We start from the raw sequence: 57,671 nt of genomic DNA, 5'->3' as shown, positions 1-57,671 counted from the left end.
TTGTCACGCATCCCGCTCCCGGAAACGAGACAGGCACACTGGTCAACGCCCTCCTTGGCCATTGTGGAGAAGGTTTCGAAGGAATCGGCGGGGAGAAGCGCCCCGGTATCGTCCATCGTCTGGACAAGGACACGTCCGGCCTGATGGTCGTGGCCAAGACGGCCATGGTTCATAATGCCCTGTCCGAAGCCTTCGCCGCCCGCGATATCGACCGGGCCTATCTGGCCCTCGCCTGGGGGCTCCTGCCGCTGGAAGGCGAGTTCGATGGCAATATCGGCCGGGACAAAAGAGACCGTAAACGCATGGCGGTCGTAGGCAATGGCGGCAAGGTTGCCCTGACACGCTTTAAGCTGATCGAACCCTATCAGGCTGCCGTGTCCCTGATCGAATGTCGTCTTGCCACTGGACGCACCCATCAGATCCGTGTTCACCTTTCGAATGCAGGCCACCCCCTGCTCGGCGATCCGGTCTATCTGCGCCGGATTCCCGCTGCGGCCCGTAGTCTGTCGCAGGATGCGAAAGACGCGGCGCTCGATTTTCCCCGTCAGGCGCTTCATGCGACCCGACTCGGATTTATCCATCCGCGGACGAAAAAGCAGCTTTCGTTCGAAACTGCCCCTCCCGAAGATTTTCAGACCTTGAAAAAGAGACTGATCGGCTAAACCTTAAAAGGCCATTGACTTTTTTGGCTGAGCCTGTCATAAACAGCTCATCCGACGAGCTGACGCGCCGCCGGAACGGATCGTACCACCAGAGGTCGCCCAGTCCGGGGGCTGACGGTCGGGGACGTGAAAGTCCTTCCCAATGCGTCACCTGGGTCAGACGGAACTATCCCGTCGCCGATCCGTATGAGTCTCCATCTCATCCGGATGCGGGTTAAGCCCCGGGCGAAAGGAGTTGAAGACCATGGCATCCCCAGCCGTCATTTCAGTGGGTCCAGAGAACAATCTCACCCGCTATCTTCAGGAAATCCGCAAGTTCCCCCTGCTGACCCCGCAGGAAGAACTCGATCTCTCCCGCCAGTGGCGCAAGAACGAGGATACGAGCGCGGCACACCGCCTCGTCACGTCCCATCTGCGCCTCGTTGCCAAAATCGCCATGGGTTATCGTGGCTATGGCCTTCCGGTGAACGAACTCATCAGCGAGGGCAATATCGGCATGATGCAGGCCGTGCGCCGGTTCGACCCGGAGCGTGGTTTCCGCCTTGCCACCTACGCCATGTGGTGGATCCGCGCCGCCATGCAGGAATACATCCTGCATAGCTGGTCTCTGGTGAAAATCGGTACGACAGCCTCGCAGAAAAAGTTGTTCTTCAATCTGCGTCGTCTGAAAGGACAGATGCAGGCGATTGACGACGGCGATCTGAAGCCAGAGCAGGTCAACTCCATCGCGACCACTCTGGGTGTGCCGGAACAGGACGTCATGTCTATGAACCAGCGTCTGGCCGCACCGGATCACAGTCTGAACGCACCGCTGCGCATTGATGGCGAAGGTGAATGGCAGGACTGGCTCGTGGACGACCACGACAATCAGGAGCAGACCTATGCTGCTGCTGAAGAGTTCACGGGACGCAAGGCGCTTCTGGATCAGGCCATGATGACGCTGAACGAGCGTGAGCGCCATATCCTGAGCGAGCGTCGTCTGAAGGAAGAGCCTTCCACACTGGAAGATCTTTCCCATCATTATAACGTCTCGCGCGAGCGTATCCGCCAGATCGAAGCCCGGGCCATGGAGAAGCTCCAGAAAGCCATGGCCGCGGAAGTGGAGTTACGCCGCCGCGAAAACGGCCTTCAGGCCTGAAACGACAGATCACGAAAAAAGCCCGTTGGGATATCCCAACGGGCTTTTTTTACGAAGACTGATTGACCCGTGCCTATCCGACACCAGTCCAAAATTTCAGAAATAGGGCGTCTGGTCAGGCTTTGAGGGGGAGAGAAGCATACCCGTCGGACGCCCACTGTGGATGGGTTCTCCCATAGACGGCGGTGCAGGTGCTGTCGGCGGCTGATCGTAAGCCTGACAGCCCGCGAGACCGCATAATAGAAGACAGGCGGACAGCACTCTTCTCCACATCGCCACTTCTCCATAAAAAAGCCGGGAAGGTTGCCCTCCCCGGCTTTCGTTCAGGTGAGCCCCAGATCATGGCCCGCAGAACGGAGAACCTCGATCCCCGGCAGGATTTTACCTTCCAGCCATTCGAGGAAAGCCCCGCCAGCCGTGGAAACGTAGGTCATCTGGCCCACGACGCCTGCATGACGAAGAGCCGAGACCGTATCGCCGCCACCAGCGATTGTCTTGAGCTTGCCCTCTTCCGTCAGCTGCGCGGCATACTGCGCGACATCGACGGTCGCCTTGTCGAAAGGCGCGATCTCGAATGCACCGAGCGGACCGTTCCAGACCAGCGTTTTGAGCGTGCCCAGACGCTCACGGATCAACTCAACCGTACGCGGACCGGCATCGAGGATCATCGCATCGTCCGGGACTTCGCCAATCAGGCAGGTCTCGGTCGGAACATTGGCCTTGAATTCGCGCGCCACGACCGCATCGACGGGCAGGATGATCTCGCAGCCCTTTTCCTGCGCGAGATGGGCGATCTTGCGCGCTGTCTCGTGCATGTCGGCTTCCTGTAGGGACTTGCCCACATTCATGCCTTCAGCCGCGAGGAACGTGTTGGCCATCGCACCCGTGATGAACAGCGTGTCCACCTTCTCGATGACATTCCCGATCAGATCGAGCTTCGTCGAGATCTTGGAGCCGCCAATGATCGCACCAACAGGGCGCTCCGGGTTCTCCAGAGCAGCCGACAGCGCGCTCAGCTCCGCCTGCATCAGACGCCCGGCAAAAGACGGCAGATCCCGTGCCACGCCTTCGGTCGAGGCATGGGCACGGTGTGCGGCTGAAAACGCGTCGTTGACGAAGATGTCGCCGTTCTGCGCCAGAGCCTTGGCGAAGGCCGGGTCATTGGCCTCTTCACCCGCATGAAAGCGCGTGTTTTCGAGGACGATGATGTCCCCGTCCGCCATCGCGCCGACTGCGGCTTCCACGGTCGGGCCGACGCATTCGGCGACAAAGCCAACCGGCTGTCCGAGGATCTGACCGAGCTTCAGTGCGATCGGACGCAGCGACAGAGCCGGGACGACCTGCCCCTTGGGGCGATCGAAATGGCTGAACACCACGACACGCGCGCCTTTGTCGGCCAGTTCGCGGATCGTGGGCGCAACCCGTTGCAGACGGGTGTCATCGGTGATGACGCCATCATGCATCGGGACGTTGAGGTCGGCGCGGACCAGCACGCGCTTGCCGCGTGCGTCCACACCATCAAGGGTGCGGAAGGCCATCACTCAGAGGCTCCCGAACAGGGCTGCCGTATCGGCCATACGGTTGGAGAAGCCCCACTCGTTATCGTACCAGGAGCAGACGCGCACCAGCTTGCCACCATCGACCAGGACCGTCTGCGTCGCGTCGAAGATCGAGGACGCCTTGTCATGGTTGAAGTCGGAGCTGACGAGCGGCGCCGTGTTGTATTCGAGAATACCCTTCAGGGAGCCTTCGAGCGAAGCGGCACGAATGGCTTCGTTGACGGCCTCGGCAGAAGCCGGAGCGCGCGTCGGGACGAAATCCAGCGAGACGACCGAGACATTCGGCGTCGGAACGCGGATGGAAGTTCCGTCCAGCTTGCCCTTCAGATGCGGCAGAACCAGACCAACGGCCTTGGCAGCACCCGTGGAGGTCGGGATCATGTTCAGGGCTGCGGCGCGGGCGCGGCGCGGGTCCTTGTGCAGGGTATCCACCGTGCGCTGATCGCCCGTGTAGGAGTGGATCGTGACCATGTAGCCGCACTCGATCCCGAAGGCCTTGTCCAGAACGGAGGCCACGGGCGCAAGGCAGTTCGTAGTGCAGGACGCGTTGGAGATGATCTTCATGTCCGGCGTCAGAACGTCGTTGTTCACGCCGAACACGATCGTCGCATCGACGTCCGTAGCCGGAGCGGAAATGACGACGCGCTTTGCACCGGCTTCAAGCAGGGCAGCGGCCTTTTCGCGGGACGTGAACAGACCCGTACATTCCATCGCTACGTCGACGCCTTGGAACGGAACTTGCGCCGGGTTGCGTTCGGCCGAGACCTTGATCGGACCGTAGGTGCGGCCGTTCGCTTCGATAATCAGGCTGTTGCCCTCGGCGCGGACCGTGCCCGGAAGACGGCCATGTGTGCTGTCATAAGCCAGCAGATGCGCGTTGGCCTCAACGGACCCCAGATCGTTGATGGCGACCACTTCGACATCCGTGCGTCCGCTCTCGATGATGCCACGCAGCACCAGCCGTCCGATCCGTCCGAAACCGTTGATCGCGATTTTTACAGCCATGACCTGCCCTACTCCGTTTCTTAAAAACTCGGGCATCCTCCATAGCACCGCCACAGCAGAGCGACAGGGGGCATCAACAGTTTTTCATTAAGTTGACTCTATAATCTTGCTCAAACCCTCCGTTCCTGCGACGGTTCCGCACGATATGGCACCATTCGTCCGACATTTCCGTTCGCAGCGGGGCTTTGTTCCGCACTCTGCACTCCTGATGGGAGGGCTGCTTCTGGCCGCCCCCCTGCTGTCGGGGTGCAAGTTGCTGGACCAGCGCACGTTCAATCCGAACGCGGGCAAACCTCCGCATCCCTATATCCCGCCCGCCCCCCCAGCTCCCCCGCCGCATGCTCCGTTCCTGTCGATTCCAGACGGCACACCGGAATCCGAATACGGTCCCATCGTCGAACGTGCGGCAAAAGCGGCTCTGGCGCGCAAGGCGAATGTTCTGTTCATCGTTCAGGCTTTCGCACCACACCAAGCCACTCCGGATGCACAGGCACAGGCTTTGACGGACGTGACCGATCATCTGGCAGCAGGTGTGGCAGCCCATATTGAAAAGGCAGGAGCGCAGTCCATCCAGATCGAAATGCACGCCATGACTGACCCGTCGGCTACAAAACCCTTCGTCCGTGTGGATGTTCGCTGAAGGCCACAAACGACAGAACGCACCACGAATTGCCGAAATGCAGAGTTTCAGCGCCGTACTTTTTCAGGTGCGGCGCCAAGGATAATTATTCCGCTGACACATCGCGTGTGGTCTGATTGATCACAACGGAACTCACGACAGCCTGACAGGTCAGAGTAGCCGCGTCAGCAGCAGCCCCAGAACCAGACCGATCGCAAGTAGAATCAACCCATTCCGCAGACGAGTTCCGATCGGTGCTCGTTCCGGCACAACATTCAGCGCCACGCTGTCCCGAAGCGCGGCCATTTCTTCCTGTTGCGCGCGGACTTCTTCCTGTTCTTGCCAGATCCGGCCGCTCATACGCCGGATATAGTGTCCGGCATCGGCGGGCGTAGTGGCGGCATGATCTACAACACGCTCGGCGAGCGTCCGGTTGGCCGTATGTCCCACACCCAGAACGCGATGGGCCGGACAGACCGCCAGTGCTTCCATCACCTGTGGGCTTTCAAACACCACGAAATCCGAGGCATCCCCGCCGCCGCGGATCAAGACAACGATCTCTTCGCGACAGGTGCCAATCGCTTCCGCCAGACGGCCGGGATCATTCATGGCCGTGGGCAGGCTTCTGACACGTTCCGGACGCCACGCTCCGCCAAGCGCCTGAAGAAAATCCTCAGCCACCAATGCGCTGGACGCTGCCGAGTGGATCAGCAACAGCCGCGCCTCGGGGCGTGTTGGATAAGGATGCGAGATGCAGGGTAGTCCGCGTAGAACGTCGAGTACGGAGCGTTCGGCACGCTCGACCTTTTGCCGCGCGGGATCGTGAAGTTCAACGGCCACCGCCTCGAAACGTAGCACAATCTGCCCCCGATATTGGCGCGCCCGCAGCATGCCAGTCACATGGACATAATCACCGGGCCCGACACCCGCCCGCGCTAGAACGGATTTCTGTACCTCCAGCGACAGGGTGGTCCCGAACTGCGGATCGGTCAGCGGAAGCTGGTAATATTTAGGATAGGAATTGGGGGCGGCATCTCCAAGCTGCCCTGCCACGATCAGCGGGAAACCCCAGTCGTCGAAAGCCGCACAGATTTCTTCCAGCCGCGCAGAGAACAGGTCCTGCACCTGTAGCGGAGAAAGAACCGTCAATATTGTGGTGTCTCCTGCCCCGGAAGATGAGCGGGAGCGTCTCGGAAAAGCGTCCATTCATCACCATATGGAGAAGGAACAAATGTTCTTACAGGGGGCTTACGTCCTCTCACGCGATTTTTTGCCTGTTTTTCAGAAGGTTGTGGATCAGTGAGCCGTTTTGACCCCGAAGATCTCTTCGAACGCCTCGCCCGATCCCGTTTCCGCTCACGCTTTCATCTGGACGATCAGGCCCGACTCTATCTGGAAAGCCGGGGCCTTGATGTTGTCATGGAGCATGGGGCAGCGTTCATCGCCGAACGCCTCGCACCGGCGCATCCTCCGCGTGACGGCAAACAGACTCCCATGCGTGGTCATCCGGTCTTCATCGCCCAGCATGCGACGGGGGCCTGTTGCCGCAGTTGTCTGTCGAAATGGCACGGCATGGGGCCGGGCAAGGACCTGACATCAGAACAGCAAAAACAGATCCTGCGCGTACTCCGATGCTGGATCGAGCGGGATTTCGGGGCGAGCATTCCCGGAAGCCCGGCACAGGGAGCATTATTCTGAAGGTCCCATCTGACGGCCCGAAATATGACTTTACTCTCAGTTAAGAAACTTCCTGATAAATATTTCGTCTTTAGTGAAGATAGAAAATTTTGAATTATCCACGCAGAAGTTGTCAAATACGATTTTCAGGAGCAACCCAATGAAAATAACGTCTCTTTCCAGTATGATGCTGTCCTCTGTCCTTTTGTTTCCTGCAATCGGACAGGCCTGCTCAAGTCTGGCGATTACGGATAACAAAGGCCATGTTTTTCATGGACGCACATTGGAGCTTCCTGAAGATCTGCCGTCATGGGTGACTTTCTATCCCGCACAAACGGCGTTCCAGAAAAAAGCGCCGAACGGCAGTGCCGGAGCTCATTACAAGTCTCTCTATCCCATTCTGGCGATTACCACGCCCGTTTATGATGATGGTGACGACCACAACATGCTTGAGGGTATGAATGGGGCGGGCCTGTCTTTCAGCGCCAATATGGTGCCAGACGCCACGCTCACTCCACTTGCGGAATCAGACTACCGGGAATCCATTCCTGTGACATCGCTGGGGGAGTGGGCACTGGCCAATTTCGCCACCGTGAATGACGTTCGAAAGGCGGTTGACAATGGGCATTTCTGGTCTCCCGTTCTGGCCAGACTGGGTGGTGTGAAATCGCCTTTTCATTTTGCGTTTTACGATAAAAACGGCGGAAGCATCGTCGTCGAGACGCTCAATGGAAAATTCCATGTCTATGATAACCCGACGAAGGTCATGACGAACGGACCGAATTTTCTGTGGCATCTCCAGAACCTGAACAACTATACGCAGCTGACCAATCAGGACAGATCTGCGGCTACTCTGGGAAGCATGAAAGTCGTCCAGCCGGATAGCGGGATTGCGGCTTCGGATCTGCCATCCTCAGACACTTCTGTCGGACGTTTCATTCGCGGCGTTTACTACACCAGCTATGCACCCGTGGCCCTGTCATCAGGAGATGCGATCAACATTCTGGCGCATATCATGAACCGGTTTGATCGCATGAAAAACATTACCACCGATACGCTTGGCGGCGAGACACAGAAGGAATCCGGAAAAACGGTCTCTGAATACACCGTCTGGACAGCACTCTCCGACCTGAGCGACGGGGTGATGTTCGTCCGGGGATATAGGGATATCAGTTACCGGAAATTCTCACTCCAAACGTTTCATGACACGCCAAAACCGGTCTTTGAAAAAATCAACGATCGGGATCTGGCGGTGCCTTACTAAGTCATCAGTCTGGCTGACGCCGTGGAACGAACCGTTCTGCGGCGAAGATCAGCAGGAGCGCGCCTGCCCCGAGAATAATCTGTGAGCGCGTTTCGGGCTGAATCAGCATGGCGACCAGCGTGCAGGCAATCAGCACCAGCGCTGCATAGGCCCTCCACGCAGACTCCCGCACCAGTTTCAGACGTCCAGCCACGATCATGGTGTTGTTGAACACCATGAACCCGCCCGTCAGACTGACGAGAAGCCCGAAGATCAGCGTTGGCGACAACACGGCCACGGCCGCGACGAGAATGGAGGCCAGCGCACTCACCAGAATGGCCCGACGGGGGAGTTTCGTGGAGGTATCCACCGTCAGGAACAGCTTGGGCGCAGACCCAGATTCCGCCAGTTCGTACAAAATACGCGACGTCACATAGATCCCGGAATTGAGGCTGGACAGCGCCGCCGTCATGACCACGACCGCAAGGGCCACGTCCGCGAACGGCACATGCAGGCGGTGCAGCACTAGCAGGAACGGGGAATAGCCGGACACCACATCGCTCCACGGCACCAGACAGAGGACCAGCGCGATCGAGACGATGTAGAACCCGCCGATCCGTAGCGCGATAGAGCGCGTGGCACGGACGATGTTCTGCTCTGTATTGTCAGATTCAACGGCTGCAACGGTGGAAATCTCGCTGCCACCCATGGAAAACAGAATTGTCGGGATGACCGCCAGCAGCGCCAGCCAGCCATGAGGCAGCAGGCCGCCATGCGCGAACAGGTTTTCATGCACCGGAATGGGACGGCTCAACAGTGCCCAGACGCCGATGCCGATGAAGCAGACAATCGCCAGAACCTTGATGGCCGAGAACCAGTATTCGAATTCCCCGTACCCTTTGACGGACATGAGGTTCACGCCCGTCATCAGGACCATGATTAATATTTCAAGGACAGCATAAGGCAGCGGAATATAGGGGGCGAGCATTGTCGCGACCGCGATGACTTCCACGGCAATCGCAATGATCCATGTCAGCCAGTACGCCCAGCCCGCGACAAAGGCTGCCCGCTCCCCCAGCGCGTACTTGATCTGCCCCAGAAACGACGCCCGCCCCGGCACTTTCAGCGCCAGATCGCGCATCATCAGATTGACCAGAAACACCAGCGTTCCGGCCAGCGCATAAGAGAGCAGGACCGCAGGGCCACCCAGCGAGAGTGCCGCGGACGCCCCGATGAAATATCCTGCACCGATCACCCCACCGAGGGCGATCATGACGACATGGCGCGTACGCAGACTGTGGGCGAGCTGGTCGGGCTGGCTCATGGACAAAAGACTTCCTGCTGTGGACGGGATGGGCGTTTCAGACCGGAAGGTCCCTGTTGTCCGCCAGGGTTTCCATGGTCATGTAGGACGTGATGGCATCGAGTTCCACCTTGCTGATGATCTGCTGATACACGCGATCGAAATCGTTCATGTCGCAGGCCACCACCTTCAGAAGATAATCGTATTCACCCGCGATCCGATAAAAATCAACTATGTTCGGGATCGAACCGACAACCTTGCGGAATGTCTCGAACCATTCGCGTGAGTGGTGGCGCGTTCGCATCAACACGAACACCGTCAGCGTCAGGCCCAGCGCAGTTGCATTGAGGCGGACCGTATCGTGAGCAATCACGCCATCCTCGCGCAGGGCGTTCAGGCGCCGCCAGCAGGCATTCTGTGACAGCCCGACCTTCTCGGCGAGTTCACGTTGCGAGGGCGTACCCTGTTTCTGGAGGATTCTCAGGATCGCCCTGTCTGTTTGATCGAGTCTTCTGGCCATATTGCATCATATGACCACAAAAAGGATTTTTTATCCTCAAAAAAGAAGCGGTTTTCGCGCGTTCGGTCGGTCTATCGTTTCTCTATCACGCAGGGGAAAACATCGCGTCATGGAAACGATCGGCAATCTCGACAACAGCACCGCCATTCTTGAACAGTTCGAGCAGACATTGCGCAGCAACGGGCTAGCGGCGCTCGCCAAAGGCGTGATCGGTGATGGTGCGAAATTCTCGACGCCGTTCGGCACGCAGTCTCTTCTTTACGCCGATTATGTTGCCTCCGGACGTGCGCTGAAGCAGATCGAGACGTTCATCATGGACGAGATCCTGCCGTTCTATGCCAATAGCCACACCGAAGCCTCCTTCTGCGGCGCCTACATGACGCGGCTGCGCAACAGCGCCCGCGCAACCATCGCGCAGCTCTGCCACGCCCCCTCCCCCGATTTCACGACTATTTTTATGGGTAATGGCGCGACGGCAGGCCTGAACCGTTTGGTACATCTGCTTGAAATCCCGGCTCTCTGTGACGCGGGAAAGCAGCCGATCGTCTTTATCGGCCCTTACGAGCATCATTCCAACATCCTGCCCTGGCGCGAGAGCGGTGCGGAGATCGTCGAAATTCCTGAGGCGGCCGAAGGCGGCCCGGACCTGCATGTTCTGGAACAGGCCCTGAAATCCTGCCCGGCAGACCGTCTGAAAATCGGTTCATTCTCGGCCGCTTCCAACGTCACAGGCATTCTGACGGATGTGAACGCCGTCACGGCCCTACTTAAGCGGAATGAGGCCCTGTCGATCTGGGACTATGCAGGCGCCGGACCGTACTGCCCGATCGACATGCAGCCCAGAACGCCGTTCGAGAAAGATGCGGTTGTCGTTTCCTGCCATAAATTCATCGGTGGCCCTGCGGCTTCGGGCATTCTGATTGTGCGCAATGCCGCAATTTCGCGCACATTGCCCGTTCTTCCGGGTGGAGGCACCGTACGGTTCGTCTCGCCGTGGAACCACGACTATTCCGCCAATCTTGCGTCTCGCGAGGAAAGCGGCACGCCGAACGTGATCGGGGATATTCGTGCCGCGCTGGCCTTCATTGTCAAGGATGTTATCGGAGGCGCCTATATGGCCCAGCGCAATGCGGAACTGCGCGCCCGGGCTGTGAAAGCCTGGAGCAGCAATCCAGCCATCGAAATTCTGGGCCACCCGACCGCTGCTGCGCTTCCGATCTTTTCATTCCGGATCCGCGATGTGAAGAACAATGTGTTTATCCATCAACAGCTTTTCACGCGTATGCTATCGGACCGTTACGGCATTCAGGTCCGTGGCGGCTGCGCCTGCGCGGGGCCGTATGCGCATCGTCTTCTGGGGATTGATGAGACTGAGTCCGGTCAGATCCGTGGCGCCATCCTGTCCGGTCAGGAAATCGAAAAGCCGGGCTGGACACGTCTGAATTTCAGCGTGCTGATGGATGACGCCAAGGTTGAACGTATTCTGGAGGCCGTCAACGAACTCGCCAGCAATCCCTGCGAAACCGCCGCACAGTATGACTGTGACATCACCACGGCACGTTTCCGGCCGAAGGCGGCGGCCTGACGGTCAGAAAAGATAGGCGATCTTCATGTAATAGGCGTTCGTTTCCGGCACGTTCCGACCCTCTACCGAATGGGAGTAACGGGGCGTGAACGACAGGCGTTTGGTGATGTAAAACATCGCACCGACGCCCAGCGCCGTTTCGCGGCTGCTCGAATTGGCGACCCAGAGATTGGATGTGTTGTCGTGCATACCGCCGCTGTTCTGCCAGTCGAGCGAAAAGAACGGCTCGAAGCGTGACGTAGCTTTCCAACTGAAACGCAGGTTCGTGTAAAACACGTTACCGGGCGAGTAGCTGTGCTCGCCGTTACGGTGTTTGGTCGAACTCACGACGCTACCCAGATCGCCATCGAAGCTGAAATGCTTCCATTCGTAATCGAAAATGATGCTCGACAGGTTCGCCCAGTAATGCATCGCCGTGGCATCGCGCGTCCCAGACGGGGTTTCCATGAAGGTCTGGATGCCGAGCGTGCTGTGTTTGTTGGGCTTGAACCATGCTGCCGGACCGACGATCGTCGTCCCCAGACCGCCCCAGTTCTGCCCGTTGGCCAGCGTATAGGCCTCGGACTGGATCAGCTCGAAAGCAAAGCTGACATGCGGGATCGCGTCGAAGCTACGGAAATGCACATATTTCGTCATACCGCTCCAGGTATGGCTGCCGCCATGAGCCCGGCGCTGGCCGCCACTGTCATAGACCGAACCGGCAGCATTTCCGTCGCCGTACTGCACGACGACGTTGAACGGCTTGAAATCCACCGGCAGATCGTATTCGTGCGGACCGATGATGGCCAAGGGAATATCCGCGCCATGAGCGGCAAACCCTGGAACAAGAGCAACCGCAGGCAACCAGGCGGTCAGGGTACCAAGACGCACTCCGAGCGTGAATTTGCGACGCATGACGTGAATTTCCATAGAGATTGAGCGGGAGTGTGGAGCGTGTCCTCAGGGGGACACGCTCCGTCCGTAAGCGGAGGCTCAGTGCGCGGCGGCGCTCTGGTCTCCATTCAGGCTATAGGCGATGATATAATCACCGCTGCGGGTGCCAAGGCCCCCATGACCACCGGCCGCGATCACAACATACTGCTTCCCATCAATTTGATAGGACATCGGTGTTGCCTGTCCGCCAGCAGGCAGACGGTCCTGCCAGATGACCTTGCCGTTCGACATGTCGAAACCGCGCAGGTAATCGTCGGCCGTCGCTCCCATGAAGGACACGCCGCCCTTCGTCAGGACGCTGCCGCCGATGTTGTACATGCCGGTCGGAAGCGGAAGGTTGTTATGCGTCCGGAAAGGACCCGTGTCGCGCGTGGTGCCGACGGGGTGCTGCCAGACGATTTTCTTCGTCACCAGATCGATGGCGGTGATCGTACCCCAGACCGGTCCCTTGCAGGGGATCTGAAGCGGGTTCAGCCACGGGCTGGTATAAGCGATGTAGGGCGTGCCGTAGTCGGGAGAAACGCTCAGCGCATCGCCCTTGGCTTCCGGTTTGTCGCCCTGACCATTCCACTTCGGCAGAATACCAGCGTTTTCGGCCTTCTGACGCTTTTCCAGACGGATCCGGAACGGCAGGTAGCTCGCATTGGCGATCAGCAGTTTACGCTGCGGATCGATGGAGGCGCCCTGCCAGTCCACCACACCATAGAATGCCGGATAGACGATCGTCGTCTTGCCGACATGCGGCGGCGTGAACTGACCTTCGTAAGCGGACTGACGGAACTGGATGCGGCAGATCATCTGATCCAGCAGCGTCGCGCCCCACATGTCGCTTTCTTTTAGGTCCGGCGGCGTCAGGGACGGCAGACCGACAGCGAAGGGCTGCGTCGGCGTCACGTGGTCGTCCGATGCAACACCTGTCGTCGGAACCGGACGTTCCTCGACCGGATAACCCGGAACCGGCTTACCGGTGCGACGGTCCAGAACGAAGAACTCACCGCGCTTGGTGCTCTGGATCAGAGCCGGAATGTTCTCGCCATTCGGGCCGGGCAGATCGACCATGGACGGTCCGATAGCCAGATCCATGTCCCACAGATCGTGATGCACGGTCTGGAAGGTCCAGCGGCGTTCACCTGTCTCGATATCAAGAGCGATCGTAGCGCTGGAGGTCGCATCGTCGAACGGACGGCGCGAGCCACCCCAGTTGTCCGGCGGCGAGTTGCCCATCGGCAGGTAGAGAAGACCCAGTTCCGGATCGGCTGTGTAAACGCCCCATGCGTTCGGGGTGTCACGCGTCAGCTCGTCGTTCGGGCCGGGTTTCCAGTTTTCCGGGTTATGACCGGCATCCCACGCCCATTCGATCTCGCCGTTGATCGGGTTGAACGCACGGATTGCACCGGAGGGCTCGAAATTCGCCTGATTGTCGAAAATCCAACCACCCAGAACAACGCGATCTTTCACCACCAACGGCGGGGACGTCACGAAGTGGAAGCCATGCGGCACATGACCGAGATACTGGCGCAGAGAAATGAAGCCGTGCTCGCCGAAATCTTCGCAGGGCTTGCCGGTTTCAGCATCAACAGCCAGCAGGCGGACGTCACCGACCGGGGAGAAAATGCGCTTCTGGCAGGCTTTGGAGCCATCCGGAGCCGTATAGTCGTCCGGCGCCCTGTAGTAAGACACGCCACGGCAGGCCAGATAGACGTTTGCAGCCAGATCCTCGGCAGCAGGCTTGGGATCGAACTTCCACTTCACCTTGCCCGTCTTGGCATCGAGAGCCATGACCCAGTTATGTGGCGTGCAGAGATAGAGCGTGTCATCGACCTTGATCGGGGTGACTTCAAGGTTGAACTCGTGGCCCTGATCGGGACCTGCAACAACACCTTCATCAGCCTTCTGAACGTCACCCGTGCGTGTCACCCAAGCGCGCTTGAGGTTGCTGACATTCGCAGGCGTGATCTGGGCCAGCGGGCTGTAGCGGTCTCCACCCACCGTACGGCCATAGGCCGGCCAGTCGGCGTCGGGCGTGTCCTTGGCCGTCAGGTCGGACTGGTTGGTCGCGGCCATACGGTCAGCCGGGAGCGTGCCGTTGATGGAGTAGGATGTGAAGCAGCTTGCGATAATCGCAATCATCGCGATCACGGCAGAACCGAGAAGCTCGCGTTTGTCCGAAACCCAGGTCTGACCGGTCCGCCACACCCATGGCAGCAGCATCCAGGCTGCGATCCCTACGAGCGTGAAGAGACGGACTTCCAGACCCCAGATGTCGAACCCGACTTCGAACACGGACCAGATGGTCGCCACCAGCAGGAGTGCAGCGTACAGACGCGCACCCAGCAGCGGATTGCGGAAGCTGACACCCGCGGCGGCAAGCATCACAAGGCCCATCAGGGCGTAGAACCACGAACCACCGAGAACGAGGAGATATCCTCCTCCTCCCAGCAGGAAAAGCCCGACAACTGCGAGCAGGATAGAGGTTAATGGAGACATTACCCTCTGAAGTGAAGCAGACATGACACCTCGTTCTTGCGAAAAACGAAAACCATTCTCTCTGAAATGATTTGTTTTTCCTGATCATCGGCGGAACGCGTTACCGTTAGCGCTCCGTCATGGCTGTGACGGACGGGACAGCTCTGTTCGTACGTCAGGAGCGGCAATGACCGGCGCTTGCAAAAGCTCCGGCTTTCATGCCTGTGTCCCTTCCGACCCACAGCACTGAACCGGAAAAGAAAGGAGTATTGCGTTACCGATGGCCTGCGAAGAAACACACCCGATACGCAACGCTTCGCCTTTTCCAGAACCCGTCATTCCTGAATGTCTTCGCCGCAGGCTATCCCGTATGGTTCCACCCTCACCCGATTGTGACTGTCTGCGCCGCACCTGTCGCAGAACTGCGACAGGTTTTCGGCACCGGGTGCCTTATCCTGCCCTATGGGGTGCGCGATGACCGCTGCCGCTGCCCGGACATGCCTGTCGGATTCCTGGGCGAGATGCTCCACGAACTACAATCTTGACCCGTCCGAACGCTGGGAAACGCAAGTGCTCAGCCAGCCTGAACTGCGCTTTGTCAGCGGCCGCACGCAGCGGCTGATCCAGAGCGCCCTGCCGGAAATGCAGCGCCTGCATACGCTCGTGGACCCGCTGGATTTTACGGTCATGCTGGCCGACCCTACCGGCATCGTCCTCTCCCGCCATACGCAACGCAGCAATCTGAGCGGATGCCGACGGTGGCGTTTTCAGGCGGGCGCGGTCTGGGATGAAGCCAATGCCGGAACCAATGCGATTGGGACCTGCCTGCGCGAGGAACGCCCGGTCATGGTCGTTCACGACCAGCACTGGCGTTTGTGCTTCCGCAAGCTGACCGGGATGGCCGTGCCGGTTTATAATTCCATCGGGGAACTTGCAGGAGCCATCAATGCCTGCTCGTTCGTAGCCGAGAACGTACTGCCTGCTGCGCCGCTGCTAATGGATGCGCTCCAGACAACGGCCCGGCGCGTAGAAGAGAAATTGTTTCACGACCGTTTCCGGGAGGACATGATCCTGACGCTTGGGCCGTCGACATCATCCTCGGCGATGCTGGTTGCGCTGGATCGGGACGGGCATATCCGTGGCGCCACCCATGCCAGCCGCCAGCATATGAACTGGCCGAAAGGCGAACTGTCGGGCCTTCCGGCGCTCCTGCCTCTGCTCGACAGTCAGGAAGAGCCGAATTTCCGGCGGGCAGAGGCGCAGGTGATCCGCTCCGCCCTTGGGACAGTCCGTGGAAATGTGAGCGCGGCCGCACGTCTTTTAGGCGTGAGCCGCGCCACACTGCACCGCAAAATCAAGGCGCTTGGTCTGGATCACTAGGACCGGACAAAGCCTTTGCGTAGTCGTCGGGGCGGAACCCGACCAGCAGCACATCCGGCCCCTCCAGCACAGGACGCCGGATCATGGCGGGATGTTCCAGCATGAGCGCCAGCGCCCGGTCCGTATCCAGAGCCTCCCGAAGCTCGGGAGGCAGTTTGCGAAACGTCGTTCCCGAGCGGTTCAGGAGCTTTTCCCAACCCAGTTTCGCAACCCAGCCCTCCAGGCGCGCCTGCGGAACTCCGTCTTTGCGATAATCATGGAAGGTAGCCGCAACACCGTGCTCGGCCAGCCATGAGCGAGCCTTGCGCATCGTATCGCAGTTGGGGATTCCGTAGATCGTGACGGACATGGAATCTGTCTCCGGTCTCAGGCGACGAGGCCGCCATCCACCAGAATGGATGCACCAGTGATGTAAGAGGCATCGGGGCTGGCGAGGAAGGACACCGTGCGGGCAATGTCATTGACCTTGCCATAGGATTCCGTAGCCGTGAAGCTGCGGATGACGGCAGCGCCCTTCCCGTCTTCAGGGTTAAGATCCGTTGCGATCGGGCCAGGCTCGACGACATTCGCCGTAATGCCCTGCGGCCCGAGATCCCGCGCCACGCCCTTTGCAAACCCGATCAGACCAGCCTTCGTCGCGGCATAGAGTGAAATACCCTGAAATGGTGCGCGCTCGCCAAAAGCCGAGCCGATATAAATCAAGCGACCACCCGTCGTCATGTATTTCAGAGCTTCAACCGTCTCGATCATCGCTGCGCGCAGGTTGAGGTTCAGGACATCTTCGATCTGCGTCACGCTCATCTGAGCAATCGGGCCGTAGGGATAGATGCCTGCATTGCACACCAGCGTGTCCAAACGCCCGAACGCCTCATGCGTCTTCGTAATCGCCGCAATATTACCGTTTGCGCTGCCACCATCAGCCTGCACCGCAACGGCACGGCGCCCGAGTGCTTCGACTTCGGAAACGACTTTCTGCGCGGCCTTTTCATTGCGGGCGTAAGTAATGGCAATATCAAAGCCATCCTGCGCCAGCTTCAGCGCAATGGCCGCACCGATGCCGCGTGATCCACCTGTAACGAGCGCTACTCTCTGGGTCATGATCCTGTTCCTTCTGGCTGCATGGACGAAAGATCCATCCTTGATCTGACAGATCATGAGCCATTTTCGAGCCGGACCCAACCTCCCCCGGAACATTGTGAAGACAGATCCGGACCGCAGGCCTAAAACACGTCTCATGTCAGCACAGCCCCAACCCACAGCGCCACGCCAGAAATGGAGGGATATTATCGCGGGGCTCTCGCTGGCGTCGGTGAATATTCCGCAGGTGCTGGGCTATACGCGCATCGCGGCCATGCCCGCGGTTACAGGGCTTTATACGGTTCTGCTACCGCTTGTAGCGTTCGCATCCTTTGGGTCCTCCCGACATCTGGTTGTCGCAGCCGATTCCGCAACGGCAGCCATTTTTTCAAGTGCGATTGGCAAGATGGCACCGGCGGGAAGTCCGCATTACATGGCGCTTGTCAGCATGACGGCGCTGCTCTGTGCAGGCTTACTGCTTGTGGCGCGGGTCTTCCGTCTGGGATTTCTGGCGGATTTCCTGTCCCGTACCGTTCTCACCGGGTTTCTGGCCGGTGTGGGCGTACAGGTCTGCATCGCGATGCTACACGACATGCTCGGCGTGTCCGTCAACGCGCACAATCCGCTGCTTCAGGCGTATGGCACGCTTCGGCAGATCCCGCAGGCCAGCCTTGTTGTCGCCGGGCTTTCCGCTTTTGCGGTCGGGGTTCTCATGACCGGACAGCGCCTCGCCCCGCATCTGCCAGCCGGGCTTTGTGTCGTTATCGGCAGCATCGCGCTGAGCATGGGACTGAACCTGCCGCATCACGGCGTTCCCACACTCGGCCATGTTGCGGGCGGCTTGCCGCATTTCGGCCTGCCGGGCGTCTCATGGAACGAGTGTCTGGCGCTCCTACCCGTGGCAGCGTCGTGCGTGTTCGTCATCATCGCGCAGAGTGCCGCAACGTCCCGGGTCTTCGGCGAGCGGTTTCATGAAACCGTTGATGAAAACCGCGATCTTCTGGGGCTGTCCGCCGCCAATATTGCTGCCGGTTTAAGTGGTACTTTCACTGTCAATGGCAGCCCCACCCAGACCGCGATGGCGGTGCGTTCCGGCGCGCGCAGTCAGATCGCACAGATGACGTTCGCCTGCGTGACGTTCATGGCCCTGCTGTTTCTGACACACCCGCTGGAAGCCCTGCCCCGCTGCGTTCTGGCCGGGATCGTTTTTACTGTCGCCATCGGGATGATCGACCTGAAAAGCCTGCGCGCGATCCGGCAGGAAAGTCCGGGCGAGTTCTGGCTGGCCATGACGACCGCCGCCGTGGTCGTCGGAGTTGGTGTTGAGGAAGGCATTTTCCTCGCCATCGCGCTCTCGCTGTTCCGCCATGTCCGGCACAGCTACGAGCCGCATACGGTGGTCTTGCAACAGGCCGCAGGCACAGGAATTCTGGAAGCCCTGCCCGCGAAGAACGGGCTGGAAACGCTTCCGGGCCTCATCGTCTTCCGGTTCTGCGCGGATCTGTTCTACGCCAATTCGACGCACTTTCGTCAGGACCTTCTGGCTCTGGTGGACCATGCTCCGCACCCGGTCCGCTGTGTTGTCCTCGATGCCAGCCCCGTCACGGACATCGACTATTCCGCCGCCGCCGACCTGCGGGACCTGATTGCGCAACTCCAGCAGCGCGGGATTACACTGATTTTCGGGCGGGTGAGCGTCTATCTGCGCTCAGACATGGACCGCCATTACATCACACCCGCCCTCGGGGCAGGGAATATCTACCCGGAACTACATACGGCACTGAAAGCCGCCCACGATATTCTGGACGGCCCGGCGCCGTCCGTCAGGCTTTCCTGACGAACTCGGATTTCAGGTTCATCGCCCCGATCCCGGCGATCTTGCACGCAATATCGTGCCCGTCTCCGCCATCTGACAGGCGGATGTTCTTCACCTTGGTCCCGCCTTTGACAACCATGGACGAGCCCTTGATCTTCAGATCCTTGATGACCGTAACCGTATCGCCATCCGCCAGAACATTGCCGTTGGCGTCACGGATCTCGCCGGACGCCGCGCCATTTTCCGCTGCTGTCTCGGTCGGGTTCCACTCATGCGCACATTCCGGGCACATCCACAGCGCGCCGTCCGGATAAACATGTTCGCACCCGCAGACCGGGCATTTCAGATTGCTGTCCATGATGACCTTTTTTCGTTTGTGGCCGGACACTACTGCACGCAGTCCGTATTTCAAAACGGGGATCGGCCGTTTTCATAACCTGTTCGTTTGACAGGACGCGCGCTATCAACAGCCAGACATAGATTGCCACGCTGATGGAAAGACTGTTCCGATGTCCGATGCTACGCCCCAGCCCGTTGCCGCCCCCCTGACGCGCGCCGCCATTTTCCTTGTCCTGAACATCAATCCCGGCACGGATGCGGAAAAGACCATCCGCAGCCTCTGCGCGGATCTTTCCGGCCTGCGTCGCACGGTCGGCTTCCGGGATCTGAACGGGCAGCTTTCCTGCGTTCTGGGGTTCGGATCAACGGCGTGGGACCGGCTCTTTCCCGGCCCGCGTCCACAGGAACTGCACTCGTTTCAGGAAATCAAAGGCGTCCATCACGCGGTTTCCACCCCCGGCGACATGCTGTTCCATATCCGCGCCACCCGCATGGACATGTGCTTCGAAATGGCCAAGCTGGTCATGGAGCGCCTGCGTGCCGTCTGCACGGTTGTGGATGAAGTCCACGGCTTCAAATATTTCGACGACCGGGACCTGATCGGTTTCGTGGACGGCACGGAAAACCCGGAAAATTCCGCAGCCTGCGAGGCCGCCATCATCGGCGACGAAGACGCGGCTTTCAAAGGCGGAAGCTACGTCATCACGCAGAAATATTTCCACGATCTCGATGCCTGGAACACCCTGCCCGTCGAGATGCAGGAAAAGATCATCGGCCGCAAAAAGCTCTCCAATGTCGAACTCGATGACAAAACAAAACCCGCTTACGCCCATAACGCCCTGAACGTTGTGACGCGCAACGGCAAACAGGTCGATATCCTGCGCGACAACATGCCGTTCGGCGAGGCGGGCAAGGGCGAATTCGGCACCTATTTCATCGGCTATGCCCGCTCCCCGTCCGTTACGGAGGAAATGCTGCACAACATGTTCGTCGGCAAACCGGCAGGAAATTACGACCGTCTGCTGGATTACAGCCGTCCCGTCACGGGTTCGCTGTTCTTTGTTCCGTCGGCCGATTATCTGGACGATATCGACGCCTGATCGTGCAAAGAGACATGGTCACGCGCTTGTCCGCAATGATAAACAAGCCGGACCATAAAGCGGAGCGTGATTGAACATGTATCACTGGGGCAAGTGGATCGCGCGCTGCGTGATGGGCGTTCTTGGGGTCCTTTTCTGCGCGACGGCCTATTCTGCTGACCTCACCGGCGGCGGCTCCAGCTTTGCCGCCCCGCTTTACCGGGGATGGGGCGAGGGTTTTCATCATCAGACCGGCCTGTCCCTGACCTATCAGAGCGTCGGATCGGGTGCGGGACAAAAGCTCGTCATGACTTCTGGTGCGGATTTCGGAGCCTCGGATCTCCCACTCTCGGCCGCCTTGCTGGACTCAAACAGCCTCTATCAGTTCCCGACCGCACTGGGCGCGATTGTGGTGATTATCAATGTCCCCGGCATTGCTTCGAACCAGATGAAACTGGATGGACCAACACTTGCCGCGCTGTTTGACGGCACGATCACAACATGGTCCGATCCACGTCTCCGGGCCCTGAACCCCGGCCTGCGCCTGCCGGATCTGGATGTGCTTCCCATCCACCGCGAGGAAGCCTCGGGCACCAGCCATGTTTTCGCGGATTATCTGCATAACGTCGCGTCCGACTGGAAAGCCGGGATGTGGGGTGATGGGCCGGAAGCGCGAGGCAATGACGGGGTCGCTGCCAGCGTGCGTCAGTCCATCGGGGGCATAGGATTTGTGGAATATGCGTTCGCGCGTCAGAACAGGCTCAATACTGTCCGGCTGAAAAACCATGCAGGGCAGTTCGTTGCGCCGGAAAAAGCGTCGTTCACCAGTGCCGCCACCAGCGCGGACTGGTCGCACGCGGACCATTACGCCGTGAATCTTCTTCAGGCCCCGGCGCCGCAGGCCTGGCCGATCATGAGCGCAACCTTCGTTCTCGTGCCTGCCCATCCGACAGACAGGACGGCAGCCGCCGCCACGAAAGCATTTTTCAGATACGGCCTGAAACAGGGCGATGACGTAACGCGGGATCTAGATTACGTACCGCTGCCCACGAGCGTGAAAGACAGGGTCCTGTCCGGCTGGCCCTGAACTCTGCCACGTCATAATAACTTCACTTCACTTCCCCTCCCCGTCCTGTGAATGGTCCGGACAGTCCACGCCCTCAGGGAAGGGGAACCGTCTTGCCAGACCGTGTTCCGGGTCATTGCCGATCTCCACACGTCTCCAGCCCTGCGGGAGCACTAGATCCGGTTTTCCCACCGCTGTTCCTGTCCGCCTCCATCTGACGGGATACCGGCATGTCCGAAGGACATTCTCCTTCGTTTCTGCGGCTGACAGGCCGATATTTTGCTCTGGTTTTCCTGATCGGAACCGCACGGGCGGCAACAGCGCCGCTCGTCACCGATGTGCTGCCATCAGGCGTTCCCCTGCCCTCCCCGGCACCGGGTTTTGTTTTGCCCCCTGAAGATACGGGCACCGAACTTCTCGGGGATGTTGGCGGCGCAAGATCATGGCTGGGCAGGAAAGGGATCCGCTTTAATCTTCAGGATGTCGAGGAAGTCTGGGGCCTCGCTTCCGGCGGCCTGCATCCCGGTCCGACCTATGACGGCATGACGGCCGCAACGCTTCTGCTGGAAACACGTCGGGCCTTCGGATGGCATGACGGGCTGTTCAATATCAGCGCCATTCAGGTCCGGGGACGGTCTCTGGCCGGAGAACGTCTTGGCTCCCTCAATCCGGTCAGTGGCTATGACGCCGGCCGGACGACACGTCTGTTCGAACTCTGGTACGGGCAGGGATTTTTCGGAAACCGGCTGGATATCCGCGTCGGAACGATCGATCTGGACACAGAATTTCTAGTCAGCCAGAACGCGTCCCTGTTCCTGAATGCCAGTTTTGGCTGGCCGCTTTCAACGTCCAGCAATCTCTATTCTGGCGGCCCCTCATGGCCATTGTCCGCCGTTGGAACACGAATCAAATGGTCCCCCGCCTACCCGCTCGTCCTCATGCTCGCCATCACGGACGACAATCCGACCCGAGGTCCCTTCTACAGCACTCTTAGCCCCACACGGATCGACCCGTCAGGGACGACCTTTTCCACAAAGGGCGGCACTCTTTTCATGGGAGAAGCTCAGCTCTGGGTCGATGCAGCACAAAGCCTTTCGGGAAAGGATGCCCCTGCCCTTCCGGGAACATGGAAAATTGGCGGACTGTACGATACAGGCCGCTTTCCGGACCCGCGTTTCGACAATCAGGGCGGCCTTCTGGGAAGTCCGGACAGCACCGGCACGCCCTTTTACCATTCCGGAACCTGGCTGGGATATGTCGTGCTCGATCAGGCGCTCTGGCGGACGGTCGGCGATCCGGTCAGGGCGATCAACACTTTCGTACGCGCCACCATGGCCAGCGGTACCCGAAACCGTCTCACCGCCGAGGTGGAGGCCAGACTGACCTTTCAGGGCTTTGTCCCTTCCCGCCCCAATGATGTGATCGGAATCGGCTGGGGAACAGGGTTTTTTAGCCATCGTGCCAAGGAAAACGCACGGGATGTCATCCGTCTTTCAGACAGTTCGGCCAGACTTCTGGTGCCGGAAAACCATATCGAGCTGACATGGCAGGTTCCGGTCCGCGATTACGTCACCCTCCAACCGGATTTTCAGTATTTCTGGAATCTGGGCGGTCAGGAACCGGTAAAAGGCGCCGCATCCGCATCACGAGGAGCCGTTCTGGGTCTGAACATGACCACGTCCTTCTAAAACCGGTTTTATGATTTCAATTAAGTTTCAAACATCGGTTCCGCTTTGCCCGGTAAGGTTCTGTTCACGGCCTGTAAAGCCGGTGACAAAGGAAACCATTCATGACGCAGGACAACGATTTCGGCGGTCTCTCGCCAGACGAACAGGCTCGGGCGCGCATGCGCTACGAAATCATCGATGACCTGGATGAAGAATTCGAGCTTTCTCTGGAAGAAAATGAAGGCGAAGGTCTCGATCCTGCGGACCGTGAGTTCCGCCGCACCTATTTCCGCGAACTGATCCGCCTTCAGGGCGAACTCATCAAGCTGCAGGACTGGGTCAAGGCCAGTGGCGAGCGGATTGTGGTCCTCTTTGAAGGCCGGGACGCTGCGGGCAAGGGTGGCGCGATCAAACGCATCACCCAGCGTCTGAACCCCCGAATCTGCCGCGTCGCCGCCCTGCCGGCACCAAATGACCGCGAACGCACGCAGTGGTACTTCCAGCGCTATGTGGCCCATCTTCCGGCCGCAGGTGAAATCGTTCTCTTTGATCGCAGTTGGTACAACCGTGCCGGCGTTGAGCGTGTCATGGGGTTCTGCACGGACGAAGACTATGAAGAATTCTTCCGCTCCGTTCCCGAATTTGAACGCATGCTGGTTCGCAGCGGAATCCGGGTCATCAAGTTCTGGTTTTCGATCACGGACGAAGAGCAGGAATCACGCTTCCGCGCCCGGATCGAAGACCCGCTGAAGCAGTGGAAGCTCAGCCCGATGGATCTTGAAAGCCGTCGCCGTTGGGAAAATTACACTCTGGCCAAGGAAGTCATGCTGGAACGTTCCAGCATCCCCGAAGCACCATGGTGGGTCGTTCCCGCCGTTGACAAGAAACGCGCGCGCCTGAACTGCATCGCCCATTTCCTGTCACTCGTGCCCTACGAACCCGTCAGCCGCACAGAAGTTGTGCTGCCGGAGCGGGTATTCCATCCGGATTATGAGCGCGAACCCACGCCCGAGACCATGCTCGTTCCCGAACGCTACTGAAAACCACGTCTTCTCCTCCCTCTGACGGGAGGAGAAGATGCCTGATTTCAATCAGTCATCCCCGGGAAAGAGCCGTCCTGACGCGACGCTGAAGGCTTTTCCCCAGATCATTGAATGGGATTTCAATGAAACGAAAGGCAAAATATGCAGCTGCCAAAGATACTGCGAGAACCGGAATCAGCATCAGGAAGGTCTGTGTAGGAAGCGAGTACGGAAGCAGGAAAGACGTCATCAACCGCGCAACAATGACGATAACCAGGAAATGAACGAGATATATTCCAAAGGAAATATCTCCAAGCCAAACCAGCCAGCGCACCGAAAGAAGTCGGGACATATGGTTCTTTGTCGCAAGGCCATAAATGATGACAGCAGCAAAAATGGCTTCAACAAGACTGAGTAGCGGATCGTTGAATGGCAGATCGACCTGGCCTGTCAACACTTCCAGCATATTCCGGGCGCCAACGAGTCCAATCACCGCCGCATAGAAAAACACGTCAGAATACCGTTTGTCATGAGACTGTAAAATCCTGAAGGTCAGAATTCCGACCACAAAATCGACCGCATAAACCACAGGAAGACTTTTCCCACCACCATCAGCCGCAATAAACGATAATGCTGTCGCGATGATGAAGGTCAGTACAGCAAGCCAGAGACGCCCAGTGCAGGCTTTGACGAGAAATGGCAAGATTAACGCCACCAATAATTCACAGGCGATTGTCCAGTTCTGGGGAACAAGAGCACTGTTCATGCCAACAAAGCATTTGACAAGAATCGAGGCTGACAATGGCACATCATGCGCCAGCACCCCATCGAACCAAGAATTGGCAAATGGGACTTTCCAAGTTGAAAAAGCCGATTTTACATAAAAGAACGACAAAGCCGTTACGACTGCAAGCAGCGGCACAATGCGGAAAAAGCGCCGCACATAAAATCCTGCAAGCTCACGCACATTTATGGATTTATTAAAAAAAGAAGGAGATAATACAAAGCCGCTCAGAACAAAAAACACGACAACAGCAGCTTGTGAATTGAAAAAAATATTTTGGAACGTCAACCAGAAGGTTTCGCCTCCAGGAAAGCAACGAACATAATGTCTTAATAATACAGTTAAGGACGCAATTCCCCGCAATGATTGCAGGGACGGAATATGATCCCCAGAAAGTCTATTCAAACGGGCGGGCTCGTGCGTCCTGTCAGACATTCTGTTTGTTTTTCCTGAAACAATTTTGTTTCCGATATTAATATCAAAAACAAAAAAGAAGCACCCACTCTCGGGTGCTTCTTTTTCAATTCCGAAAACTACTGATCGCCAAAGCGATTAGCAGCCCCAGTGCGACGTGTTGTGCGTCACAGGTGTCTGGGAATGCGACGAAGACTGTCCCGATGACGAGAAGCAGCCATGTGAACCACTCTGCTGGCCCCAGCTGGAAGAGCAGTTCCAAGCACTACTGGCCTGAGTGGAGTTGCCACCATACCAGTTGCTGCCACCACAGTTGCTCGACTGCCAGCCTTTGCAGGACGAGAAAGCGCTATTCCAGGAAGAAATGATCTGCTGAATGGAAGACGAGTAGTCACAACCACCAGATCCCCAGCCCCAACCCCAGCTGGAGCCATGGTCGCCACAACCCGTGCTGGAGCCGTTATGACCGTTCCAGCCCGAGTGACCGTCGTGACCGCTCCATCCCGAGTTTCCATTATGACCGCTCGAGTTTCCATCATGATGACCCCAGTGGCCACCGTGCCCACCACAATGGTTGCCCGAGTTCCCACTGTTCGCGGACGTATCAGAAATAAGGTAATTACCGCTCTTATCCTGCGTAATCGCGAGTGTACCCGGAGTGTACCCGGAAGCCATTGTGACACTGTTCAGGGTTAGCGTGTGATTGTCGCTTTCCTGTACCACAAGGCTGTAACTACCATCCGTATTCTTGACATATGATGCGGAAAGCGGGGTCTCACCGGTATTAGCTGTAATGCCAAACTGGGTTTTGGAAGAAACACCAGAGAATTTGGTGTCGACCGATCCGTCTGAACCATTGAGGAAAAACTGTTCGCTCGACTTGGAGTCAAAAGAAACAGACACGCCCGTTGTCAGATAGCCCGTGTACATCGTGCTGTTTCCAGAGAGCGTAATGTGCATCGAGTTTTCGACATTGATGCTGGCTGTCTGGCTACCAAACGTGGAATTAATCAAATTCAGCGTGCCGTCACCGTTCAGGCGCGAACCATCCCCCATGAAAACATTGCTACGGTTGTTTTCAATGGTGAGGGTACCGCTCATGACGTTAATATCGCCGAGTTGAACCGCCGAAGCCGTATCGATGACGATGGAGCCGTACTGAAACACCTGAAAAGCGCTCGTTGAGAAAACAGGAGAGCTTGCACTGGACTGGCAAGAAGATGCCGTAATGTCGAGCGTGCCGTACGCGCCAATCGTCAGGCTGGGAACGGCCGTTGCACTCGCCGTGCTCGCTACAGCTTCAGCCGTTACGGTCGAACTCGTTCCAAAAATGGAAACGTCATGATATGTCGTCGGAGACGCACCGGTCGACCAGTTCTTGACGTCATAGAAGTCGCCGCTAGTGCCACCAGTCCAATAAGTCGAAGCCATGTCACAATTATCCTGTATATTCGGGAACAGTCCCGACACATTACAAATCAATCTATGCGCACAGAATTGTTTTATCCGTGCATTTTTAGATCGAATAATATGCGCCTATTCGCACAAGGAGAGAATTTTTTCTCATTAATAAGACGTTAAAGTAATTTTTTATTTCCCACGACCTTTCGATCAGCAAAAATTGCACACAAATCCACTCAAAGAATCCACCAAGAAAAGACAAAATATTTTTTTATCCGCCAATATTTCGTTAAAATATGATTAATTCTATTCTTTGATTAGTTATTAATGCATATTTCATTATGAATGAAGAAATACGTGGTAAACAAACAGAACATTGTCGTTTATTGGAAGCCAGATGCGCATCCTTCATCTTTCCAATCACTGCAGTTTTGCCAATGGCAACGTCCATGCCGCCGTTGATCTTGCCTGCGAGCAAGCCGCTAAAGGGCACGTCGTCGCTTTCGGTAGTTCTGGTGGATACTTCGAGCCTCTCCTGCAAAAAAACGGAGTTGCTTTGATAGATGTGCCACAGGAAGCAATGACAATTCCGAAGGGCATCAAGACTTTCTTCTCTTTATGGAAGGTTATCCGCGAATTTCGCCCTGATGTCATTCATGCCCATATGATGACTGGCGCAGTGATCGCCAAGCCATGGACATGCCTCTTAAGAATTCCGCTGGTTACGACAGTTCACAACTCTTTTGATCGCCATTCCATCCTCATGGGTCTCGGGGACAGAGTCATTGGAGTCAGTCATGCGGTGTCGGAAGAAATGATCCGCCGCCACGTTCCCAGATCTCGTGTGCGGACCGTTCTAAACGGGACACGCAATGCCGCACGCCGAAAAGAATTTCCTAACCAAAACCTTGATCTTCCACGCCCCAATCTGATTTCTGTAGGCGGCCTGCATCCACGCAAGGGCATTTCTACCCTATTGGATGCATTTGAAATCATATGGCGCAGTCATCCTGAAACAACGTTGAACATTCTGGGAGAAGGTCCCTTCAAGGAAGAATACGAAAAACATGCCGCCGCTCTGGAAGGAGGCACCAATATCATGTTCCGTGGTGCTTTACCGGATACGAAATCTTGGCTGAACGCATCTGATATTTTTATCCTCACATCCCTACGTGAACCTTTTGGGTTGGTGATCTGCGAAGCGCGTGAGGCAGGCTGTGCCATCGTCGCAACAGACGTGGACGGCGTTCCTGAAGTTTGCAGCGTTGGAAACGCTGGCCTGCTTGTACCACCGGAAGACGCGCCAGCTCTTGCCAAAGCGGTGCTGTCACTGCTGGATAATCCCGAATTCCTGGCACAACAGAAAGCGGCCTCACTTCGTCACATAGAATTTTTCGATATCAGCCGTGTTTGCGACCAGACGATGAATGTCTATCGGGAAATCATCAAACAGCGCAGATGAAGGATCTCAACAACACAGTCCGACACAGAGACGGGCAATGAGAATTTTATATTTCAGGGCATGGAACAAATGTTCCGAAAGAAATAACCTTGGAACCTGAATATGTTCTGGACTGGTGTCACCCGTAGCTGGGATGACGACGCTGAAGGGTTGACGTACTTTCGTGATTAATAACCTCGAACCGGAAAATGCCCCGATCCCGGAGCAGGAAACTTTTACCAATGTCGGCGCCAAAGCGGCACGTGGAGCGGCTTTTTTGGTCGGCGCCAAGTTGCTGGGCCGTTTTCTGGATTTTGTGTCACTTGTTGTACTGACACATCTTCTGCTGCCAGCCGATTTTGGTGTGGTTTCTCTGGCCATGTCCGTCATTTATCTGACAGAAGCCATTTTCGAGCTTCCTCTTTCTCAGGCACTTGTTGTTCTGGAGACCATAGACAAAGACCATCTCGACACGGCATTTACTTTAAGTTTTCTCCGTGGCTCCATTATCTGTGTCCTTGTTTTCCTCATTTCCCTACCGTTTTCTATTTTATATCATGATTCCCGACTATTCCCGCTCCTCATGGCGCTTAGTCTGGCACCCGCCCTCCGCGGAATGCAGAGTCCAGGTCTGGCACTTTATGCAAAACGCCTCGATTTTTCGCGCGAATGTATTATCGACTTCCTTGGAAAATTTGGTGCTCTGATCGTCGCTGTTTTTGTAGCCATCACAACGCGCTCATACTGGGCCGTTGCCGCCGCAACGATTACAAGTACCGCTTTTGGAATGATCGTTTCGTACGTGATCTCTCCATACAAACCTCATTTTACGTTATCACGATGGAGCGATTTCAGAAATTTTCTCGGCTGGAGCAGCGGAGGTCAAATCATTAGTGCCATCAACTGGCAATATGATCGACTCATTCTGGGGCGTTTGGTTCCTCCGCAGACTTTAGGTGCCTTTTCGATTGCAAGCGATCTCGTAGGCATTCCTTCGCAAGCCATCATAGCCCCCCTCAGTCGCCCCCTGCTTTCAGCTCTCGTGGCTCGTCGGGACAATCTGGATCACTTTAGAAACCTCTACCAATTGTCGAACGCCAGTGTGTTCATGATCATTCTTCCCATTTTCATTGAGATGTCTGCGCTCTCAAGCGAAATCGTTCACACAATTCTGGGACCAAAATGGGAAAAATCCATCACTTATATTTCCCTGCTTGCCATTCCACCAATTTTGGCAGGCTTGGCAGAAGGTATTTCTGCACTAGTCATGGCTTTTAAGAAAAACCATCTTTATATGCGTCTCAATTCGCTTGAATTCGCATTCAAAATCCCGATTGTCACAAGCGCATCGTATTTTTTCGGAGCGCTTGGCGCATGTTGGGCGCGCATTTGTGTCGCGTTCATCATGATGCTTGTCTATCTCTCGACCACCAAGACCCTCATCAAAGTTTCTTACGGCGAAGTCTTCTTTCAGAACTGGCGGACCTGTCTCGCTGGCATTCTGTCATGGCTCAGCATAGAAAGCACCAAATGGTATCTTCTGCCATCTTCATGGCCCGGAATCATAAAACTCTTCATCCTCGGAAGTACGGGACTCATAGTCTATGTGCTCGCATTACTTGCGCTCTGGGCTCTAAACGGCAAAAAACCCGGATCCGTAGAAGCCAGAGTTGTCGGAATATGCATGTCGAAATTAGGACGAAACCGCGCCCTGATTTAACAGGCGCACCGCCCGGTAGACAAATTTATATCCCGTAGGTCTTCCCCTAGCCGAGACGCTGCAGCAGCTCTTTCGCAGCAGCATTTCCTCGCGATGCAGCAAGTTCCAGTAACCTTTTCGCTTCCGCAGAATCAGCAACACATCCCATTCCATTATAGATCAACTGTGCCAGCGTGACTGCAGCCCCCGCATGTCCGGATTGGACGGCCTTGCGATACCAAGAGTGAGCTTCAGGAAAATTGGGCGTAACCCCATCACCTTGAAGGTTGATATCTCCAACCAAGGCAATCGCCTCAACTTCCCCGCCTTGCGCGGCTTTGCGCAACCATGTCTCGGCTTTGGAAACATCGCGCTCCACACCGCGCCCCTGATAATAAGCAACCCCGACCTTCATCTGCGCGGCGGGCCGCCCTTCTTCGGCAGCCTTCATGAAATGATCGAAGGCCTGTGCATCTTTTCCGCCTTCATATTCCAGAACAGTTCCGAGAGTCAGTTCAGCATCCGCAAGACCGCCCTGAGCGGCCTTGCGGATATAGGATAGCCCCCGTTCGCGCCCTGCGGCATTTTGCGCGCTTCCCAGCAGATCAAGACCATAACCATAAAGACCTTGCACATTGCCAGCCTCGGCAGCCCTGCGATAAAGCTCCCGTCCTCTTTCAGAATCGCGCAGACTGTCAGGCCCCTGCATCAGAAGGTGAGCCATCATCGCCATACCGTCAGGATCACCGCCGTCAACGGCCTTCTCTGCCCAGCGCAATGCACCTTCATAGTCAGGCGCCCCCTGTTCGGGAATTCTTTCAAAAACTGTCGAGCGATCTACAGACGCTGGTCCCAACCCCATGTAACATAAGTGTGCAAGTTTCTGACACGCTTGTGCGTGACCGTATTCTGCGGCTTTCTGAAACCAGCGCAGGGCTTCTCCAGGATTGATGGGTACGTCTTTATCCGCCAGATAAAGCTCTCCCAGAGCAAACTGAGCCTCCGCATTTCCTGAGGTCGCCAAAGTATGGAGTTGTCTGAGTCCCTGCCTTATTTTTCCGTTTTCCAGAAGTCTCTTTGCACTTTGCAGTTTTGCCTCGGGCCGGAGAAATAACGGAAAGCCGAGTTTACTCATGACGTTTTTCCAGATTTGAATAAAAATACGGTCAGGTTGCAGGGAGTGTTACAGGACAGTGCCTGAATGGCGCAACAAACCGGTGTGAAAAATACTCAAGCCATGATTCCGCTGGAGACCGCAAACCGTGCAAAGACAACGCCACAATCATAACTACAGCAAGAAACAATACAAATGACCAATCGGGTAGTTTTTTTTGAAAGGGTGTCTGCATCTCTCGATATCGTGCCAGTACGAGTAACAGAACGCCAAGCAACCCGACAGCAGCCCCCACAAAGACCTCTGCAACGGAATGCACATGCAGCCAAACACGTGCAGCGCCGGCAAACATCCCAATTCCCAGAGCCAACATAAAGCCCATGATCGGTAGTCTGCCAAAAAGCACAGCTATACTGCCATAAACGAACGTCGTACCTGCCGTATGCCCGCTCGGACTGTAAAGACTCTGACCCGGCATCCGACCACATGCTTCAAAAAATAATTTGAGCAGGAGCATTCCGCCAAATACCAGAATCACAAGCGCCAGCCATTGTAGGGAAATCTTTCTGCGCCCCTGAATGATCAACAGAAACCACGTCAGGGCCATCACAGGCCACAGGATATTTTCGTCTCCGAAGTCGCTGAAAAACCCGATGAGACTCAGAAGGTCGTCAGACACTCATCCGCTTTCCGGCTCGGGTCTGGAGACGGATCAATGCTGATACCAGCATAGCCAACAGCACATAAAAATCCATCGTCCCCAAGACTGGCCCAGAAATAAGCGTTGCTACGGTTCGTCCAAGCAACGCTGTGAATGTCGCCTCAATGATCCAGGCATCCGATGATCGCTCACTCGTTGCAGTTTTGAGAGTGCGATATATTTTTAGAAATAGACTCCCATTCCAAATAACGAGAAGCAGAATACCCACCACACCTATCGTCGCAAGAAAACCTGGAATAAGGCTGGAAGAACGATCGCTTCCCCAACCAGTGCCAAGACCATAGGTGTCAAACGCAAGTTGGTAAGAGTCAACATCCTTTTGAGTACGCTCTTCATAGGAAGACGACTGTTTCTTATCTTGTGTTTCCAGTATGACTTCAGTCGCCGCCTTGATGACATCAGGAGCAAACGCTGTCAGAGCCAGTGTGGTCATACCCATACATAGTATTCCACCTGCAATGAACACCATCAAACGCCGAAACAATCGTCTTTCACGACTCAACACAGCGTAAACAATCAACAAAGCCAGCCCGACCAGCATGGCGGCGTAACCTGTGGTGGACGTCGTCATCAACAAACACAGTGTGCTGAGAAGAATCAGCAACCGTGTTGCCCAGTTTCCATACCCCCTCAAGGTAGACCATACTGTTGAATAAAGCGTTCCTATAAGAAACGTCGCACAGGCCGAAGGTTCGGTGAAGGTGGCGTTGATGCGCGGTACCGGGCCGCTCATCTGTTCATCCAGCACTGCCCAACCGGGATTGGAATAGAAAAATTCTTTGGGAAACGGAATACTTCCTACCAAACGGTGCGCCATCTCCCAAAAACCAACCACACACGCCAAGGCAGCTCCAACCAGATAGGCGTTATAAAGCCGTCGTGGGTCTGCCTCACGACGGGTTAGAAAAAAAACAGTCATGACAAACATGATAAGATCGAGAATCAGATAACAATCCTGAGTCATGTTTCCGCGTGTGGGCGAGAGCGGCACCCGAGCCGCTACATCGTCAAGTTTTTGAGGCCAGACCAGAACTACCCCTTCAAACAGACGGGGCAGTAAAATAGAACCCAACAGCGCCCAGAAAAACGATAGAAAAAGCGGCGTGCAGAACTTGAAGATCGGTCCAACTGCAGGGAACTTGACCCCCAGCACCAACTGAAGACTCATAAATGCAATGAACAACATACCAGGAGCCATCACAGGCTGCAGACCAAGCCCCCCCATCACCAGGACTGCCGCCGCCTGAAAGATACCCGCCACAAGGGTCAGCTCCAGCAAACGCTGCGGATTTTTCCTGAAAAAGAAAATGAAGCTGAGAGGCCAGAAAACCAGCCCCATCGCGGTCAGAGGCATGTCAGATTCTGTCGTACGACCGGGAAGGCATAAATTCCCGCCATTCCTGCTCGACAAATGCCGTGAAGCGCGAACGAAACAAATCCTCTGAAAAGCGAAGAGCGTTCTGGTGACACAACTCGGGAGTCATATTCTGTTCGTGCTTTTCAAATTCCTGAACAGCCGCAACAATGCTTTCCGCACTCTGCGTGTCAAAAAGAAGCCCCGTCACGCCTGGTTGAACGATATCACACGCCCCCCCACGACCGTAAGCAATGACAGGCGTTCCTGATGCTTGTGCCTCGACCAGAGAAATACCGAAATCTTCTTCGCCCGCATAGACGAAAGCTCTAGCACCACCCAACGTTGACTGAAGCTCGGAATCAGAAACATGTCCTTTAATCGTGATATTTGGAGCCCCCCCGGCCCTTTCCCGAACAAGCTCCAGATCCGTTCCGCCACCAATGACGATCAATTTTCTTTCGGGCATATTTCTGAAAGCCTCTACCACCAGATCAATCCGCTTGTAAGGCACCAGCCGCGAAACCACGACGTAATAATCTTTCTTCTGCTGAGCTACAGAAAAACGTTCCAGATTGACGGGGGGAGGAATAACCGCAGCGTCGCGACGCCATGTTTTCCTTATCCGACGGGCAATATAATGAGAGTTGGCAATAAACGCATCTACTCCAGCCGCCGCACGAACGTCCCAATTCCTCAAACGATGGAAAAGCCAACGAATATAGAGACCACGCAGCCCGTGATGCATCCCACTCTGACGAAGATAGGTATTTTGAAAATCCCATGCATAACGCATTGGTGAATGAACATAGGACACATGAAGCTGATCAGGCCCTGTAATAACTCCCTTTGCTACTGCATGATGACTGGAGATGACGACATCGAATCCCGCAAGATCCCATTGCTCTACAGCGAGAGGCATCAAACCGAGATAATGTCTGAAAAGTTTACGTGCAAAGGGTAGTTTTTGAATGAATGATGTCTGAATTTCGCGCCCACCGAGTCGGGCTCGATCTTTCGGAGATAAAAAATCTACAACAGCAAAGATTTTCGCATCCGGGTAACACTTAATTAATTGCTCGATGACAAGCTCGGAGCCGGCCCAATTTTCAAGCCATTCATGTACGATTGCAACTCGGATGGATTCCATGTCTCTTTTTTCTCATTCTGCTGCCATCGAACGCCAGTCCATGGCAGGTACATGCATGCATTCAACAAAACCCGCTTCGGCGGAAGATACATCACCAATCGCAGGTAGCGGGATTGGCCTCGCAGCGTTTTTGGGAACATTCCTATGGATTGCTGGCGGCTACTGGCTCTTTTCCTGAGCATCGCGACCGGAGAGCAACGCCCCGACCAGAACATCGGATCTGCGGCATCAGAAATGCCGCTCATAGACCTTGATCACATCCCCCGGCTTAACAAAATTCTGAGGATACAACAGTCCGGCAACCGTATATCCTCCCTCTTGGCGGATTGTGTACGCGTATCGTTCCCAAGAACGGTATGTAAAACCTCCGGCGGCAGCAACAGCTGAAAGCATTGTCATGCCCGGCTGATATGCATACTGTCCCGGATGCTCGACCTCGCCAATTATCGAAATCAAACGATAAGCAGTAACCTGCACGGCAATCTTCGCATCCCGAAGAATGGCTTTTTGTCGCAGATCTGCTGTAACCTGCTGGCCAAGCTGTTCCGTCGTCAAACCTGACGCATGAACGCTCCCGAGCAATGGAACATCAATATTACCTGCACTATCGATTCGGAAATCGGAGGTTAGTTGATCCTGACCATAAGTTATCAGGCGCACCTCGTCATCAGTTCCGAGACGGTACTGCACTGGGTCGTAGACAGGCACCGGCGAAAGACCAGCACCTGGACTACAGGCTGTCAGAGCAAGAGCCGCTATGGGGAAGAGAATCAATTGCCGCAGGTTCTGCAACAGCGGGATTCGGAAAATTTCTGTCATGATGAGAACTTTATCATAATTGATATTTCACGCTTATCATAGCCATGTCGATACTGTATCGGCCGCTTCCCGAAGCATTAGCATTTCGGTAGACGTTAGACGCCTCAAGAGAAAAATGCTGGTTCAATGCCCAGTTCACTCCAACACTGAAATTGGCGTTCAACTGCGAAGTCATTGTCTGGTCCAAAGGGGTATTTTCGAAAATGGCGGGAGTTTGCCCCGCTCCGCCCTGTTGAATCTGGAATCCAGCATGCAGCACAATATTCCGCGAATAAACATGACGGATATCAAGAGCCGCAGTCGTGTAAATGAAACCGATTACGCTCTCAAACGCACTGTCAGCAATTCCACGCGATACAGTCAGAGAAACTCGCGTCATGCGAGTTGGCGTCCATGTTCCACGAAGCTCCGCATAAAACGTATTGAGTGTTTTATAAGCTGAAACATTATAAGACCGATTTTGATACCCTCCCAACACACGAATACTGAAAGGCCCCGGCATTTCATAATCGTAACCCAACAGAGCTGAGAAACCATTAGAATCACGTGATGGGAGATGAAACCTGTTATTGGAATATCGAATCTCAACACCTTGCGTAATCATCAACAGATCGCTTCCTTCCGCAAGGCTATAGCGCAATCCAAGACCTTCAGAGAATAGAAACCGGTCGCGATAAGACTGTTTGAGATAAATATTATCGCCCCCAAGATCCGTGAAAAGAAAACGCTTCAGATCAAAATTTGGGATTATCGAGAGCTTACCGTGCGTCTCGATCCTATCATCCAAACTCAGATCTTCCATAAAATATGGAATGGGCTGGTTAACAGCAAAAGCCCCCAGATCAGACGGCATCTGGGTCATCTTCTCATGACTAAAACGATACAAGAATCGATGGCGGCCAATCTTTTCATACCCGCGGAGAAATGCAGTCCAGTTGGTTTGATTTTGCAATTCCCGCTCAGGATAATACTGCTCGCTAACCGTAGCCCCAATATTGAAAAGCCTTCGACTCTGGGTCAATAATCCCTCAACATTCGCATTGGTCACGCTGGCAGCGCTTGGAAGCCCACCCATCATTTGATCGGCGTTGTTCGTATACCCCCACCCCTCGGATGCTCCTCCGTTAATCGACCACGGCCCATATCGCAAACCCTGTGAGCCATAGCGACGATCCGTATCCGATTGAAAAGCATCAACAGAGAGAGCGTCGTCAGCGCTCCCCAAAGCAGAGAGATTCTGCGTCACAACCTGTGCATGCGCTACCCCACTCAGGAATAAGGAAAGCTGCAATGCGATCCCAACTTCCAGCGCGAATAGCAGACGCAAACTGATTTTCTCACGACACGGGAACATAAAAGACTACCTAACAGAAAAAAAACTTTCCAGAAATGCTCCCGTTGCGCCAATAGAAAATTATATAAAATATATATGCTATGACGATTTATTAACTATTAATCCTGTAGACCCATATGTGATTTCATGTCAGTAACAGGATAGATTTCCCATAGATTAATATTCTTACCTCCGCTTAATTGTTCTTCAATGTCTGTCTCCCTAAGGGCAATTGAGGCGGAGGTGACACCGCTATCCAATTCGGTAGCTTCTTTAGTGTAGAGAACCGATGAGCCTGTTCCATTCTCCCTTCCCGCAAGACGCTCTCGCGATTTCTCCGGATGGAAGTTCGGTCAATTCGTCCAACTCCGCTCGCTCTCGGTTAACATCCGATCGCTCATCAAGAATTCTTCTTGTCTTTCTTGCAAGCGACATAATTGCCATGTTTGCTTCTGTGCGGCTCGGAGGTTGGGGCGCCGCAATTCTGCACAATATATCGTCTGGATATCCGCCTTTTCTCGATACCAGCATCAATGTCGCTTACACGATGAGAACATTAATGCCGATCTGCATCGGTGTTTTGTTATATATGTTTGCGAACGGCGAATATCGTACCCGATTCCCTTTCTGGAGTGAATTCGGTCGTTTGCTGACGGCTGCTTTTTGTGCCCTTCTCGCGACAGGATTTTGGGCATTCGCGTTTCAAATTCCTGGTCTGCGAATGGCGCTTCTACTGCCTTGGGTCATCTTTCCTTTCTTCGGAGAATTCCTTAGGCAATGTTGCAGACGCGTTCTGCATACGCTTCGGTTATGGCAAATCCCTACCGTTTTAATCGGTGACGCCACAGAAACAGCTCAAGTTCGCCACGTTCTGGCTAGCGAGACATTGTCTAGCTACGAAATCATTGGCGCCTTGAACCCCGAAGTAGCAATGAATTCTCTTCTTGCCTTTGAAAATGCAAACGCATCTTCGAGGCTTCAGTTTATTCTCTGCCTTGATCCCAGCGCTCCACAGTCGCGCGACATGATCGAATGGCTAACGCGTAGACGAGTTCCTTTTGCGCTAATCCCGCAAATTTCAGGGATGCCTACACATGGCCTGACGCAGTCATCCTACTTCAGCCATGACACTATTATCCTGTCTTATAAAAGTAATTTGGAAAATCCACTCCAGCGCCGACTTAAATTTACGTTTGATTTTCTAACGGCTCTCTTCCTCTTTATTCTTGCGCTGCCAGTTTATGTAATATTGTATATTCTTATTTCTCTTGAGGGCGGTCAGCCAATTTACGGTCATCGCCGCATTGGTCAGAATGGACGTGAGTTTAAATGCTTAAAATTTCGTTCAATGGCCAAAAATTCCGACGAATTGCTGAAACATCTACTGGAGACCAATCCTCTGGCAGCGACAGAATGGCAGGAAACCCAAAAACTGCGTAATGATCCCAGAATTACTCGCGTTGGTCACTTTATTCGCAAAACAAGCCTTGATGAACTACCCCAGCTTCTAAATGTATTGCGTGGCGATATGAGTTTGGTAGGACCACGGCCAATTGTTCAAGCTGAGGTTCATCATTACGGTGAAAATTTCGACTACTATAAAGCTATTCGTCCCGGAATTACAGGTTTGTGGCAGGTCAGCGGCAGAAGTAATACCGGCTACGCAGAACGTGTTCAACTGGATCGGTGGTATGTACGTAACTGGACCCTCTGGCATGACATCGCAATTCTTGCGAAAACTCTCCCTGCCGTTTTCCTGAGACGCGGCGCACGTTGAGCAGGAAACATCACTCATGAGCCAAATTTCCGGTGCAATGCCCCCACAACACTATCCTCCGATGGACATAGGTTTCGCTCCCGAACAAGAGTTCGCAGGTTTGGGGCGGATTTCATCCATCCTGCGCCAACATAGACTTCTAATGTGTTGCGTGGCAGGCGGAACGTTTCTGGCGGGAGCCGCCGCCATTGCGACGCTCAAACCTTATTACGAATCTGTCGCAGAAATTGCGATCGGCGCTCGCGGCATGATTTCTCCCTCAGAGCTCAGTCCATACGCTGATCGTGCTCTAGATCTAGTAGCGCTCAATACGCAGCTCGGCATTCTCAAAAGCCCGACTATCGCTCTGATGGTGACGCAACGACTACATCTCGCCGACACACCTGAATATGCGAAAGCCTTTAAGCCTTCGTTGCTATCCCAACTTAAAAAGAGATTCGGGCTAGAGAAACCCTCTGCCCCTCTCACACAGAAGCAGCGCGACGAAATCGTTTCGAGCATGCTTATGGGCAAAGTGCACATCAGCAATGATGGTCGTTCGGCGATCATCGGAATTACAACACGATCTGCGGGGCCCGAACTCGCGCCGGCTATCGCGAATGGTTACGTCAAAGCCTATCTTGATTTTGAACAACAGGCCAAAATTCAGGCCGCGCGGAACGCCAGTGTTCTTCTGGAGGAACAGATTGCGCCTTTGAGAGAGAGGTCAATTCAAGCAGAACAAGAAGTCTCACGGTACAGACAGGAACATAATCTACATTTGCTTGGAGACGACTCAGGGGGGGATTCTGCGCGTGCTGGTCGTATTGCGCTACCCTCTACGCCCAATGATCTCCATCTGACGCAAATGAATCATGAGCTTGGCGACGCAGAAGCAGACTTAGCCAGCAAGCAAGCGATTTATAATGAAGCCACGTCTAGCGGAAGCATTGGAGCGATCACTGCAATTACAGCGTCTCCGCTCATTCAGAATCTCAGACTTCAACAGGCTCAGGTTAATGCTCGCATCTCGACGCTGGCCGCCACGGCACTCGAGCAAAATCCAGAACTGATCGCCGCACGGGCCCAGGCTGCTCGTATAGACGCTCAGATTTCCATTGAAAGTCAGAAGCTTTTACAAAACCTTCGATACGAAGCCGAGACGGCACAACAGCGAGTAAATGCCCTCAAAGAGCGCACAAACGCCCTGCAGCTTAATGTGACAGAAGAAGAGCATGCCGACATCCGGCTTCGGCAGCTCGTCGGAGAAGCTACTGCCGCCCAGAGTCTGTACCGAGACTACCTCTCACGTCTTGGTCAGATTTCAGCAGAAACAACCATACAACAAGCTGAAGCCCGCCTCATAACGCCAGCTAGCCAACCCCTTGGACCAGCTGGCCCTCCTAAGAAACAGTATGGTATACTCTTACTCCTGATTTCAGTAGGCTTGGGCGTTGGCGCTGCTCTGCTACGTGACCGCTCTCGCAGTAGCCTGCGAACACTGGCTGAACTGGAACAACAAACTCGCCTGTTTGGACTCGGCGCGCTTCCGCGTTTCAGAGGCTCTCTACGGGAACAGCTGACATCCGGTGACTCTTTGTATGGTCGAATGCTCAACTCTATGCGAGCCATCCTGACCTTCGGCAATCCTTCAATCCGTACAAAGATCACAGTCATTACCTCTGCTGAAAGTGGCGAAGGGAAAACCACGCTCGCCATTTCGCTGGCTGCCAGCATCGGAGCGCTGGGTAAACGAGCTCTTCTGATCGATTGTGACGCTCACCGGCCCAGCATCCTTCTGGCTTTAGGTCTCAGAGCACACGAAGACGGCTTCGTTCACGACGCGCTTCCGGGGCTGGATATTTTTGTCGCCAGCCAAACTGGAGAACCCGGCGTACTAAATTTCGGAGCTCTCGGTGAGTTTCTAGAGAAGCATCGCGGCGAATATGATCAGATCATTATCGACACGCCCCCTATTCTTAGCTTTCCCGAGGCTGGTGTTCTGGCATCCTTTGCCGAAGGCGTCATCATCGCTGTCAAATGGCATCAGACATCTGCCAGTGCCGTTATCGAAACACAGAGAATCTTGCGGACTCATCATGCAAACTGCCTGGGTGCGGTCCTGACGTTCGTCGATATCGAAAACCTGCGACCGGAAGAAAGCCTTCGTATGGGTGACTACTCCCATTATCGCAAACTGGTCTCTTCCTCGTAATGGCCGCTTCTCCAATGAACAAAATTTTCCTTAACGGGCGCTTTTCCGTCCAGTCACTCAGTGGCGTCCAGCGTTTCGCGACGGAAATTACGCGTGCTCTTTCGGAGATCTGGCCACCGGATTTACCACGTCCGGAACTCCTGACACCCCAGACAAACACCACCGCTTCAGTTTCAATGGATCTTGGTTTCCCTGCTCGTTCCTGCGGTCGATTTCAGGGGCAAATCTGGGAGCAGGTTGACCTTCCAAAAGCCACTGCATCCGGATTGCTCGTCAATCTGGGCAATACCGCTCCTCTACACCTGTCGTCACGGCATAGTCGACAACTGGTTGTCATCCATGATGCTGGCGTCTTTTCAACGCCGCAATCTTACTCACGTCAGTTTCGTGCATATTATAAAATTTTGCATCGTCTGCTGGCGTTGGGAAAAACGCGCATCATTACGGTATCAAAGTTTTCCAGAAACGACATTGCTCGTCATTTAAAGATTGATCCTGCACGTATCAGCGTTATCACCGAAGGTGCGGACCACGCCACGCGCATTGCGGCAGACAGAACGGTTTTAAAGGCAAATGGTCTGGAAAGCGGCAAATACGTTCTGGCTGTTGGTAACAAGGCGCCCCACAAGGATTTTGCAGCCCTCGACCATCTGGCCGCAACATTGAGTCAGAGAGGGATCAAACTCGTCATCAGCGGTGGAATGAACGGACGGGTTTTTAGTGCAGGCACTCCTGACCTGCAGCACGCAACCTATGTCGGCAGGGTCACGGATGCTGAACTGCACGCGCTTTACAGTGATGCCGTCTGTTTCGTCTTTCCGTCCATTTATGAAGGTTTCGGCCTCCCGCCTGTGGAAGCGATGGAAGCCGGCTGTCCGGTTGTGGCCCGCGATATTCCCGTCTTGCGTGAAGTATGCGGCCAGGCCGCTCTGTTTGGCCGGGGCCCGTCCGATTTGACAGCACGTGTCGTCGAATTGCTTGATCAGCCGAACCGCGCAGATGACCTCCGCTGCGCAGGCTATGAACAGGTTCAAAAATACCGCTGGACGATCGCCGCCAGACAACTGTTGGACATCATGCGAGAGGAATTTATCAAATGCTGACAAATTCCTACCTACTGCTCATGTTGATTGCCATGAGTGTCACCATGCCGGCTTATGCACAGGACGAAGCCTCAGATTTTTCTTCCAGAAAAATGGTTTTGTGGTGCACCGTCACAGATGGTGGCTCGAAGCGCCTTTTTGCTTCTGACCCGGTTCCCACAAATGAACTCAGCCACATGGCCTTATGGAACGCCAATAGTCGTTTCATAACAATCGTCAATAGTCGCTACAATCTGACAATCCGCAATAATGACCATGCATGTTCAGTTTACCGTGACATGACACACGCCACAAAGACCCGCGATGCCCTCGTCTCTCTGGCACAACAACGTGGGAACCGTATTGTAAATATCGGATCGAATTAATTCATGGTGACCGATATAGCCCAGATGCCCTCGACACATGCCTTCCGCCCACAAAGCTCTCATGAGGAAAATCGACAGATGCCGCCAACACTCACGAAAGCTGAAGAGGCTGTGCCATCCAGGGAAAAAATGCAGACCGTCGTGGGTATCGCTACCAGTGGTCGTCCTGAAATTCTAGCAGAACTCGTGCGTCAATTGGCGCACCAGACGGTCAAACCGGACAGGATCATCATCAGTTACGCCAAACCGGACGATATTTCCGCTATCCCCCAAACCCTCCGGGACATGGCTTCACTCGAGCTCGTCACCGGGTATCAAGGAGCTTCCGTTCAGCGCAATGTTATTCTCGACCGTCTTGAAGACGAAGATATCATTCTGTTTTTCGATGATGATTTTTTCCCTCACCCGACATATATCGCCCGTATGCTAGAAGCATTTCGCGACAATCCCAATATTCTGGGGGCCACAGGCCAGGTACTGGCAGATGGTGCGCAGGGACCTGGGCTGCGAATTGAAGACGCAAACCGCCTGAATGCTCAGGCTAATACGGAAGCGGTTTTCAAAATTGAGGATGCTTTCAACACATATGGCTGCAACATGGTATTCCGTTGCGCCGCCATAAAGCGCCTTGGCGCGCGCTTCGATGAAAGACTACCTCTTTATTCCTGGTATGAAGATATAGATTTTTCCCGTTCTCTTCTGCCTCACGGCAGGGTCGTTAAAGTTAACAGCGCACAAGGTGTGCATCTTGGTAACAAGACCGGGAAAGGGTCAGGAATTCGACTGGGCTATTCCCAGATTATTAATTGTATCTATTTGGCCCAAAAAGGAACATATCCGTGGTCCAATGCACTAAAAAGCGCAGGACGCCACCTCATAATTAATAGCCTCAAATCACTTAAACCCGAATATTACATTGATCGTAAAGGACGTTTGTTAGGAAATCTGATTGGGCTTGGCGATCTGTTCAGGAACCGCATTACGCCGGAACGAGCTGCAACACTCCACTCCAAAAAAAGGGCTTCTTGAAATGAGATTTTCCTTGGTGATTTCGACTTTGGCACGTCCTGTGGAGGTCGAAGCGTTCCTGCAGGGCCTGGAGAAGCAGACGTACAAAGATTTCGAAGTCATTCTCGTCGATCAAAGTAGATCAAACATCTATGATGACATCGTCGAACGATACAGTGCCAAGTGGCCGTTAAAACATCTCCGTCCAGATATAAGCGGGCTGCGCTATGCTCGTAATTTCGGCGCGAGCGTCGCAGTGGGTGATATCATAGCGTTTCCGGACGATGATTGCATTTATGAACCCGACACGCTGGAGCGAGTGAATGCCTATTTCTGCAAAACGGACGATACAGGCTTCATTACTGGCGCTGTGCTCAATTTCGATGGTGCTCCCACAACCATGGGACGCTGGCTGACCAGAAGCCAGAATTTAAATCAGCACAATATCTGGACAGGCTTGATCGAATTCAATTTTTTCATACCACGTCAGATGTTCGAAAAAATTGATAGGTTCGACGAAAATCTGGGAATTGGAGCCCCCTATGGTGCAGCAGAGGGCCCCGATCTTGCTCTACGTCTGATGGCGGCAGGGTCGCAAGGGTATCATGATCGCACCCTTCTGGTCCGGCACATGGACAAACCCACTACCCTAAGCGGTGAGCGGGCCTATGATTACGGAACTGGAATGGGATATGTCCTTCGCAAAAACCATGCAACCTTAAAGACAGTCGCGACATTTTTCATCCGTCCTTTCGCTGGTGTCTGTCTTAGTCTTGTCCGTCGACAATCTGAAAAAGCAGCTTATTATTTCAAGACGCTTCAAGGGCGACTGTCGGGATATTTCTGCCGCGCTGCGAGCGAAGCAGCCAGACACAACAGTGGAAAAATTCTTTCCTGACAGACGTCTTGTTTTGCACATAGGAAGACATGCCTCATGACCGGCCATCTCCTGAAAATTCTCGTAGTTTTTGGTATAATGACGACGGGTGTTTCAACTTGTCTTGCCACGGCCCATTCGGTTGACCCTGCCACCATGATCGCAGCGTGTCCCACATGGCCAAGCCATTGTCGAATTGATTTAAAAGGGCAAGTCTACAAACTTCAGGATACACTGCGGATCAATCCGCTTACAATGACACTCACGAATGGCGTACTAGATGCATCTGGTCTTTCCGATGGAAAACCAGCAATCATTATCTCGTCAGATGGTAAGGGGCAGCCTGAAAGTTACGACACTGCTGCCAACAGCATTGACCATCTTGTTTTGGCCGGTCAACCGAAGGCAGACGGGATCGTTTTCGACAATGAAGACGAGGACAATATCCGTGCGGCCGCGATTACACTGAAGAACATCTCCATTTCGAACTTCCGGCGGGGACTAACGGTCGGGAACCATGCCTACGGGTTCGGACTTGCCCATGCTCAGATCCATAACAATGCGACAGGGATTTATACCATTCCCAATCCGGTGGATGCCGGAGAGCGGATTGCTCTGGTTGATGTTGGTGTTTTCAACAATACACTCGGCGTCGATGACGAAGGCGGTATGGAGTTGGACTGGCTCGCATCGCGCCTTGATTATAACGCGACAACCGCCTTCATTTCCGGTCCCTGGACGTTCGACGGGCATATAGAACTTGCCCCTCCGCAGACGCCTCCGATCCGGTTGCATGCTTTGGTCGGAAAACCGGCAGGTTCTCTTTACATGACCACCGGATCGATCATTCTTGTCAACCAGTCTGGCGGCAAGGCCAGCAGTGATTACTGGGTCCAGAGCGACAGCCCCTACAGCAGCATCCAGTTTCCAGCCCAGACTTATGGTGTCCGCGGAAAGATCGGCATCATGAACGGCCCCGCCGCCGTTTACGGCCCTGCCCTTCCCGCATTCAACCCTCACTGATCAGGCAAAGCCGCAATGAGGGGCAGAGCCTGATCGCGAACCTATCGCCTACGCCATCCAGCGTCTGACAGATTCAAGACCCAGTGTCAGGAGTTCTTCGGCCCGCTCGGACGTCGCCGATTCAACATACACCCGCAGTTCCGGCGCATTCCCGGATGGCCGCAGGTGAATGATGTCGCCACGTTCGAACGTCATCCGGATACCATCCGTTTCGTCAACAGCCGTGACTGGCCCGCAGGCTTCCGCGAAGCCCAGGGCTTCACTCACCGCTGGAACATCCTCGCGCAGGAGGGCCAGACGGGCTTGGCTCTGATCTGTCGGGACATCTTTCAGACGGTCGCTCACTGTGAAGCGGGGCGGAAGTGTTTCAAGCAGTTCCGCAAGCCCGCTTTGCCCGCTTCTGGCAGAAACCAGCGCACAGAGCATTGGCAGGACGGCATCGCGCGTCGGCAAAGCCACGAGACGCCGACCATCATGCTCGATATCGCTGGCGAGCAGAAAGCCCCCATTGGCTTCGTAGCCAACGGACGGAACATTGCCCTTCTCCACAGCATCCGTCATGCCTGACACGACAAACGGCGAACCAATGCGCGTTCTTTGAACGAAGGGCGCAACACCGGACGCTTCCAGCGCCGTATTGCTGCTGACGGGCGTTGTGACGGAAACGGCGCCAAGCTTGCGGACCGCGAGAATGCCCAGCACATCTCCCCGCAGCCAGCGACCATTCTGATCCGCCAACAGCGGTCGGTCGGAATCGCCATCCGTCGTGAGGATCGCATCGAACTCTCCGGTCTGAGCCCAGTCCCGCGCGAGAACGACATCTTCCGGGCGCACAGCTTCCGTATCGACCGAAACGAACACGTCGGAGCGTCCCAGAGGATGCGCTTCACCCCCGAGAGCTTCGACGACGGACACCAGAACGTCCCGGCCAACGGCGGAATGCTGATAGACCCCGAGTTTCAGACCCGAAAGCGCTGTCGGGCCGAAGAAATCGACATATCTGGCGACATATTCCGGCAGCACATCAGTCAGAGACGGAACTGTGACCTCAATTTTCAGCGCGCCCTGCTCATCAAACCAGCCATCCGGAAGTGTGACGTCCTCATGCCGCATGGCAGCTTCGTCGCTTTTGAGAAATTCGCCGCGCGCACGGTTGAACTTGATGCCGTTCCGATCATCCGGGATATGGCTTCCCGTCACCATAAGGGAGGGAATGCCCTTGCCAAACGCATAAAGGCTCAGAGCAGGCGTCGGCACAAAGCCGCAGTTTACCGGCTGGCCTTCCATCCAGAGAATGGCAGCAGCACAGGCGCGCAAAATGCGCGGCGTACTCGGTCGCAAGTCTCCGGCGATGGCGACGGATGTGCCGGGAGTAAACTCTCCCAACGTCCGTAAATGTTTGAGATAGCCGACGGTATACGCAAAACAGACAGCATCCGTCATGGACGTCACAAGTCCACGCGCGCCGCTCGTTCCAAACGCAACGCCTGATTCCACCATCCAGTCAGCTATTTTCATATGTAATCAGTCCCAAACAGTTAGAAAAACAGGCGATGGTTGGACATATCAGTGCCTGATTGCGGGCAGTAAGACGCGCTTCTTTTTGCATCCACTCAAGAAGAAGCATTCCCTGTTTTTATGGCTCACGGTTGCTGTGATGACAACCGTGCAGGTTATCCGCAGCAGATCAGATTTCTGGCCCGTCATCGGGGCATCAGCGTGATAAGTCACACTAAATCTTAAAATATCACAGATATATGTGTTCTATATATCGTAATCGGTGATATGGCTGTCCTTCGAATTTGCGTGTCCCTGACACTGAAGCCGTCTGGAGGGCCAGAAATGCGCCGGGATTTCATCATCGGAATCGATAGCGGTTCCACCACGACCAAAGCCGTTGTGTTTTCGTCCACAGGGGCCATCGTGGGAACAGGGCGACGCCGTGTCGCACAGCACATGGAGCGCCCGCACCATGTCGAGCGCGATATGCACGAAGCGTGGCAGGCCGTTATTGGGTCCATTCGCGATGCACTGAGCGCCGCGGGGCTGGACGGAAATGCCATTGCCTCTGTCGGTGTCACGGCGCATGGGGATGGTGTTTTTCTACTTGACCGTTCAAGAAACCCACTTGGTCGGGGCATCATGTCGCTCGACAGCCGGGCGACGGCCATTCACGATCGATGGAAGCGTGACGGTATTTCCGATCTGACACTCCCGATCGCTGGTCAGCGCCCGTATGTTTATTCGGCGAATACCCTGCTCGCCTGGATCCGAAACAACGAACCTGAACGGTATCAGGCAATCGGGTCCGTGATTTTTGCCAAGGACTGGATCCGTTACTGCCTGACGGGTGAAATCGCAACGGATCTGACCGAGGCCAGCACGTCTTTTACCGATCTGTACACGCAGGATTACAGCGACGACCTTCTGGATGTTCTGGGCCTTACGGACATCCGGGCTGCACTTCCGGAAATGCGCCTCTCCTGTGAACAGGGTGGCGTTGTGACCGCCGAAGCCGCAGCGCTGACGGGACTTGTGGCCGGAACGCCCGTTTCGGTCGGATTGCATGATGTAACGGCCGCGGCGGTCGGTCTAGGCCATACCAGAGCAGGCGATCTGTCCATCACGGCTGGAACCTTTTCGATCAACGAGGTTTTCCGCGACCGGCCTGTCGTCGGGGAAGACTGGGCCTGTCGCGCGGGATATCGCCGCGGGTTGTGGAACTGCATGGCGATTTCTCCGGCGTCCTCGAGCAATCTCGAATGGCTGGCGAAAATCCTCATGCCCGGCGATCAGGACGCCGCTCGTGTTCTTTCTGCGGAAATAGAAGCACGCCTGTCCCAGCCGGGAGCCCGTCCTGCGGTTCCGTTGTATCACCCGTTCCTGTTCGGATCGCCCTATGACGCCCCTGCCAGCGCGTCCCTGTTCGGTGTGCAGTCCTGGCATGACCGGGCGGATCTGTTTCAGGCAATGGTGGAAGGAACGGTGTTCAATCATCGCGAACATGTTGATGCCCTCAAACAGACCGGACCCGTGCGCAGGATCGGAATTTCGGGAGGTGGAAGCGGACAACCTGCCATCGCCCAGATGTTCGCGGATATTCTGGGCATGCCTGTCCGCATCCCCGAAGTCCGCGAAGCCGGAGCTTTGGGCGCGGCCCTGACAGCGAGCGTTTCCGTAGGATTGTACGCAAACCTTGAAGATGCCGTGGCCGCGCAGGACGTGCCGATGCACACCTACAGACCGCAGCCGGACCGCGAACGCGTCTATGAGGGAATTTATCGCCGTTATGTCGCACTGACGCAGGCCATGAGGCCGTTCTGGTCAGATCTTTATGATGGCGGAACATCCTCGCTGAAGCCTGCCACGACAGAACGATCTCGCGAAAACGATCTCGTGGAGGCCGGACCGGTTCTGAACTACGCCATGGCCGGCACCATGACACAGGGAGCACGGCCATGAGCGGACTGAAAGATATCCGCGAGACTGCGGAGTTCGATGTCGTCATTATCGGGGCCGGCATCAACGGAGCCGGACTGTTTCGCGAACTGGCCCTACAGGATCTGCGCGTCCTGCTCGTCGATAGGAGCGACATCTGTTCCGGCGCCTCCTGCGCGCCCTCGCGGCTGATCCATGGCGGAATCAAATATCTCGAAACGGGTGAATTCCGCTTGGTCGCGCAGTCCACTCTGGAGCGCAATCTTCTGCTGCGGAATGCGCCGCACGTGGTCAAACCCCTGCCAACGGTTCTGCCAATCCGCTCCTGGTTCGGAGGCATCGTCCCGTCCGTGCGGAAATTCCTGCGTCTGGGCAGCAAAATGACCGACCGGGGGGCTCTGGTGCTGGAAGCCGGGCTTCAGATCTATGATTTTCTGGGACGCCGTGCGCGTGTCATGCCCCGACACAACCTCTTCCTCAATCGCAGAACGCGGGAAGAATGGCCGCATATGGCGACGGATGTTCTCGCCACCGCACAATATTATGACGCGGCCATCACCCAGCCCGAGCGGCTTGGTTATGAATGTGTGCAGGACGGGCTGAATGTCGGGACCGGCTGCGGGGTTGCGACCTATACCGTTCCGGTTTCATTTGCCGATGGCATGCTGCGCCTCAGGGACAGCATGACCGGAGAGACACGCAATGTCCGGACACGGGCGCTTGTGAATGCGGGAGGCGCGTGGATCGACCGCATCAATGCCGTCCTCGGCGAGACGACGCGTTATATCGGCGGCACGAAAGGCTCGCATCTGTTGTTGCGGCATGACGGGCTTCTGCGCGAACTCAAAGGACGCATGATGTATTTCGGAACACCGGACGGGCGGATCTGTCTGGCCTATCCGTTTTACGGTCACGTTCTGGTCGGCTCGACGGATATCCGGATCGAAGATCCCGATACCGCCATCTGCACCGATGACGAACAGGAATACATGCTGCGAATGGTCGCGGATCTGTTCCCCGGCTTCAGCTTCAGTTCTGATGACATAGTTTACCGTTACAGTGGCGTCCGCCCCCTCCCCGCGACCGATGCGTCCGATCCCGGAGCCATCAGCCGCGATCATATCGTGCATGAAAACCGGCTTGGAGACACGCCCCTCCTGTCCTTGGTTGGCGGGAAATGGACGACATTCCGTGGACTGGCCGAAGAGGTTGCAGATCAGCTTCTCGACACTCTGGGCGCTGCACGGCACCTCTCCACGAAGAACTTCCCGATTGGCGGCGGCCGCGACTATCCGACGCCGGAGCGCTATTCCGCGTATCTGGACGAGTTTTTCGTGACCTATGGCATGCCGCGCCAGAGGGCCGGAATTCTGCTGGAACGGTACGGATCGCGCGCCCGCGCTTTTGCGGTGTTCTGCCAGAAAGAAGCCGACGCGCCATTACGGACGCTCCCGACCTACACACGTCGCGAACTGGCCTTCATCGCTTCGGAAGAACTGGTCCGCACCCTTTCCGATGTTCTCTTTCGCCGGACGCCGGTTGCCCTGAGCGGCCTCCTCACACCCGACGTCGTTCTCGAAGTGGGCGGTGTCGTGGGTGCAGCTCTCGGATGGAGCGCACAGGAAACGGACCGGCAGTGCCGCGCCGCCTGGAAAGAAGCGCAGGAGCGCCACAACCTGAAGGGCGACCTCCCCGACACCTCCCCCTCACAGACAGCCCTGAGAGCCTGAACCATGAACCGTTATGAAGAAAAAATCGCGCGCATGCTGGCCGGTCAGGACGACCGTACGGATTTCATTCTCGCCGATGCCAAGGATTCCGACATGGCTGCGGGCATCAGCGCCACAGGTCTGCGTCGCAACCCCAGACAGGGTCATTCCCGTTTCCGGACGCGGCGCGAATATGTCGACGTGATCCACGGCATCCTTCAGCAGGACATCGTGGACATCATGCTGACGTCGGCCTCCATTCTGGAGACCCTGATCGCGGAAGACGGTTTTGCCGGAACCCGGATCCAGTCTGCGATCCGGGCCAATGACACGACGGATCTGTGGCGCGGGCGGGGTGGCTCCTACCAGTCCCAGAAATCCGTTCCGTTCCGCTCGGCATCGCTGAAAAAAGCGCAGACCAGCCTTGGCCTGTATTCCATGACTTTCAATGGTGACGCCGAACAGGACAGCTTTGCGCTGGAAGAATTCGCCCGCTTTCGGGAAGAAGCCGAAGAAAGCCGCTTTTCGTATTTCCTTGAGGTCTTCAATCCCAATGAAGGCCGGATCGCACAGCCGGATCGCGGCTTTTATCTGAACGACATGATCGTCCGCTGTCTGGCAGGTTTGCGACGTGAAGAACGCCCCGTTTTTCTGAAGGTGCCCTTCAATGGCGCCGACGCCCTGAACGAACTCTGTGCGTTCGACCCTTCCGTGATCGTAGGCATCATGGGGGGCAGCAGCGGAACAACGCGCGACTGTCTGGAACTGATCCACCAGGCGCAGTGCTGTGGCGCACGCGCCGCACTTTTCGGCCGCAAAATTGTGGATGCGGATGACCCGCTTTTACTGATCGAGGCCATGCGCAGCGTAACCGATGGTGCCCTGTCTGCGAAAGAAGCAACGCATCTGTATCATGAAAAACTGGGCGCTCAGGGCGTACCGCCCCTCAGAGAGGCGGATCTGGATAGCGTGGTGACCGAAGCGGTCCTGCTGGAGCGCGCAGCGTAACATTTTTATGTGTTATAAAGCAGAGCGGGTTTCCCAAGAATTCAGAAGAAAATCGCCCTCAAAGAGGATTTTTCTTCTGAACTGACTAAATTTTGTTTCGTTGTTTTTGGTATTTGTAACTCTTTTATGTTATGCTTTAACGCTCAAGCTAACATATGCCGGTCTGCAACACGGAGAATCGGGATGAACATTCAGCCTCTCGGAAGGTCGGAAATGGATCAGGTCTGGATCGGAACGAGCTGGAAGATGAACAAGGGACCGGCCGAAGCCATCGCTTCAGCACAGGCCTTAGAAGGATTTGTTCCGCCGCAGGGGATCCAGCCTTTCGTCATCCCGCCGTTCACGTCCCTGAAGGATGTCTGCACCGTGCTGGAAGACAGCGCCCTGATGGTGGGCGCGCAGAACATGCACTGGGAAGACAGCGGTTCTTGGACGGGCGAAGTCTCGCCGGAGATGATCCGGGGCTGTGGCGCTTCGATGGTGGAAATCGGTCACTCCGAACGTCGCCAGCATTTCGGCGAGACGGACTGGACGGTGAACCTGAAGGTTCATGCAGCCCTCCGCCACGGGTTACGCCCGCTCATCTGCATCGGCGATACGCTGAACGAGTATGAGTTTGGCGTCTCACACGAAACGCTCGCCCGGCAGACCAAAATCGCACTGCATGGTGTGGCGCGGAAAGATCTGGCGAATGTCCTGATTGCCTATGAGCCGGTCTGGGCCATCGGAGCTTCCGGCCGCCCGGCGGACGCAGGCTTCGTCTCGGACGTTCACACCCGGCTCCGGCGCGTCGTGCAGGACCTCGCAGGTGCGGAGGGCGCGCGCATCCCGCTGCTTTATGGCGGCAGCGTCTCGCAGGACAACATCCGCAGCTATGTCGGACTTGCGGATGTGGATGGTGTGTTCATCGGACGGGCGGCCTGGAAAGCAACGGACTTCATGGCCCTCATCGACAGTGTGCGTGATCTGGTTTCGGACAAAATAGCGGCCTGAACGGTCGCCTGAACGCAAGAACAGGAAAAATGACCATGCGTATTGCCATTGGTGGAGACAGCGCCGGCGAAGGGCTGGCGAGACTTCTGACCCAGCATCTCTCAACATTTGGGCGCCATGTCGTCGTTGACATGTCCCATCCCGAAGATGAACGGGCCGAACTGTATTCCGAACTGAGCGAGCGCGTGTCGCTGGCGGTTCTGAGTGGTGAATTTGACCGGGGCATCCTGTGCTGTGGAACCGGAATTGGCGTGTGCATTTCCGCCAACAAAATTCCCGGCATCCGGGCGGCCCTGACGCATGACACCTATTCCGCCGAACGCGCGGCCCTGTCGAACAACGCGCATATCATCACCATGGGCGCGCGGGTGATCGGACCGGAAGTGGCGAAGTCGATCGTGGAAGCCTGGCTGGCCTGCACCTTCGATCCCAAAAGTGCATCGGCGCGCAATATTGCCGGAATTGATGCACTCGGCAGGAAATACCGGCAGCCCGTCTCCGCGGACATGAGCTGCTGAAATAAAAACTTTCAGTCCGAACAGGTTCTGGCTGATTTTCGAAAGAACAGAGTTATGAAAACGACATTTGCTTTTGCGGCAATGCTGGCGGCTGCGCCAGTTCTGTCCTCCGGCGTCGCCTGTGCGGCGGAGAGTGGCGCGCCCCTGCATTTCGTTCTGATCCCCAAGACGGTCCATCCGTGGTTTGACAAAGCCATGACAGGGGCGAAGGCCGCTGGTGACATGATCACCAAAACGACAGGCCGCCCGGTCGAGATCGAATATCGCGCGCCGCAGACAGCCGATGTGTCTTCGCAGAACGACATTATCGAACGCGCTGTCGCGACCCATCCCGACGGTCTAATCCTCGATCTTCTGGATGAGAAGGGCAACCGCGCCGCCATGGACGAAGCAGCGGACCAGAAAATCCCGATGACGGTGTTCGACTCCCTGCCTCCCGAAGGCATGGACATCACGGCCGTCGGCGCGGATTTCTGCGAACAGGGCACTATGGCGGCCGAGCGGCTGGCGAACCTTGTTGGCAAGAAGGGTGAGGTTGCCATCATGATGGGCGTGCCGACCGCTCCGAACCATACGCTTCGGGCCGAGTGTGAAAAGAAGGTCTTTGCGAAATACCCCGACATGAAAGTCGTCGCGACGGGGATCGACAATGACAGCATCGAAACCGCACAGAAACAGGCCTCCGCCATCATGCAGGCCCATCCGGATCTGGTGGGCTGGGTCGCCTGCGATGCGTCCGGACCTGTGGGCATTGGACAGGCCATCCGCGAGGGCGGCAAGACCGGGAAAGTCAAGGAAGTCGGCCTCGACAACCTCAATGACATGATCCAGCTCATCAAAGACGGCGTAGCGGAATCTTCCGCCTCCAGCCGGCCCGAAATGCAGGGTTACTGGGCCGTCATCTCCGCCTGGCAGAAAGCCATGGGACAGAAGACACCCAAATATATCGATACCGGAATTGATCTTCTGACCAGCAAAACCCTCTGACATCTTGCCGTACGATCAGGACAAGGGAAACACGACCATGACAATTCTTCAGATCGAAGCCGTACGGAAGACCTATCCCGGCGTGGTCGCGCTCGATCATGTGGACCTGACGCTGGAGCCGGGGAAAATCCATATTCTCGCTGGCGAAAACGGTGCTGGAAAATCCACCCTGATCAAGGTCCTGACCGGCCTCGTCGCCCCCGACGAGGGCCGCGTCCTGATCGAAGACGGAGACGCGCTGGCGGACCGCACCCTGTTTACGAAGGTCGCCTATGTCCCGCAGGAGCTGAGCCTTTTCGGTTCCATGACGGTGGCCGAAAACATGTTCATGCCGTTCGACCGCTCCGGCTTCGGACATCTGACGGTCTCACGCCGTGCCATGGAGAAGGCTGCGGCAGACCTCATCCAGCGCTTCGGCATTCATGCAAAATCCGGACATCTGGTAAACCGCATCAGCGTGCCGGACCAGCAGCTTCTTCAGATCGCGCGCGCGGCCTGCCGTGAGGAATTCAGGGTTCTCATCCTTGATGAACCGACCTCCTCGCTGACGGCGAACGAAACCGAGCATCTGTTCCGGATCATCCGCAGATTGCGCGATGACGGCTGCGCGATCGTGTTTGTCTCCCACAAGATGGAAGAAATCTTTGAGCTGGGCGACACGGTAACGGTTCTGCGCAATGGCCGCAGCGTCGGCACCTACCCCATGCCGGGCATGACGGAAGGACACCTGATCCAGCTCATGTCCGGCAGTTCGGTGTCTCTGGAAGAGAAGTTTCAGCCGCGTTTCGCCGTCAGTGAAAACGACACGATCTTGAGCGCTAAACAGATTTCAGGCCCGGGGTTTTCGGACGCCTCCTTCACCCTGCGCCGGGGCGAGATTCTTGGATTTGCGGGGCTTGTCGGCGCGGGCCGCTCCGAACTGATGCAGACGATTTTTGGCTATCACCGGGCGACATCCGGCCAGTGTTTCCTCGATGGAGAAGAAATCCCCCGTGGCCGCACGGACCGCGCCGTGGCGATGGGGATGGTGTACCTCTCCGAAGAGCGCAAGCATCACGGCATTTTCCCGCTGCTCAGCGTGCGAGAAAATATCAGCCTCTCGGTTCTGGATCGCATGAAGCGCGGCGGCATCATTTCCTCCCGGCGTGAAAATGACGTCGTAGCGGAGACGATCCAGCAGTTCGACGTCCGGACGTCCTCCGCCTCCAAAAAAATCGTTCATCTGTCAGGCGGCAACCAGCAGAAGGCGATCATCGGACGCGCGATGGCCCGCAGACCTCGCGTCCTGATTTTCGACGAGCCCACCAAAGGGATCGATATCGGAACCAAGTTCCAGATTTACCGCATCATGCAGCAGCTTGCCGAAGAAGGCGTGGGGATCATCCTCGTTTCGTCCGAAATGACCGAGCTTCAGCGCTGTGCCTCGCGGATCATCACCATGTATTCCGGCCGGATCACGGGTTCGTTCGATCAGGCCACCACCGACGTCAACACGCTTGTCGGCGCGATCATCGGCGCCCCGGAGACCCGTCATGTCGCTTGAAACCACCCTCCCCGCCGCGCCGTCCAAGCCACCGAAACTACCGCCCATGAAGGCTCTGGTGTCGCGTCTGGTGGGCAATCCGCTGGGCGGCGTCATCGCCGCGCTCGTCATCATTTTCGGGGCGTCCTGTGCGCTGTCGCCGCACTTCCTGACGTCATTCAACATGATGATCATCGCGCGTGCGCTGGCCTTTGTCGGGCTGGTCACAATCGGGCAGTCCGTCCTCATGATTCTGGGCGAGCTTGATCTGTCCGTTGGCGCCATTGGCGGTCTGGCGGGCGTGGTCGGCGGCATTTTAATGGTGCAGCTTGGGTTGAACCCCTGGCTTTCGCTGGCTCTGTGCCTGCTGATGGGAGCCGGGTGCGGCTTGCTGAACGGGGCGCTCATTACGCAGCTTCGCCTTCACTCGCTGGTGCTGACAATCGGTATGGCCGGCGTTTATGGCGGCGCCAACCTCGTTGCGACCAAAGGCGTGGCCATTACGGGCATCCCCCGTGACATCTCCTTTCTCGGGCGTGGGCTCGTCATGGGCGTCCCCGTGCCGTTCGTCGTGCTTCTGGTGTGTCTGGCGGTTGTGGCGTTCGTCATGTTTCGCACGCCCGTCGGCCGCTACATCTACGCGATCGGCAGCAACCCGGACGCCGCCCGGATGCTGGGCATCCGCGTCAACGCCATCCGCATGGGCGCCTTCGCGCTCGCCGGGTTCCTGTCCGCACTCGCCGGGATTCTGATGGTCGCCCGTCTGGGAACGGCCCAGCCTTCCATCGGTGACACATGGGTTCTCGCCCCCATCGCCGCAGCCGTCATTGGCGGTGTCGCAACCACCGGCGGCATCGGCAGCCCGGTCGGAGCGGTTCTGGGTGCGGTCATCATCGGCATGATCGAAGACATCATCGTTCTGTTCGGAATTTCGCCCTACTGGCAGTCGGTCGTCAGCGGCGGGATCGTTGTCCTCGCCATCTCCTTCGACGCACTGGCCCGTCGTTACCTCAACCGTGATGCAGCCTAACTGTCCCGCTGCGGGACACGACTGGAGGAAAAACACATGACCAAGATTTGCGGCGACGCATCCAATTTCGCAATGTCAGCCCTTCGCGGGTTCAGCCTGATCCATCATGACCTTGTGCGCCTCGTCCGTGGCGGCGTTCTGCGGGCAAAGCCCGGCCCGAAAGGCAAAGTCGCCGTCGTGCTGGGCAGCGGTTCGGGCCACTATCCCGCCTTTGCAGGCTATGTCGGCAAGGGCTTCGGAGATGCCGCCGTAGCAGGCGACATTTTCGCATCTCCCTCCACGCAGGCCATCAAAAGCATCGCCCGACAGGCCGATCTCGGCGGTGGGATCATCCTCGGCTACGGCAACTACGCGGGCGATGTGCTCAATTTCGGGATTGCTGCCGACCGTCTGCGCGAAGAGGGCTATGACGTCCGCGTTCTGGCAACCGCCGATGACGTGGCCAGCTCGGACGCCTCCACCCGCGAACGCCGCCGGGGCATTGCGGGAGACCTGCTGATTTTCAAGATCGTAGGGGCCGCTGCCGAAGCCGGACTGACGCTCGATGAGGTCGAGGAAGTCGCGCATCGCGTGAACCGTCAGACCTGCACCTTCGGCGTGGCTTTCGACGGCTGCACCCTGCCCGGCGAGACTGAAAAACTGTTCGAGGTCCCCAAAAACCGCATGGCCCTAGGGCTTGGCGTTCACGGTGAGCCGGGAATTGATGAACAGGACGTCCCCTCCCCCGAAGCGCTGGCAAAAATCCTGTTCGACCGTCTGCTGGCCGAAATCCCCCACGAGGCGCCGCGCCGTGTCGCTGTTCTGCTGAATGGTCTGGGCAGCACCAAGCAGGAAGAGCTTTTCGTGCTTTGGAACGCGCTGGCGCCAATGTTCGAAAACGCCGGACTGACCCTCGTGGCCCCGTTGGTGGGCGAGTATGTCACCAGTCTGGACATGGCGGGCTGTTCCCTGACCCTGACATGGCTCGACGAGGATCTTGAGCAGTACTGGCGCGCGCCAGTAGATTCCGCAGCCCTGCGCCATGACAAATTGGTCGGAGACGGCGTGGCCGACCTTGCCGTCGAAGATGAAGCAACGATCGTTTATATGCGCTCCGCTACCGCAGCGGGCCGTCAGGGCGGGGCGTGCGTCGCGGACGTCATGGAAAATCTGGCGAAAATGCTGGCCGCCGAGGAATCCAGCTTGGGGCATATCGACGCCCTTGCCGGGGACGGCGACCATGGACAGGGCATGGCGCGCGGGTCAGCAGCGTCGGCCCGCGCCGCCCGCAACGCGGCCAATGCTGGTGCAGGTCCTGCCACGGTTCTCGCCACGGCCGCAGATGCCTGGGCCGACCGCGCCGGGGGCACATCGGGCGCGCTCTGGGGGGAAGGCCTGCGGGCCTTCAGCACGGCCCTCGATGACGGCCGTCTGCCGAGTGCCGAGCAGCTTTCTCAGGGCGCCCGCAATAGTATGGAACGCATCATGCTGCTCGGCAGGGCCAAGCCCGGCGACAAGACGCTCGTGGATGCTCTGGTTCCGTTTGTGGAAACGCTGGAACGAGAACTAGCCGCGGGCCATGAACTCATCAAAGCCTGGATGGAAGGCGCGGAAGCCGCCTATCAGGCCGCGCAGGACACACGCAACCTGTTGCCCCGGATGGGACGGGCGAAAATGCATGGCGAGCGCAGCAAGGGCCATCCGGATGCCGGTGCCCTGTCCCTCGCCCTCTGTGTACGCAGCGTCGGCAGGGA

The 57,671-nt window shown here is 56.1% G+C and carries 50 protein-coding genes (1 of these 50 running past the window's edge); 31 read left to right on the top strand and 19 right to left on the bottom strand.

All coding sequences use genetic code 11. The features are described from left to right. Positions 1-662, top strand: the 3' portion of a protein-coding gene (locus GKO01_RS10325) for an RluA family pseudouridine synthase (RefSeq protein ID WP_099287026.1). 307 nt of this gene lie to the left of the window's left edge; only the last 662 of its 969 coding nucleotides appear in the window; its start codon lies off the left edge, out of view; the stop codon is at positions 660-662. A 244-nt stretch (positions 663-906) separates the two neighbouring features. After that, positions 907-1,800, top strand: a complete 894-nt coding sequence (gene rpoH / locus GKO01_RS10320; protein ID WP_099287025.1) for an RNA polymerase sigma factor RpoH — start codon at positions 907-909, stop codon at positions 1,798-1,800. Positions 1,801-2,123: 323 nt separating this feature from the next. Here rpoH and GKO01_RS10315 read toward each other — a convergent pair whose 3' ends face one another. Beyond that, positions 2,124-3,338, bottom strand: coding sequence for a phosphoglycerate kinase (locus GKO01_RS10315; protein ID WP_099287094.1), 1,215 nt, complete (start codon positions 3,336-3,338; stop codon positions 2,124-2,126). Positions 3,339-3,341: 3 nt separating this feature from the next. Continuing rightward, positions 3,342-4,364 carry a type I glyceraldehyde-3-phosphate dehydrogenase gene (gene gap / locus GKO01_RS10310; protein WP_099287024.1) on the bottom strand — a complete coding sequence of 341 codons (1,023 nt, stop codon included), beginning with the start codon at positions 4,362-4,364 and terminating at the stop codon, positions 3,342-3,344. 145 nt (positions 4,365-4,509) lie between these two features. Between gap and GKO01_RS10305 the strand changes: the two genes are divergently transcribed. After that, positions 4,510-5,004 (top strand): hypothetical protein, encoded by a 495-nt coding sequence (locus GKO01_RS10305; protein WP_099287093.1) that lies wholly within the window; start codon positions 4,510-4,512, stop codon positions 5,002-5,004. A gap of 150 nt (positions 5,005-5,154) precedes the next feature. Here the strand turns inward: GKO01_RS10305 and GKO01_RS10300 are convergent, their stop codons facing one another. Further along, the gene (locus GKO01_RS10300) at positions 5,155-6,132 is read right to left on the bottom strand and encodes an exodeoxyribonuclease VII large subunit (protein ID WP_244901415.1); all 978 of its coding nucleotides are present in this window, start codon (positions 6,130-6,132) and stop codon (positions 5,155-5,157) included. Between the two features lie 150 nt (positions 6,133-6,282). Here GKO01_RS10300 and GKO01_RS10295 point away from each other — a divergent pair, with 150 nt between their 5' ends. Both GKO01_RS10295 and GKO01_RS10290 read left to right on the top strand, forming a co-directional pair. After that, positions 6,283-6,681: a DUF4186 domain-containing protein gene (locus GKO01_RS10295; protein WP_099287022.1), complete on the top strand. Its 399-nt coding sequence runs from the start codon at positions 6,283-6,285 to the stop codon at positions 6,679-6,681. A 139-nt stretch (positions 6,682-6,820) separates the two neighbouring features. Next, on the top strand, positions 6,821-7,924 hold the full coding sequence (locus GKO01_RS10290) for a linear amide C-N hydrolase (RefSeq protein WP_244901414.1): 1,104 nt from the start codon (positions 6,821-6,823) through the stop codon (positions 7,922-7,924). A gap of 4 nt (positions 7,925-7,928) precedes the next feature. Here GKO01_RS10290 and GKO01_RS10285 read toward each other — a convergent pair whose 3' ends face one another. Continuing rightward, positions 7,929-9,227 carry an amino acid permease gene (locus tag GKO01_RS10285; RefSeq protein WP_099287021.1) on the bottom strand — a complete coding sequence of 433 codons (1,299 nt, stop codon included), beginning with the start codon at positions 9,225-9,227 and terminating at the stop codon, positions 7,929-7,931. Positions 9,228-9,264: 37 nt separating this feature from the next. After that, a complete protein-coding gene (locus GKO01_RS10280; protein ID WP_099287020.1) occupies positions 9,265-9,726 on the bottom strand; it encodes an Lrp/AsnC family transcriptional regulator in 462 nt (153 codons plus the stop codon). A 109-nt stretch (positions 9,727-9,835) separates the two neighbouring features. Here GKO01_RS10280 and GKO01_RS10275 point away from each other — a divergent pair, with 109 nt between their 5' ends. Further along, positions 9,836-11,311, top strand: coding sequence for an aminotransferase class V-fold PLP-dependent enzyme (locus GKO01_RS10275; protein ID WP_099287019.1), 1,476 nt, complete (start codon positions 9,836-9,838; stop codon positions 11,309-11,311). 3 nt (positions 11,312-11,314) lie between these two features. Here GKO01_RS10275 and GKO01_RS10270 read toward each other — a convergent pair whose 3' ends face one another. Together GKO01_RS10270 and GKO01_RS10265 are read right to left on the bottom strand one after the other, a co-directional pair. Beyond that, entirely contained in the window at positions 11,315-12,205 is an 891-nt protein-coding gene (locus tag GKO01_RS10270; protein ID WP_099287091.1) for a transporter, read from the bottom strand. 78 nt (positions 12,206-12,283) lie between these two features. After that, complete coding sequence (locus tag GKO01_RS10265; RefSeq protein ID WP_099287018.1) at positions 12,284-14,755, bottom strand: membrane-bound PQQ-dependent dehydrogenase, glucose/quinate/shikimate family; 2,472 nt, start codon at positions 14,753-14,755, stop codon at positions 12,284-12,286. A 429-nt stretch (positions 14,756-15,184) separates the two neighbouring features. On the opposite strand from GKO01_RS10265, the gene GKO01_RS10260 reads away from it, so the two are divergent. Continuing rightward, complete coding sequence (locus GKO01_RS10260; RefSeq protein WP_099287017.1) at positions 15,185-16,090, top strand: helix-turn-helix domain-containing protein; 906 nt, start codon at positions 15,185-15,187, stop codon at positions 16,088-16,090. On the opposite strand, the gene GKO01_RS10255 is transcribed toward GKO01_RS10260, so the two are convergent. Next, the gene (locus GKO01_RS10255; protein WP_099287016.1) at positions 16,065-16,439 is read right to left on the bottom strand and encodes an ArsC family reductase; all 375 of its coding nucleotides are present in this window, start codon (positions 16,437-16,439) and stop codon (positions 16,065-16,067) included. The two genes, GKO01_RS10260 and GKO01_RS10255, sit on opposite strands and share 26 nt — an antisense overlap. Positions 16,440-16,456: 17 nt before the next feature. Next, positions 16,457-17,188, bottom strand: coding sequence for an SDR family NAD(P)-dependent oxidoreductase (locus GKO01_RS10250; protein WP_099287015.1), 732 nt, complete (start codon positions 17,186-17,188; stop codon positions 16,457-16,459). 136 nt (positions 17,189-17,324) lie between these two features. Between GKO01_RS10250 and GKO01_RS10245 the strand changes: the two genes are divergently transcribed. After that, positions 17,325-19,004 carry a SulP family inorganic anion transporter gene (locus GKO01_RS10245; protein ID WP_099287014.1) on the top strand — a complete coding sequence of 560 codons (1,680 nt, stop codon included), beginning with the start codon at positions 17,325-17,327 and terminating at the stop codon, positions 19,002-19,004. On the opposite strand, the gene GKO01_RS10240 is transcribed toward GKO01_RS10245, so the two are convergent. Continuing rightward, a complete protein-coding gene (locus tag GKO01_RS10240; protein ID WP_099287090.1) occupies positions 18,991-19,341 on the bottom strand; it encodes a zinc ribbon domain-containing protein YjdM in 351 nt (116 codons plus the stop codon). The two genes, GKO01_RS10245 and GKO01_RS10240, sit on opposite strands and share 14 nt — an antisense overlap. Before the next feature lie 151 nt (positions 19,342-19,492). On the opposite strand from GKO01_RS10240, the gene GKO01_RS10235 reads away from it, so the two are divergent. The 4 genes from GKO01_RS10235 to ppk2 all read left to right on the top strand — a co-directional run bounded on the left by GKO01_RS10235 (position 19,493) and on the right by ppk2 (position 24,174). Next, positions 19,493-20,422 (top strand): Dyp-type peroxidase, encoded by a 930-nt coding sequence (locus GKO01_RS10235; RefSeq protein ID WP_099287013.1) that lies wholly within the window; start codon positions 19,493-19,495, stop codon positions 20,420-20,422. Between the two features lie 76 nt (positions 20,423-20,498). Next, positions 20,499-21,488, top strand: coding sequence for a phosphate ABC transporter substrate-binding protein PstS (gene pstS / locus GKO01_RS10230; protein WP_099287012.1), 990 nt, complete (start codon positions 20,499-20,501; stop codon positions 21,486-21,488). 209 nt (positions 21,489-21,697) lie between these two features. After that, on the top strand, positions 21,698-23,155 hold the full coding sequence (locus GKO01_RS10225; protein ID WP_244901413.1) for a carbohydrate porin: 1,458 nt from the start codon (positions 21,698-21,700) through the stop codon (positions 23,153-23,155). Between the two features lie 101 nt (positions 23,156-23,256). Further along, positions 23,257-24,174 carry a polyphosphate kinase 2 gene (ppk2, locus tag GKO01_RS10220; protein ID WP_099287011.1) on the top strand — a complete coding sequence of 306 codons (918 nt, stop codon included), beginning with the start codon at positions 23,257-23,259 and terminating at the stop codon, positions 24,172-24,174. Positions 24,175-24,229: 55 nt separating this feature from the next. On the opposite strand, the gene GKO01_RS10215 is transcribed toward ppk2, so the two are convergent. Further along, positions 24,230-25,375, bottom strand: coding sequence for an acyltransferase family protein (locus GKO01_RS10215; protein ID WP_099287010.1), 1,146 nt, complete (start codon positions 25,373-25,375; stop codon positions 24,230-24,232). Between the two features lie 117 nt (positions 25,376-25,492). Beyond that, positions 25,493-26,785 (bottom strand): hypothetical protein, encoded by a 1,293-nt coding sequence (locus GKO01_RS10210; RefSeq protein WP_099287009.1) that lies wholly within the window; start codon positions 26,783-26,785, stop codon positions 25,493-25,495. A 367-nt stretch (positions 26,786-27,152) separates the two neighbouring features. Between GKO01_RS10210 and GKO01_RS10205 the strand changes: the two genes are divergently transcribed. Both GKO01_RS10205 and GKO01_RS10200 read left to right on the top strand, forming a co-directional pair. Next, complete coding sequence (locus tag GKO01_RS10205; RefSeq protein WP_099287008.1) at positions 27,153-28,217, top strand: glycosyltransferase family 4 protein; 1,065 nt, start codon at positions 27,153-27,155, stop codon at positions 28,215-28,217. A gap of 163 nt (positions 28,218-28,380) precedes the next feature. After that, positions 28,381-29,916 (top strand): lipopolysaccharide biosynthesis protein, encoded by a 1,536-nt coding sequence (locus GKO01_RS10200; RefSeq protein WP_099287007.1) that lies wholly within the window; start codon positions 28,381-28,383, stop codon positions 29,914-29,916. Between the two features lie 46 nt (positions 29,917-29,962). On the opposite strand, the gene GKO01_RS10195 is transcribed toward GKO01_RS10200, so the two are convergent. From GKO01_RS10195 to GKO01_RS10180, 4 genes are all read right to left on the bottom strand, one after another. Further along, the gene (locus tag GKO01_RS10195) at positions 29,963-30,919 is read right to left on the bottom strand and encodes a tetratricopeptide repeat protein (protein ID WP_167383463.1); all 957 of its coding nucleotides are present in this window, start codon (positions 30,917-30,919) and stop codon (positions 29,963-29,965) included. Between the two features lie 142 nt (positions 30,920-31,061). Next, positions 31,062-31,688 carry a phosphatase PAP2 family protein gene (locus GKO01_RS10190; protein ID WP_099287005.1) on the bottom strand — a complete coding sequence of 209 codons (627 nt, stop codon included), beginning with the start codon at positions 31,686-31,688 and terminating at the stop codon, positions 31,062-31,064. Then, positions 31,681-33,084: an O-antigen ligase family protein gene (locus GKO01_RS10185; protein ID WP_099287004.1), complete on the bottom strand. Its 1,404-nt coding sequence runs from the start codon at positions 33,082-33,084 to the stop codon at positions 31,681-31,683. Before GKO01_RS10185 ends, GKO01_RS10190 begins: the two co-directional genes overlap by 8 nt. Position 33,085: 1 nt before the next feature. Further along, positions 33,086-34,234, bottom strand: coding sequence for a glycosyltransferase (locus tag GKO01_RS10180; RefSeq protein ID WP_099287003.1), 1,149 nt, complete (start codon positions 34,232-34,234; stop codon positions 33,086-33,088). Here GKO01_RS10180 and GKO01_RS15785 point away from each other — a divergent pair. Beyond that, a complete protein-coding gene (locus GKO01_RS15785; RefSeq protein WP_145994754.1) occupies positions 34,233-34,412 on the top strand; it encodes a hypothetical protein in 180 nt (59 codons plus the stop codon). The genes GKO01_RS10180 and GKO01_RS15785 overlap by 2 nt on opposite strands. Positions 34,413-34,462: 50 nt before the next feature. Here GKO01_RS15785 and GKO01_RS10175 read toward each other — a convergent pair whose 3' ends face one another. Both GKO01_RS10175 and GKO01_RS10170 read right to left on the bottom strand, forming a co-directional pair. Then, entirely contained in the window at positions 34,463-35,053 is a 591-nt protein-coding gene (locus GKO01_RS10175; RefSeq protein WP_099287002.1) for a polysaccharide biosynthesis/export family protein, read from the bottom strand. A gap of 13 nt (positions 35,054-35,066) precedes the next feature. After that, on the bottom strand, positions 35,067-36,380 hold the full coding sequence (locus GKO01_RS10170) for an outer membrane beta-barrel protein (protein ID WP_167383462.1): 1,314 nt from the start codon (positions 36,378-36,380) through the stop codon (positions 35,067-35,069). Positions 36,381-36,675: 295 nt separating this feature from the next. Here GKO01_RS10170 and GKO01_RS10165 point away from each other — a divergent pair, with 295 nt between their 5' ends. The 7 genes from GKO01_RS10165 (at position 36,676) to GKO01_RS10135 (ending at position 44,733) form a co-directional block, all read left to right on the top strand. Beyond that, complete coding sequence (locus GKO01_RS10165; protein WP_099287000.1) at positions 36,676-38,163, top strand: exopolysaccharide biosynthesis polyprenyl glycosylphosphotransferase; 1,488 nt, start codon at positions 36,676-36,678, stop codon at positions 38,161-38,163. A gap of 16 nt (positions 38,164-38,179) precedes the next feature. Next, entirely contained in the window at positions 38,180-40,357 is a 2,178-nt protein-coding gene (locus GKO01_RS10160) for a GumC family protein (protein WP_099286999.1), read from the top strand. Continuing rightward, positions 40,357-41,460 carry a glycosyltransferase family 4 protein gene (locus GKO01_RS10155; protein WP_099286998.1) on the top strand — a complete coding sequence of 368 codons (1,104 nt, stop codon included), beginning with the start codon at positions 40,357-40,359 and terminating at the stop codon, positions 41,458-41,460. Before GKO01_RS10160 ends, GKO01_RS10155 begins: the two co-directional genes overlap by 1 nt. Beyond that, positions 41,454-41,825, top strand: coding sequence for a hypothetical protein (locus tag GKO01_RS10150; protein ID WP_099286997.1), 372 nt, complete (start codon positions 41,454-41,456; stop codon positions 41,823-41,825). The genes GKO01_RS10155 and GKO01_RS10150 overlap by 7 nt, the downstream gene beginning before the upstream one ends. A gap of 78 nt (positions 41,826-41,903) precedes the next feature. After that, positions 41,904-42,854: a glycosyltransferase family 2 protein gene (locus GKO01_RS10145; RefSeq protein ID WP_244901412.1), complete on the top strand. Its 951-nt coding sequence runs from the start codon at positions 41,904-41,906 to the stop codon at positions 42,852-42,854. Next, positions 42,775-43,731, top strand: coding sequence for a glycosyltransferase family 2 protein (locus GKO01_RS10140; RefSeq protein WP_244901411.1), 957 nt, complete (start codon positions 42,775-42,777; stop codon positions 43,729-43,731). Before GKO01_RS10145 ends, GKO01_RS10140 begins: the two co-directional genes overlap by 80 nt. A gap of 36 nt (positions 43,732-43,767) precedes the next feature. Further along, a complete protein-coding gene (locus GKO01_RS10135; RefSeq protein WP_145994753.1) occupies positions 43,768-44,733 on the top strand; it encodes a hypothetical protein in 966 nt (321 codons plus the stop codon). Between the two features lie 48 nt (positions 44,734-44,781). Here GKO01_RS10135 and GKO01_RS10130 read toward each other — a convergent pair whose 3' ends face one another. Then, positions 44,782-46,233: a phosphomannomutase gene (locus GKO01_RS10130; protein ID WP_174694288.1), complete on the bottom strand. Its 1,452-nt coding sequence runs from the start codon at positions 46,231-46,233 to the stop codon at positions 44,782-44,784. 342 nt (positions 46,234-46,575) lie between these two features. On the opposite strand from GKO01_RS10130, the gene GKO01_RS10125 reads away from it, so the two are divergent. From GKO01_RS10125 to GKO01_RS10085, 9 genes are all read left to right on the top strand, one after another. Next, a complete protein-coding gene (locus GKO01_RS10125) occupies positions 46,576-48,195 on the top strand; it encodes an FGGY-family carbohydrate kinase (protein WP_099286993.1) in 1,620 nt (539 codons plus the stop codon). Beyond that, the gene (locus tag GKO01_RS10120; protein ID WP_099286992.1) at positions 48,192-49,901 is read left to right on the top strand and encodes a glycerol-3-phosphate dehydrogenase/oxidase; all 1,710 of its coding nucleotides are present in this window, start codon (positions 48,192-48,194) and stop codon (positions 49,899-49,901) included. Before GKO01_RS10125 ends, GKO01_RS10120 begins: the two co-directional genes overlap by 4 nt. A gap of 3 nt (positions 49,902-49,904) precedes the next feature. After that, the gene (locus GKO01_RS10115; RefSeq protein ID WP_099286991.1) at positions 49,905-50,888 is read left to right on the top strand and encodes a beta/alpha barrel domain-containing protein; all 984 of its coding nucleotides are present in this window, start codon (positions 49,905-49,907) and stop codon (positions 50,886-50,888) included. Between the two features lie 183 nt (positions 50,889-51,071). Continuing rightward, positions 51,072-51,881, top strand: coding sequence for a triose-phosphate isomerase (locus GKO01_RS10110; RefSeq protein ID WP_099286990.1), 810 nt, complete (start codon positions 51,072-51,074; stop codon positions 51,879-51,881). Positions 51,882-51,916: 35 nt separating this feature from the next. Then, positions 51,917-52,399, top strand: coding sequence for an RpiB/LacA/LacB family sugar-phosphate isomerase (locus tag GKO01_RS10105; protein WP_099286989.1), 483 nt, complete (start codon positions 51,917-51,919; stop codon positions 52,397-52,399). A 54-nt stretch (positions 52,400-52,453) separates the two neighbouring features. Further along, positions 52,454-53,386: a substrate-binding domain-containing protein gene (locus GKO01_RS10100; protein ID WP_099286988.1), complete on the top strand. Its 933-nt coding sequence runs from the start codon at positions 52,454-52,456 to the stop codon at positions 53,384-53,386. A 37-nt stretch (positions 53,387-53,423) separates the two neighbouring features. Then, positions 53,424-54,929: a sugar ABC transporter ATP-binding protein gene (locus GKO01_RS10095; RefSeq protein ID WP_099286987.1), complete on the top strand. Its 1,506-nt coding sequence runs from the start codon at positions 53,424-53,426 to the stop codon at positions 54,927-54,929. Continuing rightward, positions 54,919-55,938, top strand: a complete 1,020-nt coding sequence (locus GKO01_RS10090; RefSeq protein WP_099286986.1) for an ABC transporter permease — start codon at positions 54,919-54,921, stop codon at positions 55,936-55,938. The genes GKO01_RS10095 and GKO01_RS10090 overlap by 11 nt, the downstream gene beginning before the upstream one ends. Positions 55,939-55,974: 36 nt before the next feature. Continuing rightward, on the top strand, positions 55,975-57,671 hold a 1,697-nt coding region (locus tag GKO01_RS10085; protein WP_099286985.1), incomplete at its 3' end, for a dihydroxyacetone kinase family protein.

This window comes from Gluconobacter kondonii (assembly GCF_002723995.1).
Taxonomy (GTDB): Bacteria; Pseudomonadota; Alphaproteobacteria; order Acetobacterales; family Acetobacteraceae; genus Gluconobacter; species Gluconobacter kondonii.
The sequence above is the reverse complement of the archived record's forward strand: the minus strand, read 5'-3'. Positions and strand labels throughout refer to the sequence as shown.

Excerpts from the sequence above, each read along its gene's own strand:
- GKO01_RS10205 (WP_099287008.1), top strand. The coding sequence starts at position 27,153 with ATGCGCATCCTTCATCTTTCCAATCACTGCAGTTTTGCCAATGGCAAC.
- GKO01_RS10270 (WP_099287091.1), bottom strand. The coding sequence starts at position 12,205 with ATGCGTCGCAAATTCACGCTCGGAGTGCGTCTTGGTACCCTGACCGCC.
- GKO01_RS10115 (WP_099286991.1), top strand. The coding sequence starts at position 49,905 with ATGAACCGTTATGAAGAAAAAATCGCGCGCATGCTGGCCGGTCAGGAC.
- GKO01_RS10155 (WP_099286998.1), top strand. The coding sequence starts at position 40,357 with ATGGCCGCTTCTCCAATGAACAAAATTTTCCTTAACGGGCGCTTTTCC.
- GKO01_RS10215 (WP_099287010.1), bottom strand. The coding sequence starts at position 25,375 with ATGTCTGACAGGACGCACGAGCCCGCCCGTTTGAATAGACTTTCTGGG.
- GKO01_RS10235 (WP_099287013.1), top strand. The coding sequence starts at position 19,493 with ATGTCCGATGCTACGCCCCAGCCCGTTGCCGCCCCCCTGACGCGCGCC.
- gap (WP_099287024.1), bottom strand. The coding sequence starts at position 4,364 with ATGGCTGTAAAAATCGCGATCAACGGTTTCGGACGGATCGGACGGCTG.
- GKO01_RS10210 (WP_099287009.1), bottom strand. The coding sequence starts at position 26,785 with ATGGCTTCGACTTATTGGACTGGTGGCACTAGCGGCGACTTCTATGAC.
- GKO01_RS10285 (WP_099287021.1), bottom strand. The coding sequence starts at position 9,227 with ATGAGCCAGCCCGACCAGCTCGCCCACAGTCTGCGTACGCGCCATGTC.
- GKO01_RS10305 (WP_099287093.1), top strand. The coding sequence starts at position 4,510 with ATGGCACCATTCGTCCGACATTTCCGTTCGCAGCGGGGCTTTGTTCCG.
- GKO01_RS10145 (WP_244901412.1), top strand. The coding sequence starts at position 41,904 with ATGCCGCCAACACTCACGAAAGCTGAAGAGGCTGTGCCATCCAGGGAA.
- GKO01_RS10095 (WP_099286987.1), top strand. The coding sequence starts at position 53,424 with ATGACAATTCTTCAGATCGAAGCCGTACGGAAGACCTATCCCGGCGTG.
- GKO01_RS10315 (WP_099287094.1), bottom strand. The coding sequence starts at position 3,338 with ATGGCCTTCCGCACCCTTGATGGTGTGGACGCACGCGGCAAGCGCGTG.
- GKO01_RS10250 (WP_099287015.1), bottom strand. The coding sequence starts at position 17,188 with ATGACCCAGAGAGTAGCGCTCGTTACAGGTGGATCACGCGGCATCGGT.
- GKO01_RS10130 (WP_174694288.1), bottom strand. The coding sequence starts at position 46,233 with ATGGTGGAATCAGGCGTTGCGTTTGGAACGAGCGGCGCGCGTGGACTT.
- GKO01_RS10150 (WP_099286997.1), top strand. The coding sequence starts at position 41,454 with ATGCTGACAAATTCCTACCTACTGCTCATGTTGATTGCCATGAGTGTC.
- GKO01_RS10225 (WP_244901413.1), top strand. The coding sequence starts at position 21,698 with ATGTCCGAAGGACATTCTCCTTCGTTTCTGCGGCTGACAGGCCGATAT.
- GKO01_RS10280 (WP_099287020.1), bottom strand. The coding sequence starts at position 9,726 with ATGGCCAGAAGACTCGATCAAACAGACAGGGCGATCCTGAGAATCCTC.
- GKO01_RS10240 (WP_099287090.1), bottom strand. The coding sequence starts at position 19,341 with ATGGACAGCAATCTGAAATGCCCGGTCTGCGGGTGCGAACATGTTTAT.
- GKO01_RS10090 (WP_099286986.1), top strand. The coding sequence starts at position 54,919 with ATGTCGCTTGAAACCACCCTCCCCGCCGCGCCGTCCAAGCCACCGAAA.
- GKO01_RS10260 (WP_099287017.1), top strand. The coding sequence starts at position 15,185 with ATGACCGCTGCCGCTGCCCGGACATGCCTGTCGGATTCCTGGGCGAGA.
- GKO01_RS10165 (WP_099287000.1), top strand. The coding sequence starts at position 36,676 with ATGAGCCTGTTCCATTCTCCCTTCCCGCAAGACGCTCTCGCGATTTCT.
- GKO01_RS10135 (WP_145994753.1), top strand. The coding sequence starts at position 43,768 with ATGACCGGCCATCTCCTGAAAATTCTCGTAGTTTTTGGTATAATGACG.
- GKO01_RS10185 (WP_099287004.1), bottom strand. The coding sequence starts at position 33,084 with ATGCCTCTGACCGCGATGGGGCTGGTTTTCTGGCCTCTCAGCTTCATT.
- GKO01_RS10275 (WP_099287019.1), top strand. The coding sequence starts at position 9,836 with ATGGAAACGATCGGCAATCTCGACAACAGCACCGCCATTCTTGAACAG.
- GKO01_RS15785 (WP_145994754.1), top strand. The coding sequence starts at position 34,233 with ATGTCTCTTTTTTCTCATTCTGCTGCCATCGAACGCCAGTCCATGGCA.
- GKO01_RS10125 (WP_099286993.1), top strand. The coding sequence starts at position 46,576 with ATGCGCCGGGATTTCATCATCGGAATCGATAGCGGTTCCACCACGACC.
- GKO01_RS10100 (WP_099286988.1), top strand. The coding sequence starts at position 52,454 with ATGAAAACGACATTTGCTTTTGCGGCAATGCTGGCGGCTGCGCCAGTT.
- GKO01_RS10175 (WP_099287002.1), bottom strand. The coding sequence starts at position 35,053 with ATGACAGAAATTTTCCGAATCCCGCTGTTGCAGAACCTGCGGCAATTG.
- rpoH (WP_099287025.1), top strand. The coding sequence starts at position 907 with ATGGCATCCCCAGCCGTCATTTCAGTGGGTCCAGAGAACAATCTCACC.
- GKO01_RS10105 (WP_099286989.1), top strand. The coding sequence starts at position 51,917 with ATGCGTATTGCCATTGGTGGAGACAGCGCCGGCGAAGGGCTGGCGAGA.
- GKO01_RS10245 (WP_099287014.1), top strand. The coding sequence starts at position 17,325 with ATGTCAGCACAGCCCCAACCCACAGCGCCACGCCAGAAATGGAGGGAT.
- ppk2 (WP_099287011.1), top strand. The coding sequence starts at position 23,257 with ATGACGCAGGACAACGATTTCGGCGGTCTCTCGCCAGACGAACAGGCT.
- GKO01_RS10120 (WP_099286992.1), top strand. The coding sequence starts at position 48,192 with ATGAGCGGACTGAAAGATATCCGCGAGACTGCGGAGTTCGATGTCGTC.
- GKO01_RS10255 (WP_099287016.1), bottom strand. The coding sequence starts at position 16,439 with ATGTCCGTCACGATCTACGGAATCCCCAACTGCGATACGATGCGCAAG.
- pstS (WP_099287012.1), top strand. The coding sequence starts at position 20,499 with ATGTATCACTGGGGCAAGTGGATCGCGCGCTGCGTGATGGGCGTTCTT.
- GKO01_RS10180 (WP_099287003.1), bottom strand. The coding sequence starts at position 34,234 with ATGGAATCCATCCGAGTTGCAATCGTACATGAATGGCTTGAAAATTGG.
- GKO01_RS10290 (WP_244901414.1), top strand. The coding sequence starts at position 6,821 with ATGAAAATAACGTCTCTTTCCAGTATGATGCTGTCCTCTGTCCTTTTG.
- GKO01_RS10265 (WP_099287018.1), bottom strand. The coding sequence starts at position 14,755 with ATGTCTGCTTCACTTCAGAGGGTAATGTCTCCATTAACCTCTATCCTG.
- GKO01_RS10160 (WP_099286999.1), top strand. The coding sequence starts at position 38,180 with ATGAGCCAAATTTCCGGTGCAATGCCCCCACAACACTATCCTCCGATG.
- GKO01_RS10110 (WP_099286990.1), top strand. The coding sequence starts at position 51,072 with ATGAACATTCAGCCTCTCGGAAGGTCGGAAATGGATCAGGTCTGGATC.